At 66.2% G+C, this 56612-nt stretch carries 52 protein-coding genes and 1 pseudogene (1 of these 53 running past the window's edge); 23 read left to right on the top strand and 30 right to left on the bottom strand.

Annotation, left to right across the window (positions count from 1 at the left end):
• Positions 1–1746: the 5' portion of an AAA family ATPase gene (locus tag AC1RQC_RS06080; protein WP_492882690.1), read on the bottom strand. It extends 1332 nt beyond the left edge of the window; the window shows 1746 of its 3078 coding nt (coding positions 1–1746); its start codon is at positions 1744–1746; the stop codon falls past the left edge of the window.
• The gene (locus AC1RQC_RS06075; RefSeq protein WP_492371326.1) at positions 1743–2888 is read right to left on the bottom strand and encodes an exonuclease SbcCD subunit D; all 1146 of its coding nucleotides are present in this window, start codon (positions 2886–2888) and stop codon (positions 1743–1745) included. The genes AC1RQC_RS06080 and AC1RQC_RS06075 overlap by 4 nt, the downstream gene beginning before the upstream one ends.
• Positions 2889–3099: 211 nt before the next feature.
• Here AC1RQC_RS06075 and AC1RQC_RS06070 point away from each other — a divergent pair, with 211 nt between their 5' ends.
• Positions 3100–3444, top strand: coding sequence for a NirD/YgiW/YdeI family stress tolerance protein (locus AC1RQC_RS06070; RefSeq protein ID WP_492371325.1), 345 nt, complete (start codon positions 3100–3102; stop codon positions 3442–3444).
• Between the two features lie 105 nt (positions 3445–3549).
• Here the strand turns inward: AC1RQC_RS06070 and AC1RQC_RS06065 are convergent, their stop codons facing one another.
• A complete protein-coding gene (locus AC1RQC_RS06065) occupies positions 3550–4539 on the bottom strand; it encodes a Bug family tripartite tricarboxylate transporter substrate binding protein (RefSeq protein ID WP_492809600.1) in 990 nt (329 codons plus the stop codon).
• Positions 4540–4939: 400 nt separating this feature from the next.
• Here AC1RQC_RS06065 and AC1RQC_RS06060 point away from each other — a divergent pair, with 400 nt between their 5' ends.
• Together AC1RQC_RS06060 and AC1RQC_RS06055 are read left to right on the top strand one after the other, a co-directional pair.
• Positions 4940–5797, top strand: a complete 858-nt coding sequence (locus AC1RQC_RS06060) for a helix-turn-helix domain-containing protein (protein ID WP_492809598.1) — start codon at positions 4940–4942, stop codon at positions 5795–5797.
• A 72-nt stretch (positions 5798–5869) separates the two neighbouring features.
• Complete coding sequence (locus AC1RQC_RS06055; protein ID WP_150991512.1) at positions 5870–6196, top strand: hypothetical protein; 327 nt, start codon at positions 5870–5872, stop codon at positions 6194–6196.
• Between the two features lie 33 nt (positions 6197–6229).
• Here the strand turns inward: AC1RQC_RS06055 and AC1RQC_RS06050 are convergent, their stop codons facing one another.
• From AC1RQC_RS06050 to AC1RQC_RS05985, 14 genes are all read right to left on the bottom strand, one after another.
• Entirely contained in the window at positions 6230–7600 is a 1371-nt protein-coding gene (locus AC1RQC_RS06050) for a sigma 54-interacting transcriptional regulator (RefSeq protein ID WP_183033918.1), read from the bottom strand.
• A gap of 38 nt (positions 7601–7638) precedes the next feature.
• On the bottom strand, positions 7639–9303 hold the full coding sequence (locus tag AC1RQC_RS06045; protein ID WP_492809595.1) for a TadG family pilus assembly protein: 1665 nt from the start codon (positions 9301–9303) through the stop codon (positions 7639–7641).
• Positions 9304–9362: 59 nt separating this feature from the next.
• The gene (locus AC1RQC_RS06040) at positions 9363–9719 is read right to left on the bottom strand and encodes a DUF3613 domain-containing protein (RefSeq protein ID WP_492809593.1); all 357 of its coding nucleotides are present in this window, start codon (positions 9717–9719) and stop codon (positions 9363–9365) included.
• 77 nt (positions 9720–9796) lie between these two features.
• Entirely contained in the window at positions 9797–10687 is an 891-nt protein-coding gene (locus AC1RQC_RS06035; RefSeq protein WP_492371321.1) for a pilus assembly protein TadD, read from the bottom strand.
• Complete coding sequence (locus AC1RQC_RS06030; RefSeq protein ID WP_492809589.1) at positions 10684–11706, bottom strand: type II secretion system F family protein; 1023 nt, start codon at positions 11704–11706, stop codon at positions 10684–10686. The genes AC1RQC_RS06035 and AC1RQC_RS06030 overlap by 4 nt, the downstream gene beginning before the upstream one ends.
• A 12-nt stretch (positions 11707–11718) precedes the next feature.
• Positions 11719–12645, bottom strand: coding sequence for a type II secretion system F family protein (locus AC1RQC_RS06025; RefSeq protein WP_492809587.1), 927 nt, complete (start codon positions 12643–12645; stop codon positions 11719–11721).
• A complete protein-coding gene (locus AC1RQC_RS06020; protein WP_492371318.1) occupies positions 12638–13954 on the bottom strand; it encodes a TadA family conjugal transfer-associated ATPase in 1317 nt (438 codons plus the stop codon). Before AC1RQC_RS06020 ends, AC1RQC_RS06025 begins: the two co-directional genes overlap by 8 nt.
• Position 13955: 1 nt before the next feature.
• Positions 13956–15173 (bottom strand): CpaE/TadZ family protein, encoded by a 1218-nt coding sequence (locus AC1RQC_RS06015; protein WP_492371421.1) that lies wholly within the window; start codon positions 15171–15173, stop codon positions 13956–13958.
• Between the two features lie 38 nt (positions 15174–15211).
• Positions 15212–16573 carry a type II and III secretion system protein family protein gene (locus AC1RQC_RS06010; protein WP_492809584.1) on the bottom strand — a complete coding sequence of 454 codons (1362 nt, stop codon included), beginning with the start codon at positions 16571–16573 and terminating at the stop codon, positions 15212–15214.
• Positions 16574–16670: 97 nt separating this feature from the next.
• Positions 16671–17642, bottom strand: a complete 972-nt coding sequence (cpaB, locus tag AC1RQC_RS06005; RefSeq protein WP_492809582.1) for a Flp pilus assembly protein CpaB — start codon at positions 17640–17642, stop codon at positions 16671–16673.
• A gap of 82 nt (positions 17643–17724) precedes the next feature.
• Entirely contained in the window at positions 17725–18189 is a 465-nt protein-coding gene (locus AC1RQC_RS06000) for a TadE/TadG family type IV pilus assembly protein (protein ID WP_043357084.1), read from the bottom strand.
• Positions 18190–18276: 87 nt separating this feature from the next.
• Positions 18277–18783, bottom strand: coding sequence for an A24 family peptidase (locus AC1RQC_RS05995; RefSeq protein ID WP_492809580.1), 507 nt, complete (start codon positions 18781–18783; stop codon positions 18277–18279).
• On the bottom strand, positions 18784–18972 hold the full coding sequence (locus tag AC1RQC_RS05990; protein WP_492809578.1) for a Flp family type IVb pilin: 189 nt from the start codon (positions 18970–18972) through the stop codon (positions 18784–18786). It abuts the gene before it with no gap.
• 355 nt (positions 18973–19327) lie between these two features.
• Positions 19328–20503, bottom strand: coding sequence for a collagen-like triple helix repeat-containing protein (locus AC1RQC_RS05985; RefSeq protein WP_492371313.1), 1176 nt, complete (start codon positions 20501–20503; stop codon positions 19328–19330).
• A 702-nt stretch (positions 20504–21205) separates the two neighbouring features.
• Between AC1RQC_RS05985 and AC1RQC_RS05980 the strand changes: the two genes are divergently transcribed.
• The 5 genes and pseudogenes from AC1RQC_RS05980 (at position 21206) to AC1RQC_RS05960 (ending at position 28391) form a co-directional block, all read left to right on the top strand.
• On the top strand, positions 21206–22654 hold the full coding sequence (locus AC1RQC_RS05980; protein ID WP_492809576.1) for a collagen-like triple helix repeat-containing protein: 1449 nt from the start codon (positions 21206–21208) through the stop codon (positions 22652–22654).
• A 199-nt stretch (positions 22655–22853) separates the two neighbouring features.
• Positions 22854–24521, top strand: a complete 1668-nt coding sequence (locus tag AC1RQC_RS05975; protein WP_492371311.1) for a ShlB/FhaC/HecB family hemolysin secretion/activation protein — start codon at positions 22854–22856, stop codon at positions 24519–24521.
• Positions 24522–24531: 10 nt separating this feature from the next.
• Positions 24532–24762, top strand: a pseudogene (locus AC1RQC_RS05970) (TonB-dependent receptor plug domain-containing protein); the annotation flags it as partial.
• A gap of 480 nt (positions 24763–25242) precedes the next feature.
• A complete protein-coding gene (locus AC1RQC_RS05965; RefSeq protein ID WP_492371310.1) occupies positions 25243–27459 on the top strand; it encodes a TonB-dependent receptor in 2217 nt (738 codons plus the stop codon).
• 158 nt (positions 27460–27617) lie between these two features.
• Entirely contained in the window at positions 27618–28391 is a 774-nt protein-coding gene (locus tag AC1RQC_RS05960) for a tetratricopeptide repeat protein (protein ID WP_492387243.1), read from the top strand.
• Here AC1RQC_RS05960 and AC1RQC_RS05955 read toward each other — a convergent pair.
• A complete protein-coding gene (locus AC1RQC_RS05955) occupies positions 28360–28566 on the bottom strand; it encodes a dodecin (protein ID WP_150991561.1) in 207 nt (68 codons plus the stop codon). The two genes, AC1RQC_RS05960 and AC1RQC_RS05955, sit on opposite strands and share 32 nt — an antisense overlap.
• A 164-nt stretch (positions 28567–28730) precedes the next feature.
• A complete protein-coding gene (locus tag AC1RQC_RS05950) occupies positions 28731–29693 on the bottom strand; it encodes a LysR family transcriptional regulator (protein ID WP_492371308.1) in 963 nt (320 codons plus the stop codon).
• 437 nt (positions 29694–30130) lie between these two features.
• On the opposite strand from AC1RQC_RS05950, the gene AC1RQC_RS05945 reads away from it, so the two are divergent.
• Both AC1RQC_RS05945 and AC1RQC_RS05940 read left to right on the top strand, forming a co-directional pair.
• Positions 30131–31537 carry an amidase gene (locus AC1RQC_RS05945; RefSeq protein ID WP_492830753.1) on the top strand — a complete coding sequence of 469 codons (1407 nt, stop codon included), beginning with the start codon at positions 30131–30133 and terminating at the stop codon, positions 31535–31537.
• Positions 31538–31649: 112 nt separating this feature from the next.
• Positions 31650–32654, top strand: a complete 1005-nt coding sequence (locus AC1RQC_RS05940) for a Bug family tripartite tricarboxylate transporter substrate binding protein (RefSeq protein WP_492371306.1) — start codon at positions 31650–31652, stop codon at positions 32652–32654.
• A 45-nt stretch (positions 32655–32699) separates the two neighbouring features.
• Here AC1RQC_RS05940 and AC1RQC_RS05935 read toward each other — a convergent pair whose 3' ends face one another.
• The gene (locus AC1RQC_RS05935) at positions 32700–33632 is read right to left on the bottom strand and encodes a LysR substrate-binding domain-containing protein (RefSeq protein ID WP_492882687.1); all 933 of its coding nucleotides are present in this window, start codon (positions 33630–33632) and stop codon (positions 32700–32702) included.
• Positions 33633–33691: 59 nt separating this feature from the next.
• Here AC1RQC_RS05935 and AC1RQC_RS05930 point away from each other — a divergent pair, with 59 nt between their 5' ends.
• Positions 33692–34876 carry a tartrate dehydrogenase gene (locus tag AC1RQC_RS05930; protein WP_492371304.1) on the top strand — a complete coding sequence of 395 codons (1185 nt, stop codon included), beginning with the start codon at positions 33692–33694 and terminating at the stop codon, positions 34874–34876.
• Positions 34877–35123: 247 nt separating this feature from the next.
• Positions 35124–35375, top strand: coding sequence for a hypothetical protein (locus AC1RQC_RS05925; protein WP_006163098.1), 252 nt, complete (start codon positions 35124–35126; stop codon positions 35373–35375).
• A 33-nt stretch (positions 35376–35408) separates the two neighbouring features.
• On the opposite strand, the gene AC1RQC_RS05920 is transcribed toward AC1RQC_RS05925, so the two are convergent.
• Complete coding sequence (locus tag AC1RQC_RS05920; protein WP_492882685.1) at positions 35409–36152, bottom strand: SDR family oxidoreductase; 744 nt, start codon at positions 36150–36152, stop codon at positions 35409–35411.
• 208 nt (positions 36153–36360) lie between these two features.
• Entirely contained in the window at positions 36361–37272 is a 912-nt protein-coding gene (locus AC1RQC_RS05915; RefSeq protein WP_492882683.1) for a LysR family transcriptional regulator, read from the bottom strand.
• 275 nt (positions 37273–37547) lie between these two features.
• Between AC1RQC_RS05915 and AC1RQC_RS05910 the strand changes: the two genes are divergently transcribed.
• The 3 genes from AC1RQC_RS05910 to AC1RQC_RS05900 all read left to right on the top strand — a co-directional run bounded on the left by AC1RQC_RS05910 (position 37548) and on the right by AC1RQC_RS05900 (position 40971).
• Positions 37548–38282 carry a DNA/RNA non-specific endonuclease gene (locus tag AC1RQC_RS05910; protein WP_492371301.1) on the top strand — a complete coding sequence of 245 codons (735 nt, stop codon included), beginning with the start codon at positions 37548–37550 and terminating at the stop codon, positions 38280–38282.
• Between the two features lie 122 nt (positions 38283–38404).
• Complete coding sequence (locus AC1RQC_RS05905; RefSeq protein WP_492882681.1) at positions 38405–39124, top strand: dienelactone hydrolase family protein; 720 nt, start codon at positions 38405–38407, stop codon at positions 39122–39124.
• Positions 39125–39429: 305 nt separating this feature from the next.
• Entirely contained in the window at positions 39430–40971 is a 1542-nt protein-coding gene (locus tag AC1RQC_RS05900) for a fatty acyl-CoA synthetase (RefSeq protein ID WP_492809563.1), read from the top strand.
• A gap of 10 nt (positions 40972–40981) precedes the next feature.
• Here the strand turns inward: AC1RQC_RS05900 and AC1RQC_RS05895 are convergent, their stop codons facing one another.
• From AC1RQC_RS05895 to AC1RQC_RS05885, 3 genes are all read right to left on the bottom strand, one after another.
• Positions 40982–41662 carry a type 1 glutamine amidotransferase domain-containing protein gene (locus AC1RQC_RS05895; RefSeq protein ID WP_492371298.1) on the bottom strand — a complete coding sequence of 227 codons (681 nt, stop codon included), beginning with the start codon at positions 41660–41662 and terminating at the stop codon, positions 40982–40984.
• Between the two features lie 130 nt (positions 41663–41792).
• Positions 41793–42470 (bottom strand): outer membrane lipoprotein, encoded by a 678-nt coding sequence (locus AC1RQC_RS05890; protein WP_492371297.1) that lies wholly within the window; start codon positions 42468–42470, stop codon positions 41793–41795.
• A 178-nt stretch (positions 42471–42648) separates the two neighbouring features.
• Positions 42649–43101: a MarR family winged helix-turn-helix transcriptional regulator gene (locus tag AC1RQC_RS05885; RefSeq protein WP_492371296.1), complete on the bottom strand. Its 453-nt coding sequence runs from the start codon at positions 43099–43101 to the stop codon at positions 42649–42651.
• A gap of 202 nt (positions 43102–43303) precedes the next feature.
• Between AC1RQC_RS05885 and AC1RQC_RS05880 the strand changes: the two genes are divergently transcribed.
• Together AC1RQC_RS05880 and AC1RQC_RS05875 are read left to right on the top strand one after the other, a co-directional pair.
• Positions 43304–43873: a YggT family protein gene (locus AC1RQC_RS05880; RefSeq protein WP_492371295.1), complete on the top strand. Its 570-nt coding sequence runs from the start codon at positions 43304–43306 to the stop codon at positions 43871–43873.
• A gap of 209 nt (positions 43874–44082) precedes the next feature.
• Positions 44083–44361 (top strand): hypothetical protein, encoded by a 279-nt coding sequence (locus tag AC1RQC_RS05875; protein ID WP_253930380.1) that lies wholly within the window; start codon positions 44083–44085, stop codon positions 44359–44361.
• Positions 44362–44518: 157 nt separating this feature from the next.
• On the opposite strand, the gene AC1RQC_RS05870 is transcribed toward AC1RQC_RS05875, so the two are convergent.
• Positions 44519–45448 (bottom strand): LysR family transcriptional regulator, encoded by a 930-nt coding sequence (locus tag AC1RQC_RS05870; protein WP_150991598.1) that lies wholly within the window; start codon positions 45446–45448, stop codon positions 44519–44521.
• A 141-nt stretch (positions 45449–45589) separates the two neighbouring features.
• On the opposite strand from AC1RQC_RS05870, the gene AC1RQC_RS05865 reads away from it, so the two are divergent.
• Positions 45590–46438, top strand: coding sequence for an IclR family transcriptional regulator (locus tag AC1RQC_RS05865; protein WP_492371294.1), 849 nt, complete (start codon positions 45590–45592; stop codon positions 46436–46438).
• 13 nt (positions 46439–46451) lie between these two features.
• Here AC1RQC_RS05865 and AC1RQC_RS05860 read toward each other — a convergent pair whose 3' ends face one another.
• Positions 46452–47333 carry a phytanoyl-CoA dioxygenase family protein gene (locus AC1RQC_RS05860; protein WP_492371293.1) on the bottom strand — a complete coding sequence of 294 codons (882 nt, stop codon included), beginning with the start codon at positions 47331–47333 and terminating at the stop codon, positions 46452–46454.
• Positions 47334–47502: 169 nt separating this feature from the next.
• Here AC1RQC_RS05860 and AC1RQC_RS05855 point away from each other — a divergent pair, with 169 nt between their 5' ends.
• The 5 genes from AC1RQC_RS05855 to AC1RQC_RS05835 all read left to right on the top strand — a co-directional run bounded on the left by AC1RQC_RS05855 (position 47503) and on the right by AC1RQC_RS05835 (position 53675).
• Entirely contained in the window at positions 47503–48423 is a 921-nt protein-coding gene (locus tag AC1RQC_RS05855; protein WP_043357117.1) for an AAA family ATPase, read from the top strand.
• Between the two features lie 6 nt (positions 48424–48429).
• Positions 48430–49476 (top strand): DUF58 domain-containing protein, encoded by a 1047-nt coding sequence (locus AC1RQC_RS05850; protein WP_492882679.1) that lies wholly within the window; start codon positions 48430–48432, stop codon positions 49474–49476.
• Positions 49473–51500 (top strand): transglutaminase TgpA family protein, encoded by a 2028-nt coding sequence (locus AC1RQC_RS05845; protein ID WP_492882677.1) that lies wholly within the window; start codon positions 49473–49475, stop codon positions 51498–51500. Before AC1RQC_RS05850 ends, AC1RQC_RS05845 begins: the two co-directional genes overlap by 4 nt.
• A gap of 115 nt (positions 51501–51615) precedes the next feature.
• Positions 51616–52104, top strand: a complete 489-nt coding sequence (locus AC1RQC_RS05840; protein WP_492371290.1) for a MarR family winged helix-turn-helix transcriptional regulator — start codon at positions 51616–51618, stop codon at positions 52102–52104.
• On the top strand, positions 52101–53675 hold the full coding sequence (locus AC1RQC_RS05835) for an MFS transporter (RefSeq protein ID WP_492371289.1): 1575 nt from the start codon (positions 52101–52103) through the stop codon (positions 53673–53675). Before AC1RQC_RS05840 ends, AC1RQC_RS05835 begins: the two co-directional genes overlap by 4 nt.
• A gap of 231 nt (positions 53676–53906) precedes the next feature.
• Here AC1RQC_RS05835 and AC1RQC_RS05830 read toward each other — a convergent pair whose 3' ends face one another.
• From AC1RQC_RS05830 to AC1RQC_RS05820, 3 genes are all read right to left on the bottom strand, one after another.
• Positions 53907–54224 carry a hypothetical protein gene (locus AC1RQC_RS05830; protein WP_006164639.1) on the bottom strand — a complete coding sequence of 106 codons (318 nt, stop codon included), beginning with the start codon at positions 54222–54224 and terminating at the stop codon, positions 53907–53909.
• Positions 54225–54495: 271 nt separating this feature from the next.
• Positions 54496–55959, bottom strand: coding sequence for a DegQ family serine endoprotease (locus AC1RQC_RS05825; protein WP_492371288.1), 1464 nt, complete (start codon positions 55957–55959; stop codon positions 54496–54498).
• Between the two features lie 143 nt (positions 55960–56102).
• The gene (locus AC1RQC_RS05820) at positions 56103–56426 is read right to left on the bottom strand and encodes a GIY-YIG nuclease family protein (RefSeq protein ID WP_492371287.1); all 324 of its coding nucleotides are present in this window, start codon (positions 56424–56426) and stop codon (positions 56103–56105) included.
• Positions 56427–56612: the final 186 nt, after the last annotated feature.

Below are 56612 nucleotides of genomic sequence, written 5' to 3'. Positions count from 1 at the left end.
GGCGCCGTCGGGCATGCCCACCGTTCCCGCCGCTTCGCGCAGTTCATCCAGTTGTTCCTGCCGGTGCGTGGCTGCCAGCAACGCGCCCTGCGCACGGCTGGCCGCGCCCTGCGCCGCCTGGTCGGCAAGCCGTGCGGCCTCGCGGGCCAGGTCCAGTGCCTCGTCGGAGACCAGTGCATCGACGTGCTGCGCCAGTTGCGGGTGCGCGGTGCTCCCGCAGACAGCGCACGCCTGGCCATCCTGCAAGCCGGCAGCCAGCCGCGCGGCTTGCCCGGCCCGCCAGGCCTGCTCCGTCTCGCGCAGGCGCAGCAGGCTTGCCGCCTGCTGCTTGGCGGCTTGCTGCGCAGCGAGCTGGTCGGCATCGGCCTGGCGGTGCGCTTGCTCGCACTGCGCCAGCGTGGCGGCGTATTTGTCGAGCGTGGTTGCCTGCTGCGCCAGGCCGGCCAGCTTGAGCTGGATCGTCTCCAGCCCGCGCGCGCCTTCCTGCGCCTGGGCCAGGCCGGCCTCGGCCTGGCGCAACGTGGCGGTGACTTGCTGCTGCGCCTGCAGCGCCCCGGCATGGGCCGCACCCGCTTGCGCCTGCTGGCGGGCGGCGGCCTGCAACTCTTGCTGCAGCACGCCGAGCCGCTGCGCCTGCGGCAACATGGCCTCCAGCTCCGTCACTTGTTTTTGCGCCGTCTGGCGCTCGCCGGCACGGGCCACTTCGGCCTCAAGCCCCGCAGCGGCAGTGGCCGAGACAGCGGCGCAATCGGCAGACCGCGCGCTTGCGGCGGCCAGCGCTTGCTGCGCCTGCTGGTGTTCCTGCACGGCCTGCCCCAGATGCTGCTCGAACGGCTGCACCTGCATGGCACGGCGTGCGGACTGCAGGCGCTGGCGCTGCGCCTCCATCTCGGGCCGCTGCGCCATCAGCGCAGCATGGGCCGCCTCGGTATCGCGCTGCTCCCGCAGGCGGGCATCCGTCTGCTCGCCCTGCCTGGTTGCCAATGTGGCCACCTCCAGCGCGGTGCGCGCGGCCACCTCGCGCTGCCGCAGTTCGGCCAGCTGGGCCTGCAACCCTGCAGCCTGCTCCCGCAGCGCGTCCACGGATTCCAATTGATACTGCTGCAGCAACGCCGTCTGCTCGATGCGCAGGCGCTCGGCTTCCTGGCGAATGCCGGCCGCCTGCCCCTTGAGCAGTTCCTCCACGCGCCGGTACAGCTCGGTGCGGAACAGCCGCTCGAGGATGGCCTGGCGGCTCTTGGAATCCGCCGTGAGCAATTCGCGAAAGCGCCCCTGCGGCAGCACGATCACCTGGCGGAACTGGCTGCTGTCAAAGCCCAGCAGGTTGCGCACGAAGTCATCGACCTTGTTGGGCTGGCTCGCCTTGCTGGTCCAGCCCGCGTCGCCCATGACATCAAGCTGGGCCTTGGGCGTTTCCTTGACGGTGCCCTCGCCGCGCAGCTTGGGCCGCTCCTGCGCGGGCGAACGCGTGGCCATGTAGCGCTGGCCACCCAAGCTGAACTCGAACGTCACCTCCGTGCGCAAGGCCGGATCGGCGTTGGCGCTGCGCATGTCCTGCGCGCTGCGCTCGCCGCCAGAGGTGTCGCCGTAGAGCGCAAAGCAGATCGCGTCGAGCAAGGTGGTCTTGCCCGCGCCGGTGGGGCCGTGGATCAGGAAGAATGCCCGCTCCCCGAGCCGGGTGAAGTCGATTTCCTCGCTGGCGGCAAATGGGCCGAAGGCTTGCAGCTTCAGGCGCAGCGGTCTCATGCGGACTCCCGGTCTGCGCGGGCAATGCCCTCGAGCACCTGGTCGAGCACGCGGCGCTTATCGTCGTCCAGCTCTTCGTCCGCCACCTCCTTGAAGAAGTTGGCGAACAGTTCGCCGGTATCGAGCTGGCGCAGGCGCTGGCCCGCCGCGCCGGCCTCGCCCGTGCGCGCCAGCACCGCGCGCTCGATGGCGAGCGCATTGGGATAGGCCTGGCGCAAGCGCGCCATCGGATCGAGCAAGGCGCCGTTGTCGGTCAACACCGCGTGGATGTAGTCATCGCGCCGCGGGTCTGCCGCGCCTTGCGCCAGCAGATCGGCCAGTTGCCCTTCGATGATGCGAAGGTCGCGCCGTGGCGACAGCGCGATCGGCTCGATGCTGACCGCGCCATCGGCCGCCAGCTCGATCAGTGAAACCGACTTGGCATGCGTGACTTCGGACAGCGAGTACTTCAGCAAGGAGCCGGCGTAGTGGATGCGCTGGCTGAAGGTCTGCGGGCGATGCAGGTGGCCAAGCGCGACCAGGTCGAAGCCGTCGAACACGCTGGCGGCAACGGCGCCGCTGCCGCCAACCGACAGCGGCCGCTCGGATTCGCTGGCCTCGCCACCGATCACGAAAGCGTGGGCCACCACCACCGAACGCGCCTGCGCCGGATGGCTGGCGCGGATCGCGTCCAGGCGCGCCGCCAACGCGGCCTCGTGCCCGGGCAGTTCCATGTCGAAGGCATCGCGCACGGTTGCGGGCTCGGCATAGGGCAAGGCGTAGATCCGTACTTCGCCATGGGCATCGGACAAGGTCACGCAAGTGGCATCGCGCTCGGTGATGCCGGCCACGTGCAAACCCTGCGCCGTCAGCAGCCGCGCGCCGAAACCAAGCCGCTGGGCGCTGTCGTGATTGCCCGCGATCATCACCACCGGAATGCCGGCATCCACCACGATGCGGGCCAGCACGTCGTCCAGCAACGCCACGGCCTCGGGCGGCGGCACCGCGCGGTCATACACGTCGCCGGCGATCAGCACCGCATCGGGCCGGCGCTCGCGCACCAGCGCAACGAATTGGTCAAGCACCCAGGCCTGGTCTTCAAGCAGGCTGCGCGCATGGAATACGCGCCCGAGATGCCAGTCGGCAGTGTGAAGAAAACGCAATGTGAATCCCTAGCAGTATGTGGACGGGCCGGAGCGGACCGCGGCGGCAAGCGCCATCATAACGTTGCCCAGCCGCCATTCAGCTTCGGTTCAGCCGGCACGCTCCACAATAGGCGCCGAGCCAGTGCAAAAGCACCGCCTCCGGCACAATGGGCTGGCCAGGTTGCCGCCCCCCAGCCGCTATGTTTCAACCAGACCTGAGAGAGAAACCATGAAACGCATCCTGATCGCGGCAGCACTGACGGCTACGGCCGCATTGGCACAAGCGCAGTACGTGGGCCCAACCACGGTTCCAACGACCACCGTCAAGGCGTTGACGGAGCAAGGCAAGGATGACCAGCACGCCGTGCTGCGCGGGCAAATCATCAGCAGCGTGGGCCACGAGCTTTACCAGTTCGACGACGGCACCGGCCAGATCCGGATCAAGATCGACAAGAAGCTGTGGCCTGCCGGAAAGCCGGTGGACGCATCGACCAAAGTGGAACTGCTGGGCGAATACGACAAGGCGCTCTTCGGCGACTCCAAGTTCAAGGTCAAGCAGATCCGCATTCTTTAATGCATAGCGCAAAAACGGCGATGGCCGGGCCGTAAGCACCCGGGCATCGCCGCACTGACGTCTGGAAGACTGGAAGCCTGGAAGCCTGGAAGCCTGGAATCCGGATTATTCCTGGATATTGGCTTCGCTCACGATCTTGCGGTACGACTCGGTTTCCTTGGCGATAAAGCTGCGAAAGGCGACGGCGTCCTTCGCATCGATGTCGACACCCGATTCGGACAGCTTGCTCTTCACTTCCGGCGCGTTGATGGCGCGAGCCAGTGCGTCGGTCAGCTTGTCGGTCACCGCCTTGGGCGTGTTCGCAGGCGCGAACAAGCCAAACCACAGGCGCATGTCCACATTGGCCAGGGCCTTGTTCTCCGCCAGTGCCGGGATATTGGGCGCGGCATGCGAGCGCGTGGCCGAGGTCACGCCAATCGCTTGCAGCTTGCCCGACTTGATCTGCGGCAGCGCCGTCGACAGCACCAGCACGCCCAGTTCGATCTGGTTTGCCATCAGGTCGGCGATGGCCGGCGCGCCGCCCTTGTACGGCACGTGGGTCATATCGACCTTGCTGGCGCCGCGGATCAGCTCTCCCGACAGATGCAGCGGCGTGCCGATGCCCGAGGTGCCATAGTTCACCGGCTTCTTGCTCTTGGCCAGCGCCAGGAAACCCGCCACGCCCTGAATGCCGGAATGCGCGCCGGAAACCAGCACCATGGGCTGCGAGCCCACCATGCGCAAGGGCACGAGATCCCGCTGGCCGTCGTACTTGATCTTCGGGTTGGTCAGCTTGGCGATCGAGATTTCGCTGTTGGAACCCAGCAGCAACGTATAGCCGTCGGCCGGCGCATTGATGGTCTTGAGCGCGCCGATGGTGCCGCTGGCGCCCGGCGCATTGTCCACCACCACCGATACACCCAGGTCCTGGCCAAGGCGCTGGCTCAGCACGCGCGCCACCAGGTCGTTGCTGCCGCCGGCGGCGTAGGGCACGACGATGGTGATGGGCCGGTCCGGATAACCGGCGGCCTGGGCAGGCGCTACGGCGAGGGTCAGCGTGGCGGTCGTAACGATGGTGACGGCGGCGGTCAGCGCCGTGGCGAGGGACTTCTTCATCGGATTCCTTTTCTGGCGCCTGAGGCGCTCCTTTGGTGTGGCAAGCGTGATGCGGGAAACCAGCGGATTGCGGGCCTCATGATGCGGATCGCAATATACATGCCATCCAAAAAACTAGCCAAGTCTCGTTTACGAGACTGTACAAGCATTGACGCCATCTTTATGCACCACAACTGAGCACAAAAGGCACATTGATGCACAAAATGCGGCTTATCCAGATCATCCAGCCGTCGTGGGTATATCGTCCGGATGCGCGAATACCTTGAACGCGGGGAAGTGCGGCGGCATGCCATTCCGACATGTTGCTTCTCTCGCCATCCGGCCACGGCCCATGCTAGGATGGGTCTTGTCTTCTTTTTGAGATTCCCCGAGGATGGACGCTCCGCTCGCTGCCGGCCCAATGGTTGATTTCGTTGAAATCGGCAATCGCCTGCGCGCGTACCGTCTAGGCGCGGGGATGCGCGCGGAAGCCATCGCCGAACAGCTCGGCGTATCGCGGGCCGCGATCTATCGCATGGAGAAGGGCGACATCGTCAAGATCGAGACCCTTGGCCGTCTCGCCCAGTTGCTCGGCACCTCGCTGGCATCCATGCTGGGGGTCGAGTCCGAGTACTACTACTCGGCCGTGGCGTATATCGAGCGCATGCGCCAGCTCGAGCACGGCGCGACGCGCATCCTGGCCCATTTCGAACCAATCTCCTACCTGCTGACCTCGCCCGATTACGCCGGCCACCTGCGCCAGATGCTGGCGGAGAGCCCGCAGCCAGCGCCAGCCGCAACCATCGACGCCCTGCTGGACCTGCTGGAAGAGCGCAAGCAATCGTTCGCGCGCAGCGTGCCGCCCATCACCAGCCTGATCGACCTGCGCTCGCTGGAGCGCTTCGTGCATTTTGGCTTGGTGGGACGGCTGGACCTGCCGCCCGCGGTGCGCATGGAGCGCTCGCTGGCAGCCCGGCGCGAGATCGAACGCGTGATCGACCTGCTGGACGCGCAGCCCATCGGCCTGCAGATCGGCATCGTCGACGGCAGCATGCCCAACGTGACCTTCCAGGTCTTCGAGCGGCCCGGCAAGGCTTATGTGGCCACCAGCCCATTTCGTTTTGGCGAGTTTCCCAACGTGTCCACCGGCATCGCCACCGTGACCGCAGCGCCCGAGGCGGTACGGCTCTACACCACCATGGTCAATGACCTATGGCAACGCGCCTACAAGGGGCGCGATGGCGCCACACTGCTGCGGCGCATGTTGAACAGCGTATGAGCGGGCGCGATCCGCCATGCAGCCATTTTCATTTGATGTACCGAACCCGTTTTCACTAACCGATATTGCGCCATGACGCTTGAAACCACCCTCCAGCAATTCCAGGATTCGCTCCCCGGCACCGACGCTTTCGTGACGGTGAAGAAAGCCACGCGCGAGCTGATCGACACCGACCCCGCACACGCGGCGGCCTACTTCCTGCTGTACGGCTTCGCCCGCTCTTACGTGCTGCTGTATGAGGACCAGGCAGTGACCATGGACTTTGCCGAAGCCGCCAAGCAGGAGCTGCTCGGCTACATGCAAGGCATTGCACGCACGCTGCACGGCGAGAGCGCCGCGCTGCTGGCGGAAATGAACCGCATCGTCAGCGCTTACCAGGGCGGCAAGAAGACGTTCTGAGGCGCAGCGCCCCCGTGCCATGACGGGGACAATTCACGCCGGCTCGGCCTCGTTGTCGGCGATCTGGAACTTGCGCATCTTCTCCCACAGCACCTTGCGGCTGATGCCCAGGCTGGCCGCCGTATCCTGGCGCCGCCAGCTATTGGCATCCAGCGCGGCCACAATGCGGCGGCGCTCCTCGGTCTCGCCGCGCCAGTCGGCCGTGCGCTCGCTGCTATCGAACGCACCCGGGCGCAGGCTGCGGAACAAAGGCCGGATCCGCGCCTCGTCCCAATGCCCGGTCTGCTGCACAGTAATACCGATGCGCTCGGCCAGGTTGCGCAACTCGCGCACATTCCCCGTGAAGAACGCCGTGCCCACCGCCCCCTTGAGCCAGTCAGGCACGGGCGGCAATGCGTCCAGGCCTGAGGCCCCAAGCATCTGCTTGAGGAACGACACCAGCAAAGCCACCTTGTCGACGGCGCCCCGCTCCTCCAGGCTGGGCAGCCGCAGCTCGATCACCGCCAGCCGGAAATACAGGTCCGCACGGAAGCGGCCCTGTGACACGGCCTCGCGCAGATCCTTGTTGGTGGCCGCGACCAGGCGGAAATCCAGCTTGACCGGCATGGTCGAGCCCAGCCGGGTCAGCGCGCTCTCCTCCAGCACGCGCAGCAGCTTGACCTGCTGGAACAGCGGCAGGTCGCCGATTTCATCCAGGAACAGCGTGCCGCCGTTGGCCTGCTCGAAGAAGCCGCGGTGCGCGAACATCGCGCCGGTAAACGCGCCCTTGGCATGTCCGAAGAACTGCGACTCGAACAGGCCATCGGGAATCGCCCCGCAATTCACGGCAACGAACGGTCCCTTGCCATAGATGTTGTTGCGCTCGTGAAAGCGCTGCGCGATCCGCTCCTTGCCCGCGCCGGTCTCGCCGTACAGCATCACATTGCTGCCGAAATCCGCGAAGGTCTCCACCTGCGACAGGAACTGCTGCATGGCGGGTGACTCCGCCACAAGGTCCGCCACCGCATTCGCGGGCTCGGCGGCTGCCAGCAACTGCGGCAGCAGCTTGCCGATCTGGTTGCGCAGGTCTGGCCCCGTGAAATCGTCGGCCAGGATATGCGCATACTCCGCGGGAAAGCGCCCCGGATCCGTCTCGCGTCCCGGCGCCGCCACCCACACCACGGGCATGCCGTGGGCCGCCTCCCAGTCCAGCGCGGTGAACTTCGCCGCGCCGATCACCGAGACACTGATGACCGCCACGCACGGCTTGAGCCGCGGCTCCGCGGGCAAGGCCTCCAGCGCGCCGGCGCGGATCACGTCCACGCCAAGCGGCGACAGGAAACGCGACACACGGTCGGCAATATCAGACTTGCCTTCCCATACATATACTTCAAGGCTCTCGTAAGCCCAGCGATCTGTCTTCATCTGTCTTCCGCCGTATAGCGATTAGCCTGCTGCATGGCTCAGAACACCAGCTCGGCGTTGTTGCAGTCGATTCCTTGCATCCAGATGTCGGCGTAGCCTAGCTGGATGCCTAATGCGCCTAGTAGAGGGCCAAGCACGCTGTCCAAAGCAGTGAACAAAGGCGTAAGCAGACCGGCCAGTGGCAACTTGACGCTCAATAAGTCAAGCCAGAGTACCTTGACGGCGACCGTCAGGTTCAGGCTACCCACAACATCGACCAGGACACCCGTCAGTGGTTGGGGCGTCCCGACTCGAGTCGTTGTGCCTGGTGCCATGCTGATAGTCGAACTGTTGACGCCGACCACGCCGGTTCGCGCACTGCCGCTGGCGATGATGCTCACCCCCGTACCGAGAAGACTAATCCCGGTGTCCACCAACGTGACAGGGCCGGACGCGCAGCCACTGCCGGAGGCTGCGGCAAGGCATGCCTTGACCAAGCCTGTGTTCACCCCCAATGTGGCACGGCAATCCGCCTTTGCGGCCGCACACTGAATGCCCTGCAATGAGGCCGTGGCCGCCGCAACCTCAATGTAAAGTGGCACGTTTATGCCGATGCCCACTAGGCTGGCCACGTCAATACTGATTCCGGCATCGAGTCGTAACCCCACCTGCGCCGTATGCGCGGTAGTCTGCCAGACTCCGGGACTCAGCTGCCGCGCCGGCCCAACCGCCATCACAGGTGGCTGCACGACATAGAGCTGGGCGCCGATACTGGTAAGGCCGGGCACGCTAAGATTTGGCAACTTCACCTGGATCGCCGAGTTGCCATTCGCGACCTGCGCCCCGAGCATCAGCAACTGCGCCACATTCAATGCCACGTCAGCCGCTGACGACGCCGCCGGCGCCAGCACGCCCAGGTTCAGCAACTGACCCAGTCCCACGTTAGCCTTGACCCCGCTCAACCCAAGTTGCGTGGGCGGGCTGCCCAGCGCCGCGGACAGCAGCGAATCCTTGCCGGCCGCGCCCAGCACGAGCGCATAGAACTGCTGGATCGACAGCGAGGTCTTCAGCAAGTCGTCAATGGTGCCAACACCCAGCTTCAGGCGCAGTTGGTCGAGCGTGACATTGGCGTTGAGCAAGCCTTGCCAGTCCAAAACGGACAACTGCACCGAGGTTCCCAGCAAACTGCTGAGCACACTGCTACCGGTGTTGACATCCAACAACCCGCTACCCAGCGAAAACGACGCCACCGGCGGGCTCGCATTGGCGATCGCCTCCGCGCGCAACTGGCGCGACGCGCTGCCAGGAATCACGAACAGGATCGGCACGGTCTGGGTCACGACCACCTGCACCGCGTTTGCCGATAGCTTGGTGGTGTCGTAGCCGGCGTTGAAGTGCCGTACGGTGTCGCTCCCAGTGCTGTAAGCCGGATCCCATACGCCCAGGCAGACACGCATGCCATCGGCATCGCTGCTGCCCGCTGCGCTGCAATTGGCAGTCGCCGTGCCGGCGTAGTCATTCTGCGTGCCCGCCGACTGCGTGGCGCTCAGCACATTGGCCGACACGGTGGCGGCGGCCGCGGCTTGCTTGAGCTGCTGCGCGCCGGCCAGTGCGGCCATGTCGGCGATCTTTTGCAACTGGCGCTGCCGGTAGAACACATGGCCGACATCGATCGACACCAGCGAACCGATCGCAACCGTCGCCAGCAGCAGGGCGCCAAGCACGCCGATGGCACCGCGCTGCCCGCGTCGGCGCCCGGCGACGAGAGGCGAGCGGCAGCGAATCATCGGCCTGCCACTCCCTGGCTTGCGCCGCCGGCGCCATTTTTCGATCCCGCCTGGCCCGTGTAGAACTCGGGGATCGGATAGGCAAACGTCGCCATATAGCGCTGGTAGGACAGGGCTGCCTGCTCCCCACGCAACACCTGCAGCTCGCCCGCCTGGGCGCCACTGCGCTGGATCTCGAGGATGCCACGGGTATGCGGGCCAATCTCTTGCCGGGCCGGTCGCGCCAAGGGTGTTGCAGGTGCGTCCGTCTGGGCCTCGGCGGGGAAGGCGCCAAATCCGAGCATGGCGATCGCCAGCGCCAGTCCACTGCGGCGGGCATGGCCACGCAGGCTTCTTGTTCCGGTCTGGTTCATGGAAATCTCCTGGGTTGGTGCCGTCGGCGCGGACAACGGGTATCGGGTATTGCGCGGTTGTGCCATCCAGCGATCTCTCATGGCGTGGCCTGGAGGATATCGGTCAGGCGCTGATGGTTCGGGCCGGGTGTCGCGGCGGCGGCAAGCCGGGCCGATTGTGGCGCGGTCTGCGCCACGGCCTGCTGCGCGGCAACGCGTTCGCGTTGCGTGCTCGCGCGCCGGACCCGCTCTGCTTCCTGCAACACCGCCTTGCGCGTTGCCTCTGGCAGGCCGGCCCGCTGCATCAGCGACGCCGCCTGCTCACGCTTGCCGTCGGCTGCGAGCCAGACCGCCGCGTTGCTCACCACGCGCGGGTTCTTGCCATCGAGTTGCAAGGCCTGCATCACCGGCACGCGCGCCTCGCCCAACGCACCCGTGCGCATCAACGCGTAGCCCAGGTCATTGGCCACCTGCGCGTTGGTGGGATCCGCGCCGGCTGCCAATTGAAACGCTGTCGCGGCAGCGGCAAAGTCGTTCCTGCGGCCGGCGATCAGGCCCAGACCGTGGTAAGCGCGCGCCTGCACCGAAGTGCCGGCCAGGCTGCGATAAGCCTGCTCGGCGGCGGCATCCTGATTGGTCTCGCGCAACGCGTCCGCGCGCATCAGCGTCATCGCCGGCGACGCGCCGAAGCGCTTCTCGTAGACGTCGATATGCGCAAGCGACGCGAAGTACAGGCCCTCTTCCTGCATCTTGCCGATCAGGCCGAGGTAGACCGATTTATCGTCGTAGATGGCCCGGTCCTGCTTGTCGCGCAGCTTGGACAGCTCCACCTGAGCATCGGCCTGATCGCTCATGCGGGTAGCCAGGCTGGTGCCGCAGCCGGATAGCACGGCCAGGGCCAGGGCCGATGCCAGGGTGGTTAAAGAGTGTGCGGGCCAAAGCGATCGATATCTCGTCCTGCTTCCCGAGCGCTTGTCTTGTTTGTTCATTTCGGTCCCCCCGACATATGCGCCAGCATTCTTATCACGCCCAAAAAGCCTGGTCCGGCCGTGATGATCAGCAATACGGGCAGCATGGTCACCACCATGACGGCAGTCATCTTCACGGTCAGCTTCCCCACCTGTTCTTTCATGCGCGCCTTGCGCGATTCCTGCAGGCGCAAGCCGAATTGCCGCAGTGGCTCCTGGACGGCCCCGCCGAATCGATCCACCTGGCTAAGCATGGTGATCAGGCTCTTCAGGTCCTCGCTATCGAATAACTTCCCGATGCGCTGGAGCGTCTGGTCGCGCGACCGGCCCGAGGCAAACTGCTGGTTGGCACGCATCAGCTCAGGGCCAAGCACGCGCAGCATGCCGCCGAACTCAGCCACGATCACCTGCAGGCTCTGATCGATCGACAGCCCCACACCCTGCAACAGGCGCAGCATGTCGACCAGCACAGGCAACTCATCCTCCAGGCGCAGCATGCGGCTGCTGGCCCGACGCTGCAGCGCCCATTTGGGCGCCAGGAAAAACACCGCGAACGTGACGAAGGCCCACATCGTTGCGCCCATCAGCGATGTGGGCAAACGCCATGCAAAGACCCCTGCCGCCAACGCCGCCGGTAATGACAGGCGCAGTCCCCCAAATATAGCCCGGGCCTTGTCACCGTAAAAACCACATTGCTCAAGCAATCGCTGTTCTTCGACCGTCACCACGGCCTTGCCCAACGGCGATTCAAGCCAACGCTGGTCAAAGCGCTTGCTAAGCTGGCTGCCCAGCCGCGCGCCAATGCGAGCGCCGGCGCTTTGTGCCGCGGCGGCGTTGGCAACATTGGCTGTGCTGGCCGGAGCAGTGGCGGGAGCATCCGGCACGGCGGCAGCCTCGGCAGCCTGCCGCGAGAGCGCAGCGTCGATGGTGCGCTCGGCGCGGTGACGTTGCCGCCATTGCCCCACCAGCGGCAAGGCCAGGGCCGCTAGCCCGATGGCCGCCGCGCATAGGCTCAGCGAGATCAAGGTAGTGCTATCCATGGTCCCTTGTTCCTATACCGACTTGGCCAGCCGATAGAGCATGGCCGCCCCCATCACTTCCAGTATCACGGAAACCAGCAATAGCGTCTTGCCGGCCGGGTCGCGCCACATCATCATGATGTAGGCGGCATTCATCACGAACATCATCCCCGCCACCACCATCGGCAGCAAGCCAAGTACCCAGGCCGACAACCGCGTCTCGGACGACAGCGCATGCAGTTCCTGTTGCGCTTGCTCGCGGTCTCGCATGAAGGCGGCGGTACGCTCCATGACAATGTCCGCGCGACCGCCGTAGCGCACCGCGAGTCGTAGCACGGAAGACAGCAGCATCAGTTCGTCGACCTGGTAGATCCGCGCGACCTGCAAGACCGCCTGATCCAGTTCCTTGCCTGCGCGCTGCAAGTGGATGGCCTGTACCAGGCACTGGCGCAATGGCGCCTCGGTATTGCCGATGGCAGCCTGAAAGGCCGAAGGCACGCTGCTGCCGATGCTCATCATCCGGACTACCGCATCGAGAAACGACGGCAACTGCTGGCGAAGTCTCTGCCCGGTACGACGGGCTCGGTTCCAGAGCATGAAATAAAGGATCACCACCCCGATTGACAGCGCGGCTAATGCAGCCAGCCAGCCGCCCATGGCAACGCCCACGAGCCCCAAGCCGATGATGGAACCACCCCACAACGCATAAGTGCGCCGCGTCGGCGCCAGGTCCGCACGGCGCAGGAAATCCGCCCACTTGCGCCGCAGGTCGTGCTGCTTCTTGCCGGCTTGCGGCTCCGGCGTAGTCGCATAGCGTGCCTTGACCTGCTCGGTCTGCGCTTGCAGGAACGCACGCGCGCTCTCTTCCTGCGCGCGCGCCTTGGCGCTGGACAGCATCAGCAGGCCCAGTCCCAGCAAGACGAGAGCGGCCGCCGCAACGACCAGCGCCGCGCTAGACATCGAAGCGGTCGTCCAGGCCAAAGTTGGTCGGGCGCATGCGCGCCAGCTTGGGCGAATGCGGCAGGATGCCAAGCGAGAGCCAGCGGTCTACCTCGTTGCCGTCGGGGCCGACGAACGGCTCGTGGCGGAACAGCTCCTGGGTCGAGATGATGTTGTCGCCAAGGCCGGTGACTTCCGTGATCGAGAGGATGCGGCGCTTGCCGTTGGAGAGCCGGCCGATCTGCACGATAAAGTCGATGGCATTGGCGATCTGCCGGCGCAGGCTGGCCTCGCTGCCCTGGAAGCCGGCAAAGCCGGCCAGCATCTCCAGTCGGTACAGGCACTCGCGCGGGCTGCTCGAGTGGATGGTGCCCATGGAGCCATCGTGCCCCGTGCTCATGGCCTGCAGCATTTCCAGCACCTCACCGCCGCGCACCTCGCCCACGATGATGCGGTCGGGCCGCATCCGCAGGCTGTTGCGCAGCAGGTCGCGGATCGACACCACGCCCGTGCCTTCGAAGCCGCCAGGGCGGCTCTCCAGCCGCACCACGTGCGGATGGTTGAGCGCCAGTTCCGCCGTGTCCTCGATGGTGATCACGCGCTCGCCGTCGGGCACATAGGTGGCCAGCGCATTGAGCAGCGACGTCTTGCCCGAACTGGTGCCGCCACTGACAAGGATATTGCAGCGGGCCTTTACGGCGGCCTCGAGCAGTTCGTTGACCTCGGGGCTCATGGTGCCCAGGCCTTGCAGGTCCGCGGGCGTCAGCGGGTCCTTGCGGAACTTGCGGATCGACACCACCGGTCCGGCCAGCGCCAGCGGGGGAATCACCACGTTGATGCGCCCGCCATCCGGCAGGCGTGCGTCGACCATGGGATTGGACTCATCCAGCCGCCGGCCGATCGGCGCCAGGATGCGGCGCACGATGCGCAGCAGATGCCCGCTATCGGCAAAGCGCACGGGGATGCGCTCCAGCACGCCATGCCGGGATACGTAGACGTCCAGGTGCCCGTTGACCAGGATGTCTTCCACCGCCGGGTCGTTGAGCAAGTCCTCGATCGGACCGAAGCCCGCCAGCTCCTTGGTCAGCGCCTCGGCGATCTGATGCAGCTCGGCCTCGTTAATGGGGATGCGGCGCAGCCGCATGAAGCTCTCCAGTTCCAGGTCGACAAAGCGGTTGATCGCGGTGCGCGACCAGCGGCCGAACTCCGCGCCCAGCTCCTCAATGCGGGTGAGCAGATGCTCATGGGCCGCCTCCTTGATGTTCTGGAATTCCTGCGAAGCAGGAAAAGGCGCGGCGGAGTTATCGGAGAATTCGATGGCTTGCGACATGTCAGTTCCCAGCCCGCTCAGCGCGTATCACGCGCATGGCGCGTAGCGCTTCGGGCAGTTTTTCTTTTACCCGGCCCAGCAAGCCAGCTTCGCTTGCAGTGCCGGCACGGTATCCCAGCCGATCCACCAACTGGCCAATGGCACGGACATAGGGATCGGCGGGGCTGTCATCGGCCAGCACCACGCCACGGTTGAGCGCCAGCACCAGCGGCTCGCGCCGGTCGGGCAAGGTGCCGACCGAGGGCGCCTCCAGGCGCTGCGCGATCTGCTGGGCGTCCACGCCCAGGCGCGCCTCGAAACGCGAGACCAGCAAGTGCAGGTCCTCGCGCTCCACCTCGCGCTTCTTCAACTCCTGGAGCAACTCCGCAGCCGAGACGATGGCGCCGACGCTCTGGTCCACCACCAACACCACCATGTCGGCGGCCTTGACCAGGTGCGCCATGAAATCGACATTGCTAAAGCCGCCCAGGTCCACCACCTGCAGGTCAAAAAAGGCGCGCAGGCGATTCAGCAGCCCAAGCGCCTCCATGAACGAGATATCCCGCATCTCCGCCAGCGTGGCCGGCAGCGGCAACACGGCCACGCCATTGCCGTGGCGCGCCAGCGCCGTCTGCACGAAAACCTGGTCGAAGCGCCGCAGGTTGCGTACGCCTTCGACAAAGTGAAAGCCGGGACTGATGTTCATATACAACGAGCCGTCGCGCGACGGCAGCCCCAGGTCCATCAACAGCACTTCGCCATGGCTGCGCTTGCGCACCGCTGCCGCGAGGTTGGTAGCCAGCGTTGTGGCACCCACGCCCACGCGCGCGCCAAGCACCGCCACGACCTTGCCCCGGCGCGCCGGCTCCGCGTGGCCGCGCACCGCCAGCAGCCTGCGCACGATCTCGATCGCGCCGGCCGGCGGCGCGGTCATGTCGATGAAATCTTTGGCGCCAGCCCGCAGCGCCGCCAGCATGATGTCCGGCTCGCCCGCGTTGCCCACCGCCACCAGCGGCAGCCCCGGGTACAGCTTCGTCACGTGCTCGGCCAGCCGGCTTGATGCCAGCGCCTGCTCCCGCGAAAAATGCAGGAAGACCATGCCGGGATTGACCGTGGCGATCTGCTCCACAAAGGCATCCTGCGGGCCAGCCTCGACGACCAGCCGGCCCAGGTTGCCGAGCGCGTTGGCCAGCCATTGGCGCGGCTCCGGCTGTGCGGTGTTGAACAGGAAGAAGTCCATCTGACCCTGCCTTGCGCCGTCGTCCTGCTTGCCCAATGTCATTTTGAAAACCCTGGCAGCGTCGGATCGACGTATTCGCCAAGCACATACCGGCCCCACACATTGGGGTTGCCGCTGGTGCGTCCATCCTCGCTGACCGCGGCCACGGCCGCCGCGCCCTTGGCGAGCGGGCGCACCAGGCGCGGCGTGACCACGATCATCAGCTCGCGGTCTTCCTGGTTGAAGTTCAGGTTGCGAAAGAAGGTGCCGATGATCGGCAGGTCGCCGAGCAAAGGCACCTTGTTGACGTTGCTGACCGTGGTGCGGCTGACCAGCCCGCCGATCACAAAGCTCTCGCCATCGCCGAGTTCCACCGTGGTGTCGGCGCGGCGGGTGACAATGGCAGGCACCATGGCACCGTTGATCGATATGCCGCGTGACGGATCGAGATCGCTGGCTTCAGGCGCCACCTTCAAGGCAATGCGATCCTTGGCTAGCACGGTGGGCGTCACGGTCAGGCCAATGCCGAAGGGCTTGAACTGGATGGTGGTCGTGCCGAGTGCCTGCGGCACCGGGATCGGGATCTCCCCGCCGGCAAGAAAACTCGCGCTCTGCCCGGACAGCGCCACCAGGCTCGGTTCGGCCAGCACCCGCGCCATGCCATTGCTCTCAAGCAGGCTCAGGTTGGCGAAGATCCCGCGCGAGAATGACGCCGCGACAAGATTGAAGGCACTGCTCATCGGCGAGCTGATGTCGGCACTGAGCGAACCCGGCGTGGAGTCCGTTCGCGGTGTGAAAGTGAACTTGTTCAGCGACGACGGGGAGAACGTGCCAAAGGCGAAGCCGCCGTTGTTCCGGTAGAAATTGAACCCCACCTCCTTGAGCACGGTCTTGCTGACCTCGACCACTTTCACGTCGACCTGCACCGTGCTGCTGACCGGAATCGTGGAGCGATCGATCACCACACCACCCTTGCCTTCGGCGGTAGCGGTGGCCGAGCGCGCCGCCAGTTGGGCGCGCAGCGAAGCCTGCGCATCACGCGCCTCGCCGCTGATCAGTGCGCCCCCGCCCGACACTGTCACGTCGGGATCGCCGGACTCGCCTCGCGTCGCATCCACCTGCACCCGGTAGGTTTGCGCGGCTTCGCCACGCGGCCAAACCATCAGCTCGGTAGCGCCCGGCTTCTTGGCCACCACCAGCACGCCGTTGGCACCCGAGCCGCTCTTTAGCAGCAACGCATCCGCCACGGCAGGGTTGCCGATCGCCACGCGTTCCAGTGGCTTGTTCAGACGTAGCTCACGCTGGCTACCCACCACCAGCCTCAGATCACGCACGCCGCCATCGGCCTGCTGCGCCCACGCCGCGGGGACGGTGCAGCAGACGGCCAGGATGGTGGCGGCCCCGGCAAGAATGGATTTCATCAATCGACTATCCAGAAGTAACACTGAAAACACCAATCCAAATGCAATCCGGCGGGCGTGCACGAGGCATGCTTCGACCACGACGGCGTGCCTGGCTTCATTCGATCTCGCGCTTGCCGCCGCGGATCATCTCAACACTGTTTTGCGCGACGCTGCTCGCGCCCGCGCCATGGGCGCGCTGCGCGATGGCTGCAGGTGCCGGGACAGGCGATGGCGCTGCCTTGACAGGAAGCGCTTCACCTCGTGCCCCACCCGCGATCCCTGCCAGCGCAACGCCTGCCATTGCGCGATCGGATGGCGCCAGCGCTGCGGCAGGCGCCCCGCCTTTTGCCTGCGTCTTTGCCTGCATGACCGGTGCGGGATCCTCAAACAAGCCTTCGGTGGGAACATCCGGATCGTCGGGATTGCGCAGGGCCAGCAACAGGCGCCCGGTTTGCTGTGCGATAGCCAGCTTGCCGACGTTGGCCACCGGCACTGCCAGCACGGCGGTCTTCGCGCCTTCGCGGCGCGCCATCATTTGCTCGGGCGGGGGCTTGGCGGCTTCATTGACCGTCCCCGCACCATAGGCCAGCACGCGCAGGCGCGCGAGCAGCATGCGCGCCTGGCTGCCTGCGATCTCCTGGCCATCGCGGCGGAACACCGCGAACACATCGACAAAGTCGCCCGGCTGCACCTGGTTGCCAACGCCAATCACTTCATCGACCGCAACCGCCACCGCGCGCTCGCCCTCTTTCACCTGAGTGGCAAGGCCCGCCAGCAGCTGGCTTTCCAGTACCGGCACGTTCGCGCCGATGCCAACCAGCGGCACCTGGCCTGCCACGCGGGCCACTTCGGTGTAAGCCCCCGCCGGATTGATGGGCAATTGCTCTACCTTGAGCGCGTCGACGGGGACCGGCTTGCCGGCTTCGATCGGCTTCACTGTGATCACCACCGGATACGACTGCATGCTTGCCATTACGGGCTCCGCTGGTTTGGCCGGCGTACGCGCCACGCGCCACGCGAGCAACGCCAGCAACGCGGCAAGGACGAGCAGCGCGATGGCAAGCACGCGGATCTGTTTGCTGGTCATGCGAACTCTCTGGTTTGGATAAATGGAATCTGGCTTAGGCACATGTCGACAAACGGCATCCGCTCGTGGCGTGGGCAGATCCTCATGTGTCAGGTGCCAGTTGCACCGTCGCGCTGCCAGTCAGCGTTGTGGGAATCGGTACCCCGGGTATGACCGGCAAGATCGCGCTTGAGGGAAGGTTCAGCGTTACCGTCACGCATACCGAGCCGCTTGGATTGGCGCAGGAGACAACTTGCGCAATATTGGCGGTGGGAATGACGCTGCTGATTGAGGCAGGCAGCACAGCCAAAGCCGTCGTCGAAGCCGCGCTCACCCGCAAGGCTTGCGTGGCAGCCGCGTTATTGGCCGATGCCCCACTGGGGTAACGCAGGGCTGCACGGGCACCTTCTTCCGCAGCAAGCGTCAGTGTCTGCTGCAGGGCCAGCACGATGCCGAAATAGACAATGCCGATCACGACAGCCAGAAGAACCGGCAGCACGATGGCAAATTCAAGCGCAGCCGTTCCGGACGAGCGCGTCCGCACGGCATGGTTTCCCCGCAATGGCATACTTCACCCGGTTATCTTTTACTTTTTGCGCCGACCGGTGGCGCGGGCGACAGGCGGTTGGCTAACAGCCCCTCGCCCGCGCGGCAGCTACCTTCCCAAAATCATCCAGACCAACAAACCGATCGCAAGGTACGCGGCGTACGGAATGCCGCGCTCCTCCGCTGTATGGCGCACCGCACCGGGGACGCTCATGCCGCCGCCTCGCTGCAACAAGCTTGTGAAATGGTCTCGCCATACAGCCCAGACCGCGCCAGCTTGCATGCGCACCAGCAAGGCATGCGCAAGCGCCAGCAGGCTGCCGACGACCCATACCGTCACCAGCCCCATGGGGCCAGTGAACAAGCCTGTGACGGCGAAGAACTTGATGTCGCCCGCGCCCATGCGGCCGAGTGCATAAACCGGCAACATGACCAGCAGGCCCGCCAGAAAGCCGAGCAGCCGGGAAGCCACCCCAGGCTCAGGAGGCGGCCCGAACGCAAGCGCCAGGCTCATTGCCACAATCGTGGCAACCAGCACGGCATTTGGTACTTTGCGATAAGCGAAATCGGTCCAGATGACTGCCGCGCAGAATAACGCGGCAATTAGGGCTAACACTTAGCCACCGGATGCGGGAAGAATGGCCGTAACCTTGCTGCTCAAGCGAGTGAACAGAGCACTGACGTCAGTGCCTAGTTGGGTGACCGTGCCGATAAGAGCCAGAGCAATGAGTCCCGCAATCAACCCGTACTCGATTGCGGTTGCCCCTTGTTCGTCCCGAAGAAAGCGTGCCAAAGCGTTTTTCATGATGTCACTCCGATTTTAATTTATGTCATCACGCAGCGTCCGCTTACCCCTCCGATACCGCCTCGCTCTTGTGGCCAGGTTAGTACCGAGCGGTAACGCTGGTGAACAATTTATAGATCAAAGCCATGTATCAACCATACCCCCCCTTGGAGTTATAGTTGTCTCAGCATAATGGCTGACGTCCGTTTGAAAACAGTGTTTTTTAAAGAGCAAAAGTTCTACTCGCGTCAAATACCACACCCGTTCGGGTGAGCCATTTGGCGCGGTGTGATGTAAAAGGATGCGCAGCCGCGGGGTAAGGACAACTGCGCACCGTAAAGACGTATCGACGTATTCGACGTATTCAGATCAACAATTAACGAGCCAGGCCACCGAGCAGATTGGTCAGCCCCGGCGTGTTCGGCGTGCTCGATGTCGTCGTAGCCGCACCCGCTGCAGCGTTGCGCGCGCCGCTCAGCACGCCCGTCACAGGCGCCAGCAAACCGGCCAAAGGTCCCAGCGCGCCGGCAGTGCCAGTGCCCGCGGCAGCACCACCCGTCACGCCCCCCAGCAAGCCTGTCACGGGAGCCAGCATGCCTGCCGCGCCTGCGCCCGTGCCCGAGCTGGAACCGCCCGCGATGCCGCCAAGAGGCAGGTTGCCGAGCAACCCGCCGAGCGGATTGCCGCCGGTGCCGTTGCCGTGCACCAGCACGCCGGCCCCGGCGACGGTCTTGCCGGCCTCGGTCACGACACCGCCGAGGCTGGAGACCAATGGGGCCTGGGTATTGGTCAGCAGGCTGCCGCCGCTGGCCACGGAGTTGCCAAGGGTTGCCAGCAGCTTGTCCAGCGGCGCGCCAAGGCCGGTGGCTCCGCCAACCGTTTGCGTAGCGGTGGTAACCTGCGTGGTCAGCGGCACGATCACCTTGCTCACGCTGCCGGTGACTTGCGCCACGGGGCCGGTCGAGAGCGCCTCGCCGAGCTTGCCACCGGCCATCGTCACCGCGCCGCCAACCTGATTGACCAGGCCGCCCACGGGTGTGGTCACCGCGCCTAGCGGCGCCAGTTGCCCGGTGCCGAGGCTGCTCACGAGATCGCCCGCGCTCGATACCGTGACGCCGGCTTTCTGCACCACGTTGCCCGTGCTGGACACGGTGATGCCAAGCGGATCGGTGACTGCACCCATCTTGCCAAGGCCGTCGCGCACACCCACGCCTAGCGTGCCAACCGTGTTCCCCGCATTTACCACTACGCCGCCGAGCGCGTTGCGCGTGGCGTCAGGCAGCAGCGGCACTTGCGCAGCCTGGATCTGCTTGCCGATATCGCTCACCGCATTGCCCGCTGCCACCACCGTATTGCCCACGCCTTCAGTGACCTTGGCGGTGGGCGTGGTGTCGGGCGTCGCAGCCGGTGTATTCGGAGGGGGCGTGGTTGGCGTGACGGCGCTGGGGCTCACGCCGCTGCCGGATCCGCCGGAGGAGCAACCTGCCAGCAGCAACAGTGCGGCGGCACAGGCGAGGGTCATGGATGACATCGGGGCGAAATGCGCTTTCATGGGATCTCCTGGTCTTCCTCGCGGAAGGTTCTCCTTTGGAACTGCAATCGAATTGGCTCTTGGACGATGCATGCGAAGCCTTGAGCGCGGAACGCAATACCGCAATACGACGAAGGCGTTTGCTCCGCGCCGCGCTGTGCGCCGCGCTTGTCGGGAGTCAATACCGCAAGCTGCGTGCCAGCTGCATGGCACGCTGTCGGCAAGGCAGGCCATCACCGCTGGCGCCGCCGCGCAAACCGTTGATTGACGCGGGATGGCGAACATGGGCCAGTCACGCGTCACGTTGCACAGCAAGGCGCCCCCAAGCCGCGCGGCGTGTTACGTGCTACGTAACATGTTCCCCCCTCGATGTTCCCGATGCGCAACTGCGCACGCACCGCCTGCCCACACGTTGCCGACACGGTGGCATGCGGCAGCGGCGCAGGGAACAAGTCCGCGTTGTTCCGTATCGGCGCCGCGGCGTTACGTAACGCGTAACACTGAAACACCGCACAGCGCGCTCATGTCTGGTCCTTTACCGGCTATGTCTCATCCTCTTCAAACCCAAGCGCGGCAAGGCTTGGCGCGTTTTTATCCGGCGTCCGCGCACGAGCCGGCGGCATGCTGGCACGCACTGGCACACCCTTTGCGCTATGGAGTGACACCACGGCAGGCGCCACGCGCTCCGTGATTTCACGACGGGAAGAAAAAAGGGAAAAGGTCATGCGTACTCAACAGATCCTCATCACGGCACTGCTCGGCTCGCTGTTGGCACTTGGCGGTTGCGCAAGTGGTGGTGGCACAACGTCCATGGATACCGGCAGTGGTGCGGGCACCGGCAATGGCGGCGGTACCAGCGCAGGCACCGCCGGCGGCAGCGGCACCAACGCCAGCACGGGCGGTGGCAGCAACGGCGGCAATAACGGTGGGAACAACGGCGGCAACAATGGCGGAAACAACGGTGGCAATAACGGTGGCAACACGGCCGCGCTGACGCCGACCAGCAAGATCGTCGATCAGGCGGGTGGCGTCGTGACCTCCGCCGGCAACGCTGTGAGCGACCTCGGCACGCAGATCAAGAACACCAACCTGCCGATTCTCTCGACCCAATCCAAGGATGGCCTGGGTGGCGTGGTCGGTTCGCTCGGCGCCGCGGTCAGCACCCTGGGCAACGGCGTGCAAAACGGCCTGGGCAACATCCCTAATGCCACCAACCCGCTCGGCACCACGGTGGCAAGCACCGGCGGCGTAGTCAGTCAGGTGGGCAATGCCGTGACCAACGCCGGCTCGCTCGTCAGCGGCCTGGGCAGCGGTCCGCTGTCGCCCCTGGCAGCCGTCACCACACCGGTGGGCTCACTGGTTTCGCAAGTCGGCACCGCGGTCAATGGCGCGGGCGCCCAGCTCGGCGCGGCCCTCTCGACCGGCCCCGTGGAGCAGCTCACCGGCGGCGTCAGCAGGCTCATCGTGCCGCTCACCTCGCAACTCACCAGCACCACGCAGACGCTCGGGGCGGCAACCGGCCTGGGAGCTCCGGTCAACAATCTCCTGGCGACGCTTGGCGGCGGCCTGGCCACGGCGGGCAACACAATCAAGCAGACCAACACGCCGGTGGTGTCGGGCGTGGGCGGCATCGTCGCTGGCGCGGGCAGCACGGTGGCCGCGCTTGGCGGCGTGGCCTACAACCCGAGCGGCACGGGTACTGGCAACCCGCTGGCGCCGGTCACGAGCCTGCTGGGCGGCCTCACGGGTGGTCTGACGGGTGGCAACGCAAGCGGCCCGCTCGCGCCTGTCACCAACCTGGTCAGCGGCCTGACGGGCGGGCTCACCGGCGGCCTGGGCAGTGGTAGCGCGAGCGGCCCGCTCGCGCCCGTCACCAGCCTGGTCAGTGGCCTGACCGGCGGGCTCACCGGCGGCCTCGGCAGCGGCAGCGCAAGCAGCCCGCTCGCGCCTGTCACCAACCTTGTCAGCGGCGTGGTGAGCACGGTCACCGGCGCAGCTGGCGGTGCCTCGGGTGGCGGCGCAGGCAATGCGCTCGCACCGGTTACCGGCATCGTCGCTGGTGTCACCGGCGGCAATGGCGCAGGCAGCGGCAGCGGCTCGGGCAACAACGCACTGGCGCCGGTTACCGGCCTCGTGAGTGGCCTGCTGGGCGGCCTCGGCGGCAAGCGCTAAGTGTCAAGCAGGCAATACATGCTTCGCGCTTCGTGCGCCTGCATGTAAGAATTAAAAAAAGGGGGCGCGTTCGACGCGCCCCTTTTAAAAGAGAACGCGATCGGCCACGCAGCAGCGCCAAGGGTAGCGGCACCCCTGGCGTCATTGGCACAGTGCGTTAAAGCCGCATGCTGATTTTTACGGATCCAGGGGTATTACCATGACGCACACACACCTGCGTGTTGCCACATTGCTGCTCGGCATCGGCGCCTGCAACAGTATCCTTGCGGAGCCACGCAGCCCGATCCTGGGCGATCCCACGCAAACCTTGCCTAGCATCGCGCCCGCGCGCCCGCCGCAGAGCAATGTCACCGTGCAGGTCGAACGGCCAGACTCCGCGCTGCAAAACCTGCTCACCAGCAAGCTCACGCCGCAGCGATTCCAGATCGAAGGCGTGAAGGCGATCCCATTCGCGGAGATCGCAGCCAGGTTCGCACCGCTGGCCGGCAAGGAAATCACGGTGGGCCAGCTGCTGGCGGTAGCGAATGAAGTCACCCAGATGTACCAGCAACGCGGCTTTCCGCTGTCCTTCGCCTTTGTCCCGGCGCAGAGCTTCGAAAATGGCAATGTGCTGGTCACCGTGGTGGAGGGCCATGTTTCCACCATCACGATCCGCGGCGAAGCGGGCCCGGCCGAAGGCCGCCTGCGCGCCATCGCAGAGCAATTGATGCAGGACCAGCCGCTGCGCCGCGAGACCTTCGAGCATTACGTCAACGTGCTGGCGCTGCAGCCCGGCATGCAGGTGGCCGCGACCGTGCAACCGCCGCAGACCACGGACGGCGCCTGCGAGATGGTGCTCGAGGTCAAGCGCAAGCCCTTTACGTTTGGCATGGGCTTGGATTACAAGGATCCGAGCGTGCGCGGCATCTTCACCGCCACCACCAACAGCCTGACGCCGCTGGGAGAACAGATATCGGTCTCCGCGCTGGCGCCCCGGGGCCCGGACCATGAGGAATACTACGTCGCCAGCTACGGCCAGCCGATCGGCACCGAGGGCATGATGGCCCGCCTGAGCGCCTCGCATTACCGTGGCGTGCCGCAAAACGGCACGCTGGCGCAGATCGGCTTCGATACGCGCTACGTGAACGACACCAAGCGCCTCGGCGGCACGCTCAGCTATCCGGTGATCCTCAACAACGCATACTCGCTCACGGCTACCGGCGGCCTCTATGCCAACGACCAGTTCGAGCGCTACACGCAGTCGGGCACGGGCAGCCAGATCGCGCTGACCACGCACGTGCGCGTGCTGAGCGCGGAACTCGCCTATGTGCAGCGGCAGGAGGGCCAGACCCGCAGTGCCACGCTAGGCGTCTACAAAGGCATGAACGCGCTCGGCGCGAGCCGTGAGAACAACGTCAACGACCTGGACTTCGTGCGCAGCCGGCTAGTGGTGTCGCAGGCCACCGACTTGCCCTGGGGCTTCGGCGTAGCGGTATCCGCGGCGGGCCAGTACAGCGGGCAGCGCCTGGCGTCGAGCGAGCAGATCAGCTTTGGCGGCCGCTTCTTCGGGCTCGGCTATCCGGCGGGCGAGGTGGCGGGCGACAAGGGCTGGGGCGCGTCGGCTGAGATCAACCGCCTCTTTACGCCCGGCCTGACCTACCTGAAGACCGTGCAGCCTTACGTGCTGACTGACATGGCGCGCGTGTACTCGAACAGTTTGTCGCTGGTGCACCGCACGCTGCAATCGGTGGCCATCGGCCTGCGCTTCTCGGACCGGCGCTACTACACGCTGGATGTCTCGGTGGCGCAGCCGGTTGGCGACAAGCCGACCAATGCCGCGCGCCGGTCGCCGCGCCTGAACGCGACTTACTCCTATCAGTTTGAATAGGTGATGGCGCACCGCCTCCACCAGCCTCGCCGAGGCGCTGCGCACCGTGCCCGGCATTGCATTTGGCGCGGGCGAAGGCGGCAACCCGGTTGGCGGCCGGCCCTTTATCCGTGGCTACGATGCGCAGGCCAGCACCTTCCTGGATGGCATGCGCGACATCGGCGCGCCATCGCGCGAGATGTTCAACATCGAGTCGGTCGAGGTTACCAGCGGGCCGGCCGGCGCCAACGGTGGCGTCGGCCCACGCAGCACGCACACGCGTGACGACAACCTCTTCAACTATCAGCTCGGCATGGTCTACAAGCCGGCGGAAAACGCCAGTGTCTACTTGTCCTACGGCACCTCGTCCACGGCAGCCGGCGCCGTGGTCGGCCAGGGCAGCGAGCCGAGCGGGATCGCGCCGACCAGCGCGGGCTCCGCGTTGCCTCCGCGCCGCCATTTTCAACGTCAACCTGCGCTACTGAGCCGAGGTGGGTCGCCGCCGTGGCGCGCGGGAGCCGCTCGCGCCACGGCATGTATTCCCATACCGCAACCCCCAACATGTAACGTTTTCGCTACAGACGCTATGCATGTATGTCTTGACTGACATATGAAACGCAAATGATAATCCCTCTCATTCGCAACATCATTCAAGAAATCGGGGGAATTCGTGCAGACCGCTTTTGTCGTCCGGAAGAACAAGAAACATAACGTCATCCCGCGCCTTTCCGGTGCCGTTGGCATGGCGGTCGCAGCCGCGCCGGTGGCTGCCCAATCGGTCAGCACGACCGTTGCCGCCGTGGAATTGCCCGCGGTAACCGTCAGTGGCGCCAACGAAAGCGGCTTCAAGGCGGACACCGCATCGTCGATCAAGACGCCCGCCGCCCTGCTCGATACACCCAAGTCGATCACCATCATTCCGCAGGAAGTGATCCAGAGCACCGGCTCGACCAGCCTGAGCGATGTGCTGCGTACGGTACCCGGAATCTCCTTCGGTGCCGGCGAAGGCGGCAACCCGGTTGGCGACCGGCCCTTTATCCGTGGCTACGATGCGCAGGCCAGCACCTTCCTGGATGGCTTCCGCGACATCGGCTCGCAAAGCCGCGAGCTGTTCAACGTCGAATCCGTCGAGGTCACCAAGGGCCCGGCCGGCGCCTACGACGGCCGCGGCTCGGCCGGCGGCAGCATCAATATCGTCAGCAAGGCGCCCAAGCTGACCAGCTTCGCCGAAGGCAACATTGGCGTCGGCAACGCAGACTACAAGCGCGCCACGGTCGACGGCAACTGGAAGTTCGCTGACCACGCGGCTTTCCGCCTGAACGCCATGTATCACGATGCCGGCGTCGCCGGGCGCGATACCACGCACCAGAGTCGCTGGGGCTTTGCGCCCTCCGTGGCCTTCGGCCTGGGTACCGACACCCGCCTGACGCTGTCCTACTACCACATGCAGTCGGACGATATCCCCGACACCGGCATCCCGTACAACAACCCCACCTTCAATCGCCGCACCGATGGCCGCCCGCGCCTGAGCGTTGCCGGCGACGGCTCGCCGGTGAACGTGCCGCGCAACACCTATTACGGCTTGTCCGATCGCGACTTCCGCAAGGATAAGGCCGATATGGGCACCATCCGCTTCGAGCACGATTTCAGCCCCGCGCTCAAGTTCCGCAACCAGACCCGTATTGCCAAGACCAGTCAGGACTTCATCTGGACCCAGCCGGACGACAGCCAGGGCAATCTGTACTACGGCATGATCTGGCGCCGCGCCAATACGCGTGTGGCCACCGCCAACACCATTGCCAACCAGACCGACCTGTCGGGTGAGTTCGCCACCGGCACGATCAAGCACAAGTACGCCTTCGGCGTGGAGTTCGCGCAAGAGAAGAGCGAGAACGACAGCTACAACGTGGCGACCGGCAGCAACCGCTGCCCGAGCGGCCCGGGCGCTGCCGGCGGCTACAACTGCACCACGCTGTACAACCCGAACCCCAACGACCCATGGGCGGGCGCCATCAGCCGCGCGAACAACCCGACCAACTCGAAGACCAACACCAGCTCGGTCTACGCCTTCGATTCGATCGAGCTGAACAAGCAGTGGCTGCTCAACGCCGGCGTGCGCTTTGACCGCTACAGCACCGAGTTCCAGGCCGCCCGCGCCGCCAACGGCACCCGCGCCGAGTACTCGCGCGACGACAACCTGTTCAACTACCAGTTGGGCGTGGTCTACAAGCCGGTGGACAACGCCAGCTTCTACGTCTCCTACGGCACCTCGTCGACCCCGGCCGGCTCCTTCCTGGCCCAAGGCAGCGACGGCAACGCACTGGGGCCGGACCGCAGTGGCCGCAATCCCGGCTCCGACCTCGCACCGGAAAAGAACCGCGCCTTCGAGATCGGCACCAAGTGGGACGTGCTGCGCAAGCGCCTGGCGCTGACCGCCGCGATCTTCCGCGTGGAAACCACCAATGCGCGCATCACGCAGCAGGACGGCACCGCCGCCATGGCCGGCAACAAGCGCGTGGACGGCGTAGAACTGGGCTTCTCGGGCAACGTCACCGACAAGTGGGCCGTATTCGGCGGCTACACGCACCTGAAGAGCGAACTGCGCAACAACGGCGGCTCCGGTGCGGCCTTCGGCGCCACCAACGGCCAGTCCTTCCCCAACACGCCAGCGGACAGCTTCAGCGTGTGGAGCACCTATCAGATCATCCCCAACCTCACGGTAGGCGGTGGTGCGTATTACGTCTCCAAGGTGTGGGGCAGCGAAGCCACCAACAAGTGGGTGCCCTCGTACTGGCGCTTTGATGCGATGGCCTCGTATCGCATCAACAAGAACGTGGCGGTGCAGCTCAATGTGTTCAACCTGGCCGACAAGGTCTATTACAACCAGGCCTTCGCCAGCCACTACGCATCGATCGCTCCCGGACGCTCGGGTGTCCTGAGCCTCAACGTGCGTTATTAAGCGGCGGCAAGCGCTCGGCAAACCCTGCGCTGCTGACCGGTCTTGCTGGCCGGCCAGCCCGCACACGGCACACCACCCTTGCGGCACGGTGTGCCGTTTTTACTTTATCGCCCCATATGGAAACACCGGAAACACTGGACACACTGGCTACACTCTCCTTGCGCATCGTCTCTCCCGGAGAGCTTGACCAGCTTGGCCCCAACGGCCTGGCCGACAAGCTGCGCGAGCCGCCACACCTGGCGCTGCCCTGGCTGGGCGGCGCCGCCGTGCAAGGCAACCTCGAAGCGCAAATGATTCTCGGCCAGTGGTTTCTCGCCGGCCACGGCGTCGAGCGCGACGAAGCCCGCGCCTTCGCGTGGTTCAAGCACGCCGCGCACGCCGGCCACGCCGGGGCCTCGAACATGACTGGCCGTTGCTACGAAAACGCCTGGGGCACGCTGCAGGACGATCACGCGGCAGCGCAGTGGTACACGCTCGCGGCGCAGCGCGGCTCCGACTGGGGCATGTACAACCTGGCAACCGCGCTGGTGCTGGGCCGCGGCATTGCCGCCAGCCGCCCACAAGCGCTCGACTGGTATCTGCGGGCCGCCGACATGGGGCACGCCAAGTCGCTCAATATCGTGGGCGGCTTCTACGAGGACGGCTGGGAAGTAGAACGCGACGCAGCCGTGGCAATGGACTACTACCGCCGCGCCGCCGAAGGCGGCGATTTTCGCGGCCAGTTCAACTACGCCCGCGCGCTGGCGCTATGCGGCCAGGAACACGAGGCCATCCGCTGGGTGCGGCAAGTGCCACGCACCGCCAATGCGCCCTTCATCGACAAGATGCTCGCCTTCCTGCGCGACGCGCCCGACGCAGCGCTGAACCAGTTGTATAGCCACGCGGACGATGCCGCGCAGCTCAGCTCACGCGAAACCCAATCTTCAGCGTGACCTGGAAGTGCGCAACCTTGCCGTCCGCGATGTGCCCGCGTGTCTCAACCACTTCGAACCAGTCGATATGCTTGATGGTCTCGCTCGCCTTCTCGATGGCGCTACGGATCGCCGCGTCGCAGCCGTCCGGCGACGAGCCCACGATCTCGACCAGTTTGTAGGTGTGGTTTGACATGTCCGCCCTCCTTGGCGCGATGGCCGCTGGCTATGATCCGCACCCGCCAGCTTGGTGCTCCGGATACGTTTCTCCATCATAGGCAGCGGGCACGGCAAATCCAAAGTGCGGTTACTCGCCGACAAGATTGCTGACGGGTTAAGCACCGGCCCCGTGCCGGCGTTTCATGCCTGAGGCTGGCCCGCGCGCCGGCGTGCCGGCTGGTCCGGCACCGCGCGGCGCCGCCCGGCGATGTCCTCGGCGAGCCATTCGACGAAGGCGCGCACCGCCGGCGGCAGGTGGCGCCCCGCCATGGTCTGTATCTGCAGCGCGCGCTGCTGCATGGCGCGGCTGGCGATCGGCACCAGCACGCGCCGCTCCGCGCGCAGGTTGTTGCGCACCGCCAGGGAACCCGTCAGGTACACCGCGTCCGCGTACGCCTGGTAGCCCACCAGCGCGCTCAGTGAATTGCTGCTAAGCAATATGCGCGGGCGCAGCCCCTCCACGCCGCAGGCCAGGTCGAACAGTTGCCGGATGGTGTTGGTTTCGCTGGGCAGCGCCAGCGGATACGCAACCACTTCCTTCAGGCTGGCGCGCTTGAGCGCGGCCAGCGGATGCTTGCGCGCTACATAGGCATAGACCGGCGCGGCTTCCGAATAGGCAACTTCGATGCCTTCCTGGGCCGCGATGGCGAACGTCAGCGCCAGGTCCACCGTGCCCTCGCGGACCATGCGCGTGGCGACCGCGGGCGCGCAGACTTCAAGCGAAAAGCTCACGCCGGGGAAACGGCGCTGGAACAGCGCCATCGCGTAAGGCATGTAGTCCCGCGCAAAGCCGTCGGTGCAGGCCAGCCTGACTTTGCTGTGCGCCACGCTAAGCAAGCCCTGGAGATCGGCCTGCAGGGTCTGCGCGTCGAGGAAGGCGCGGCGTCCGTACTGCTGCACCACCAGTCCGGCCTCGGTCAGGCGCATGCCGCGCGGCTCGCGCTCAAAGAGCGCCGTACCGAGTTCCGCTTCGAGCCGGGCCACCTGCCGGCTGATGGCCGACACCGCGACATGCAACGAGGCAGAGGCCGCGCTGAGCGAACCGCGCTGCGCCACCTCCAGGAAATAGGCCAGCGGTACCGCGTGGATCGATGTGAGCTTCATGGTTTTGCTTCCGGCTTCCGTGCCTCTGGCTTGCGCGCTGGTGGTGAGATAGGCGGGCGGCGCGCTGCAATGCCGCACCGGCCTTTGCACAATGATAATTCCTGCCTGCACTTGCCTTGCTGATTTTAGAAAGCAGCTTTCTAACCGGCCCGAGCGCCATTGGTGCCGAAATGCCGTGCAGCGCGGCCTGCGCGGCAGGTTCTCGCGCAAACGGCACCGTGGCGGTGCGGGTAGTGCGCCGCGCCACGCCACGGGCGGGCGTGAACTGGCATGCAAGGACCGCAGATGCTGTTGGCATTGCGACACGCCCCTTCGCGGGAACCGGCCCGGCTGCCCTTATCGTTACGCCATGCCCCGCCGCGCAGCGTATGCAAGGCGGCATGCGGCAGCGGGGCGCCGACAAAAATGCAATAGCCAAGCAAGGAGACCGTAACCTCATGGAAGACATCTGCTACCTGGGCGCCGTGGAAATGGCCCGCGCCATCCGCACCCGCGAACTCGGCGTGCGCGAAGTGGTTGACGCGCATATCGCGCGCATCCAGCGCGTCAACCCGGCCATCAACGCCATCGTCACCACCACCTTCGACGAGGCACAGGCAGCGGCCGATGCGGCCGACACGGCGCTGGCGCGCGGCGCCGTGCCCGGGCCGCTGTTTGGCCTGCCCGTGGCGCACAAGGATTCCTTCCTGAGCGCAGGCGTGCGCACGACCTTTGGCTCCGCCGTGTACCGGGATTTCGTGCCGGCGCAGGACAGTGCCGTGGTGGCGCGCCAGCGGGCGGCGGGCGCCATCATGCTGGGCAAGACCAACCTGCCGGAGTTCGGCGCGGGCTCGCACACCTTCAATGCCGTGTTCGGCGCCACGCGCAACCCCTACCGCCAGGACGTATCGGCGGGTGGCAGCAGTGGTGGCAGCGCGGCGGCGCTGGCCGCGGGCATGGTCGCGTTGGCCGATGGCTCGGACATGGGCGGTTCGCTGCGCAACCCGGCCAGCTTCTGCAACGTGGTGGGCTTGCGAGCGTCGATCGGCCGCGTGCCGATGACGCCGGCCAACCATGCCTTCAACACGCTCACGGTGGGCGGGCCGATGGGCCGCTCGGTGGCGGATGTGGCGCTGATGTTCAGCGTGCTGGCCGGCGACGATCCGGCCGACCCGCTGGCAATCGCTGCCGACGCCAGCGATTTCGCCACCCTGCCCCGGATCGATGGCAAGGGCCTGCGCGTGGCGGTCAGCCCGACGCTCGGCGGGCTGCCGTTCGAGCCGGCGGTGAGCCGCATGCTGCAGGAGGGGATTCGCCAGTGCCAGGCGCTGGGCTGCACGGTGGACGAGGCGGAGCCGGATTTCAGCGGGGCCGACCACGCCTTCGAGGTGCTGCGCGCGCTGGCGTTCGCCACCAATTACGGCGCGGCGCGCACCGAGCATGGCGAACAGATGAAGGAAACCGTGCGCTGGAACATCGATCTGGGCCTGGCCCAGGACGGCGCCGCGATGGCGGAAGCCGCGCGGGCCCACAGCCGCATGTTTGCACGCATGCAGGCGTTGCTGGCGCGTTACGATTTCCTGATCGCGCCGGTGTCGCAGGTGACGCCGTTCGCCGTCGAAACCGAGTATCCGCAGCGCATCGAAGGCGTGCAGATGCCTAGCTATATCGGCTGGATGCGCTCGTGCTACCGCATCACCATCACGGGCCATCCCGCCATCTCGGTGCCCTGCGGCTTTACCGACGACGGCTTGCCGGTGGGCTTGCAGATCGTCGGCAAGTATCGCGGCGAGCGCGCGCTGCTGGCGTTTGCGCAACTGTTCGAGCAGGCCAATCCTGCCGGGCGCATCCGCCCGGCGCTGTAAGCCACCACGGCGGCGCCGGCCAGGACCGGCGCACCGGGCCACATTGACCATTTCGACAACATCGACCACATTGATCGCAACACAAGGGGAAACACAGATGTTTGCAACGCACATGACAAGATGGACGCTGGGCATGACCAGCGGCGTGGCCCGATGCATCATTGGCGGTGCCGCCGCCTGCGCAGCACTGGCGGCTGCCGGGCCGGCGCTGGCCCAGACGTACCCGGACAAGCCGGTCAAGCTGGTAGTGCCGTTTCCCCCGGGCGGCTCCACGGATGTGCTGGCCCGCCTGGTGGCGCGCAAGCTGGGCGAAGTGCTGCGGCAATCCGTGGTGGTGGAGAACAAGGCCGGTGCGGGCACGATCGTCGGTGCCGACTATGTGGCGAAAGCCACGCCTGACGGCTATACCCTGCTGCTCAGTGCCGCCACCACGTTCACCGTGAATCCGGTCACATACTCGCGCCTGCCCTACGACTCGCTCAAGAGCTTCGAGCCGCTCGGCATGGTCGGCTCCACCGCGCTAGTGCTGCTGGCCAATCCGGCGGTCAAGGCGGACACGCTCAAGCAACTGGTGGCCGAGGCCAAGGCCACGCCGGGCGGCATGTCCTACGGCTCCTATGGCGCGGGCACCACCGCGCACTTCGCGGGCGAGATGATCAACGCGGCGACCGGCATGGGCTTGCTGCACGTACCGTACAAAGGCAGCGCGCCCGCCATGGCCGACCTGATCGGCAATCAGATCCCGCTGTCGGTCGATACCGTGGTGGCAGCCGCGCCGCAAATCAAGGGCGGCAAGGTCAAGGCCATCGCCGTCACCAGCGCCGCGCGTTCGATGCTGTTGCCCCAGGTGCCCACGGCGATCGAAAGCGGCTATCCCGGCGTGTCGCTCAGCACCTGGTTTGCCATCGTCGCGCCCAAGGGCATTCCCGCGCCGGTGCGCCAGACGCTGGACGCCGCCATTGCCAGCATGATGAAGGATCCCGCGCTGCAGCAGAGCATGACCGCCAACGGCTTCGAGCCCGAGTACGGCAGCGCCGGCGAATACCGCGCGCGCGTCACCAGCGAGATCGCGCGCCTGCGCAAGATCGCGCAAGCGGCCAATATCCACGCGGATTAAGCGGCATCAGCCAGCATCAACAAGCATCAACCGAATTGACCGATATCAGCCTCGCATGCTGCCATGCGAGGCCGCCCGCTCGCGAAAGAACGCCTCGAAGAATTCCACGCAAACCCGGATCTTGGCCGAGGTGGTCAGGCGCGACGGGTACACCGCCCAGATGTTCGCCTCTTGATGGCATTCGGGCAGGATCTGCTCAAGTTCACCCGTGGCCAACTGCGGGCCCACGTCCCATAGCGAGCGCAGCACGATGCCGCGCCCGTCGACCGCCCAGCGCACCACGATCTCGCCGTGGTTGGACGAGAGCGGCCCGGTGACCTTGACGGTCTGCTCGATGTTGCCATTCATCCCGTTACGCAGCTTCCAGACACCGAAGGGATGGTCGCGCTCCTTGATCACCAGGCAATCATGGCTGGCGAGGTCGGCCAGCGTGCGCGGCCGGCCCAGGCGCGCGAGGTAGGCGGGGGCCGCGCACAGGATCCGGTGGTTGTCGCCAAGCCGGCGCGCGATATGGTGCGGTGCGATCTCATCGCCCACTCGGATATCGAGGTCGAAGCCTTCCGTGGCTACATCCACCAACCGGTCGAACACCTCGAAGCGCACCTGGAGCGCGGGATAGCGCATAGACAACTCCGAGATCGCCGGCGCCACGACGACGCGGCCGAAGCCGAAGCTGGAGCAAACCCGCAGCAGGCCACGCGGCTCGCGGCGCGCGCTGGAGACTTCCTCGTAGAGACGGTCCACATCGTCGAGGATACGCTGCGCCAGCGCATACACCCGCTCGCCATCGTCGCTCACTACCACGCGGCGGGTAGTGCGGTGAAACAACTTGACCGCAAGTGCGGCTTCGAGCAGCTGGATCCGCTTGCTGATATAGGCAGGCGAAACGCCGAGTGCCTCGGCAGCGGCGGCAAAGCTGGACTTGCGCGCCACTTCGATGAAGACCCGCAGGTCCTCGTTGAGCACGTCATTCTTCACGATGTGTGTTTTATGGCATTACAGTTTGGCCGATTATATTCCGCCTGAAGTTGCTTACCATGGGCCTCCCCGATCCCATCAGTGAGGACTCCAACGTGAACCCGACCTCCCCCACGCCCCTGCGCATTGCCGTCATCCCTGGCGACGGCATCGGCAATGAAGTCATGCCCGAAGGCCTGCGCGTGCTGGAAGCCGCCGCCGAGCGCTACTCGCTGGCGCTTGAATTCGTCCGCTTCGACTGGGCGCACTGCGACTACTACCTGCAAACCGGCGCGATGATGCCGGCGGACTGGCGTGAGCAACTGGAAGGGTTCGACGCGTTGTATTTCGGCGCGGTGGGCTGGCCGGCCAAAGTGCCGGATCATGTCTCGCTGTGGGGCTCGCTGCTGAAGTTCCGGCGCGAGTTCGACCAGTACGTGAACCTGCGCCCGGTGCGGCTATTCGAGGGCGTGCCTTGCCCGCTGGCCAACCGCAAGCCGGGCGACATCGATTTCTTCGTGGTGCGCGAGAACACCGAGGGGGAATACACCTCGCTGGGCGGCCGCATGTTCGAGGGCACGCAGCGCGAGGTGGTGTTGCAGGAATCCGTGTTCAGCCGCGTGGGCACCGACCGCGTGCTGCGCTACGCCTTCGCGCTGGCGCAATCGCGGCCGCGCCGCCACCTCACGGTGGCGACCAAGTCCAACGGCATCGCGGTCAGCATGCCGTACTGGGACGAACGCGCCGACGCCATGGCAAAGCACTACCCGGATGTGACGGTTGACCGGCAGCACATCGACATCCTCACGGCGCGCTTCGTGCTGCAACCAGACCGCTTCGATGTGGTGGTGGCTTCCAACCTGTTCGGCGACATCCTCTCCGACCTGGGCCCCGCCTGCGCCGGCACCATCGGGCTGGCGCCTTCGGCCAATCTCAACCCGGACCGCACGTTTCCCTCGCTGTTCGAGCCGGTCCATGGTTCGGCGCCGGACATCTACGGCAAGGCCATCGCCAACCCGATCGCGATGATCTGGTCGGGTGCGCTGATGCTGGACTTCCTCAGCAGCACCGAAGGCTTGGCGGCGGCCGACAGCGCACGCTACCGCGAAGCGCACGATGCCATCGTGCAGGCTATCGAGGCCGTGCTGGCGCAGGGTCCGCGCACGCCGGACCTGGGCGGCGAAGCGCGCACGGATGACGTGGGCGCGGCCATTGCGGCGATTGTGCGCAACGCCAAGCCACTAGCGAACGCACTCGCTGCATAGCTGCGTGGCGCATGTGCCGTGCGTGCGCGCCAAGGGCCGCGGCACAGGCTTTTGCGGCAGCAAGGATCATGCCATTGCATGGCGCGATTCGTGCCCTCGACTTGCTGTGGTTTGCGATGTCTTGCCCAACTGTTTCCAGACTGATGCCTGACGCGTAAAACGATCGGATGCGCCGAGAAAGTGTTTGTCCTTTCCGGTGCATACGTTCTACCTTACGAGTGTGCGCCCTGCCTTTCCGGAGACCGCAATGGCAATCCGTTCCACCGCCTCACACAGCACCGCGCAGTTGCGACGGCTCGTCGGCCAGTTGCAGGCCGAGGTCGATTCGCTTGATCACCTGGCGATCTTCGACGCCGAGACCCAGACCGCGCTGGGCCAGGCGCGCGATCGCCTCACTCAAGGCATCGAGGCGATCGAAGATGCCATCCAGAGCCTGCGCACCCTGCAGCAGGTGCGCCCCTCGGCCATGCGCAGCCGAAAGACACCGCGCGCTGCCTGATCCACAGGGGCGCGGCCTTGTTGCCCGCAATGCTCAGAATTCCTGCACGGTCGGGCGCAGCACAATCTCGTTGATATCCACGTCGGCCGGCTGCTCGATCGCATAGGCGATAGCGCGCGCCACCGAATCGGCCGGGATGGCTTGCTGATAGAACTCGCCCACCACCTTGGCGCTTTCCGCGTGGGAGCTGCCCAGCTTGAGCTCCGAGTCGACCGCGCCCGGCGAAATCACCGTGGTGCGGATCGCGCCGCCGGTTTCATGCCGCAGGCCTTCGGAAATGGCGCGCACCGCGAACTTGGTACCGCTGTACACCGTGCCGCCCGGGCTGAACACCTTTACGCCCGCGACCGAGGCAATATTGATGAAGTGCCCCGTGCCCTGCTTCTGGAACACTGGCAGCGCGGCGGCGATGCCATACAGCACGCCCTTGATGTTGATGTCGATCATGCGCTCCCATTCCTCGACCTTGGCCTCGCTCATGGGGGCGATGGCCATGAGGCCCGCGTTGTTGATCATGACATCGATGCGGCCGAAGCTGGCCACGGCCTTTTGCACCAAGGCCTCGACATCGGCGCGCCGGCTCACGTCGGCTACCACCACCTCCACCTTGCCGCCCTTGGCGCGGATCTCGGCCGCCAGGGATTCCAGGCGGTCGCCGCGACGCGCGGCCAGCACCAGCGAGGCGCCCGCCGCGCCCAGGTGATGCGCGGTGGCTTCGCCCAGCCCGCTGCTGGCGCCGGTGATGACGACAACCTTGCTTGCGATGTTCGTGCTCATTGTTCACTCCGGAAAACTGCAGGCGCGCTGCCTGCGGATGGGAGTGATTATCTTGGCTGCGACGATCAATCAAAATGGAAACGTTTTGATTTCAGTATTCCATTTTCTGGAACTCATCAGCTAACGGCTATCGGCTATCGGCTATCGGCTAACCCTGCCCGGCGGCGGCATGCCACCGTCCACTCGTTCAAGCCAGCGGGAAGCGCGCTCAGCGCGCCGGCACGGCATCCTTGTCGCCGAAGTAAGCCACCAGCGCGTCGAACACCAGCCGGATGCGCATCGGCACCGGGCTACGGCGCGAGCGGTAGATGTACAAACCCCACGGCGCGGGCGCGAAGCGCTCCAGCACGCTGACGAGGCGGCCCGAGCGCAGATGGGGCTGCGCGAGATAGTCAGGCAACTGACCGTAGGCGAGCCCGGAGAGGATCGCCTCCATTTCGGTCTCCGGGTCGTCGGTGAGAAACGCTGGCGCGCGCGGATTGAACTGCTCGCCCTGCGCGAAATACCACGGCCAGGCGCGGCCGCTGCTGCGGTCGATCAGGCCTGTGGTGGGCAGCGCGGCGAGTTGGGCCAGGTCGGCGGGCTTGCCGACGCGCGCCACCAGCTCCGGCGTGCCCACGATATGGAAGCCCACCCGCGTCGTCATGCGCGCCACCAGCCGCTGGTCGCGGAACATGCCGAGGCGCAGGCCGATGTCGATCTCGTCGTCGACCACATCGGCGATCTGGTCCGAGAGCCGGATATCGAGCGTGATGCCCGGATGCGCCAGCGCCACCTTCCGCAGCGCCACCAGCAGATGCTGCCGCCCCAGCGTGCTCGGCGCGGTAATGCGCACGACGCCCTTGAGCTCCGTGTCCGAGCGGCTGGCCGGATGCGCGAACAGGCTATCGACATCGACGAGCGCCGCGCGGGCGCGCTCGGCCAGCCGCTCGCCGGCGGCGGTGATGCGAATCTGGCGGGTGTTGCGGTGGAACAGCGGCTCGCCCACGGCTTCCTCGAGGTCCTTGACCGCGCGGGTGACGGTTTGCGGCGACGTGCCCAGCCGCGTCGCGGCCGCCTTGAACGAAGCCGACTCCGCTGCCGCGCAGAAGATCCTCAGCATTTCCAGCCGGTTGAGCATGGTGGTGTGCGCCGTGAAAAGCGCAGGTGCGTGGGTGATGATGCAAAAGCGCGATTATAGGAGCCGCCGCGGCGTTGAATGAGAACTGTCTCATTGCCACCCTGGTCAATGTAGGTTGCGCATCGCTCGTTCCGCATCGCGCTTCTGTCTGGCAGAATGCCCGGCTCCCGCGCACGGCCTGCGCCATCCTGCGCGACGGTGCAATGTCCTCTGACGGCTCTCGCCGGCTTTTTGCCGTCTCTTCAATCTGCAAGCTGTAAGGATTCCTTTCTCGCATGAAGACGTTTTTTGTCTCGGTGGCGCTGTGCCTGGCATCTGGCGTGGCCAGCGCTTCCGGTAGCTTTGCCCAATGTCCTCAATTCTTCGCGCAAAGCGCGGCCCCCAAGGCACCGAGCTCGGCCGAGCTTAAGCTGCGCCCGCTTTGCTATGACGCCTTTGCGGTCATGCACTCGGGCCGCAGCAAGACCCCGCTGTACGTGGCCGAGCGCCTGTCGCGCGCGCAACTGATCGATGCCAGGGACGAAGCACGAACGAATCGCTTCTTTTCCGATGCGCGCCTGCCCCGCGCCGAGCGGGCGGAACTGGACGATTACAAAGGCAATGAAGGCATCGACCGTGGCCATATGTCGCCTGCGGCCGACCAGCCGACCGCGCAAGCCATGTCGCAATCGTTCACGCTTGCCAACGTGGTGCCGCAATACAGCCAGAACAACCGCAAGGCATGGGCCTCCATCGAAAAGGCCACGCGCAAGTACGCCATGCGCGCGGCCGGCGATGTCTATGTCATCACGGGCCCAGTCTTCGATGGCAACGTTCGCACCATCGGCAACGGCAAGGTCTGGGTCCCCACATACCTCTACAAGCTCGTCTACGATCCATCGACCAACCGCGCCTGGGCGCACTGGATCGAAAACTCCGACGCCGCCCGGCCGGGCAAGCCGATCTCCTACGGCGAACTGGTCAAGCGCACCGGCATCGAGTTCCTGCCTGGCGTTCAGCCGGCAAGCTGATGCGCCAGACGTGCCGGGCTGCGGCACGCCCGGCACGTCTGCCCGGACAGTGGCACACTTGCAGCTTTCCGGATTTCTGTCCTGCCGATCAACGTCACTGAGTGTCAATGGAGCAAGCAAGCATGCCTAACCACAGCAACAGCCAATGGATCCGCGTTGAAACCGAAGGTGGCGCCTTCGATGCCTACCTGGCCCTGCCGCCCACGGGCAAGGTGGCCAATGCACCGGGCATCGTGCTGGTGCAGGAAATCTTCGGCGTCAATGAACATATCCGCGCGGTAGCGGACCAGTACGCCCTCGACGGCTACGTGGTGCTGGCGCCGGACGTGTTCTGGCGCCTGGCGCCGCGCGTGGAGCTCGGCTATGCGGGCGCGGACATGGCGCGCGCGATGGAGTTGCGCCAGAAGGTGGATGTGGAGCTGGCGGTGAAAGACATCGCCGCCAGCTCCAAGGCGCTGCGCGGCCAGCTCAGCCCGGGCGCAAAGATTGCGGCGGTGGGCTACTGCTTCGGTGGCCTGATGGCCTACCTGAGCGCCGCGCGCGGCCTGGTCGATGCGGCGGTTCCTTACTATGGCGGCGGCATCCAGAACAATCTGCAGGAAGCCGCCAGTATCAAGGTGCCGGTCCAGTTCCACTACGGCGCGCTCGATGCGCATATCCCGGCTGACGCCGTCGAGAAAGTGCGCGCGGCCGTGGCCGGCAATCTCCAGGCGGAAATCCACGTCTATGCGCAGGCCGATCACGGCTTCAACTGCTGGGCGCGCGGCTCGTATCATCAGCCGTCCGCCGCGCTGGCCCATGGCCGAGCCCTGACTTTCCTGGCTGGCGCGCTGTCCGCCTGAGCCGGCGGTAGCGGCAGCCGGCAGCCGCCGCCACCGGGCTGCATACACGCACGCGCCATGGCCCTGCCGTGGCGCGCTGCCTCGCTTTATCGTCCCCTTGCGCCGGGCGTCCTGCCCGGCGTCTCTCGCCTTCCCCCACGCCAGAGCGGCTTGCGCCTGTGCCGTCCCGCCCCTATGCTGGCCCCTCGAAGGCCAACGCCGCGGCCATGGCATCGTGCTTGCGCCAGGCATGCAATGACGCGATCAAACCCCGCGGCATCGGCTCTCAAGACTTGCTGGACCCTAAAACCATAACGGAGACCACCATGCAGTCAGAGCAGCAGCGCGTCCTGCGCAATACCATCCCCGATGCCCTCGCCCGCGCGGTACGGCGCAGCCCCGACAAGGTGGCGCTGCGCTTTGGCGAACGCAGCTGGACCTATCGCGAACTCGAGGCCGCGGCGGCCAGCGTGGGCGCCGCGCTGCAACGGTGGGGCCTGCGCCCCGGCGACCGCGTGGCGGCGTTCGGCAAGAATTCGGATGCCTACGTGCTGCTGTGGCTGGGCTGCCTGCGTGCCGGGCTGATCCATGTGCCGGTGAATTTCTCGATGACGCGCGGCGAGGTCGAATACATCGTCGCCCAGTCCGGCGCCAGCGCGCTGTTCGCCGACCCGGCGCTGGCCGCGCACGTCGAAGGGCTGCCTTGCCCATTGCTGGGGAGCCTGCATGGCGGCGGCCAGCGCGACGTGCTGACGGCGGCCAAGGGCCCCGCCGGGGAGATCCTCGCCACCCTTGACGACGCCATGCCGGCGCAGATCCTCTACACCTCCGGCACCACGTCCGCGCCCAAGGGGGCGGTGCTGACGCATCGCGCCTTGCTGGCCGAATACATGAGCGCCATCGCCACGTGCGACATCAAGCCGGAGGATGACGCGCTGGCTGCGCTGCCGCTCTACCATTCCGCGCAGATGCATGTCTTCCTGATGCCGCTGCTGCTGATGGGCGGCAGCATCCTGCTGGCGCAAAGTCCCGAGCCGGGCTTCTGCCTGCGCACGGTGCGCGAGGCCGGCATCACCAGCTTCTTTGCGCCACCCACCGTATGGATTGCGCTGCTGCGCCACGCGGACTTCGATCCGCGCCAGCTGGTCTCGCTGACCAAGGCCTATTACGGCGCCTCGATCATGCCGCTGCCGGTGCTGCAGGAGCTACGCGAGCGACTGCCCGCGCTGGGCTTTTTCAACTGCTACGGACAAAGCGAGATCGGCCCGCTGGCCACGGTGCTCGGCCCCGATGAGCACCGCGAGCGGCCCGCTTCGGCCGGGCGGCCCGTGCTGAATGTGGAAACCCGCATCGTCGACGAAAAGATGCAGGACGCCAGACCCGGCGAGCTCGGCGAGATCGTGCACCGTTCGCCGCAATTGCTCACCGAGTACTGGGACAAGCCGGAGCAGACCGCCGAGGCCTTCAGCGGCGGCTGGTTCCACTCGGGCGACCTGGGCTATATGGACGAGGGCGGCTATCTGTATGTGGTGGACCGCATCAAGGACGTGATCAATTCCGGCGGCGTGCTGGTATCCAGCCGTGAAGTCGAGGAGTGCCTGTACCAGCATGAGGCCGTGGCGGAAGTCGCCGTCTTCGCGCTGCCGCACCCCAAGTGGGTGGAAGCCGTGGCGGCTTGCGTGGTGCTCAAGCGCGAGACGCGCGCTGAGGAGGAGGCGCTGCTTGCCCATGCCCGCGCCGCGCTCGCCCCGTACAAGGTGCCCAAGCGCATCGTGTTCGTGCCCGACCTGCCGCGCAACACCGCCGGCAAACTGCTCAAGCGGCAATTGCGCGAGGATTACGCGAACTTGTTCGGGACAGGCGCGTAGGCGAAGGCGATCAGGACTTCAGCAACGTCAGCAAGGCCTCGGCCGCTGCGGCCGACGAAGCAGGATTCTGCCCGGTCACGAGCCGCTGCGCCACCAGCGCGTAGCTCTGCCAGTCGGCCGCCTTGCTGTAGTGGCCGCCCAACCGCTTGAGTTCATCCTCGACCAGGAAGGGCACCACCTCGGTCAACTGGACGGCGGCCTCCTCGGCATTGGAAAAGCCGGTCACCGCCTTGCCCCGCACCAGCGGCTCACCGTCCGGGCCACGCACATGGCGCAGCACGCCGGGCGCGTGGCACACGGCGGCAACCGGCTTGCCAGCGGCATACATGCTCTCGATCAGCGCGATGGAAGCGCGATCCTCGGCGAGGTCCCATAACGGGCCGTGGCCACCGGGATAGAACACGGCGTCGTAGTCGCCACCCTTGACCTGCGCGAGCTTTAGCGTGCTGGCCAGGGCAGCCTGGGCCGCGGCGTCCTTGCGCAAGCGTCCGGTGGCTTCGGTCTGCGCATCGGGCGCGTCGCTCTTGGGGTCCAGCGGCGGCTGGCCGCCCTGGGGCGAGGCCAGCGTGATGTCGGCCCCCGCATCGCGGAACACATAGTAGGGCGAGGCAAACTCTTCAAGCCAGAAGCCGGTTTTCTTGCCAGTATTGCCCAACTGGTCATGCGAGGTCAGAACCATCAGGATCTTCATGCTGTGCTCCTTGCTGTGGGATGAACGGCGCCAGGCGAAGGAGCGGGTGCGCTATGCGCGGCCGCCTCTCCACCCGGGAACCCTAACACCCTTAGACCTCAGACAATAGAAGATCCGGGCAACCCCATCGTCAGTAAGGCATTGCCACGCCGTTCTGCACCTTGACCCGGTCGCCGTTGCGCAGGTTGTACGGCGTCGACTGGGTCAGCGTGAGGTAGCTGTTGTCGGTGGTGCGCACGCGGATGCGGTACGCGGGCGGTGCCGTGTTGGCACGCTTCTCCACCTCGTTGCCGGCCACCGCGCCAACCACCGCGCCGCCGATGGTCGCGACCGTATTGCCGCGGCCGCCGCCCACCTGGTGGCCGAGCAGGCCGCCAACCATGCCGCCGATCAAAGTACCGGCGACGCCGCCGCTAGCCGGCTGTCCCGGCAACATCTCGATGGATTCAACCTGGCCATAGCGCACGCCGTAGGCATCGTTGCCGTAGGCGGCTTGCGGCTGGCTCGCCTGCGGATAGCCGGCTTGCGGGTAACCCTGTTGCGGATAGCTCTCCTGTACCGGCGCCTGCGGGTAGCCCGATTGCGGGTAGTCGGCCTGAGGGTAAGCGGGTTGCTGGTAGCCCTGCTGCGGATAGGCCACGGGGTAAGCGCCACCCGCCTGCGTGCTGCTGCCGTACGTGCCCGAATTGCCATAGGCCCCGTAGCCGCCATACCCGCCGCCATATGGCGCGCTCACGCAGCCGGCCAGGGCGCCCGCTGCAAGCAAGGCAAGCGCGGCGGTACGAAGGGGGAAAGAAGGGAAAGGCATCGGGGAAACTCCTGCGGTAGCAACGCGAGTGGGAATGCGCGCGAGTCTAGGGCCGCAGGAGCGCCTCGGGTGTCACCGAGGCTTGTGATTGGTAACCGCCTGTAACGGGGAGTGCCTGCCGGGTAAAAAAAACCCTTTTTCCCGCTTCAGGAATGCTTCAGGGGTGCTTCAAGGGCGCTCAGACGCGCTCCGCGCCATCGTCGTTGAAGGCCGTGAGGCGTGCCACGCGGAAGGTGCCGCGCAGCGATTCCAGCTCGCTCCGGTGCAGCATGGCCAGCCGGTTAAGGAAGCGCTCGCCCTTGGCCATCAGGTGGACCTCGACAATGCGGCGGTCATCCGGGTTGGCCTTGCGCTTGACCAGCCCGGCCGCCTCGCAGCGGTTGACCAGCGCGACCACGCCGTGCTGCTTGGCCTGCAAGCGCTCGGCGAGCTCGCCGATCGATGCCCAGTCCTTGCCGGCACAGCCGCGGATATGCAGCATCAGCAGGTATTGCTGCACGGTCAGCCCTTCGCTCTGGGCGGCATCTTCTGAAAACCGCAGGAAACGCCGCAGTTGGTAGCGAAAATCGGAAAGTGCCTCGAAATCCTGCTTGTCAAGCGGGGATTTGGATGCGGCAGGCTGGCGGGTCATAAGGGGCAGCGTCTGGGCGCTGGGGAACTTGGCTCGACGCTCATTATAGGGGCTGCCCCCAGCGGTTCCGCGGACGTGCGGCAGTGCCAGGTTCCGGGGCCAGGCCAGGGTTTCGACCTGCGCCGATGCGGGTATGGCAGAATCTGTGCGTTCGCAGACACTCCTGACTGCCGACATCACACTTCCACCGGAATCGAAACCGATGTTCTCGGAAATCGCCCTTTTCCTGCTCGATACCGTCTTCAGCTTGTTCGGCATGGCGCTGCTGCTGCGCCTGTGGATGCAATGGACACGGCTGCCCACGCGCAATCCCGTCTCGCAAGGCGTATTCCAGGTCACCGACTGGCTGGTGCGGCCCTTACGCCGGTTCATTCCCGGCCTTGGCGGCATCGACTGGGCCACCTTGATCGGCGCCTGGCTGACCGCCCTGGCGTTCCTGCTGCTGGTGCTGCTGGTCTCCGGCGCCGACCCGCTGACCTACCTGCCGCTGATCCTGCTGATCGCCGTGCTCAATGTGCTGAAGTGGGGCATCAGCATGGTGATGTGGGTCACGCTGCTGATGGCGATTCTGTCGTGGGTCAACCCGCACTCACCCGTTACGCCCGCCATCAACCACCTGACCGAGCCGCTGCTGCGCCCGATCCGCCGCGTGATTCCGCGCCTGGGCGGCTTCGATATCTCGCCGCTGGCGCTTTTCGTGATCGCGCAGATCCTGCTGATGATCATTGCCCGCCTTGGCGCGGGATTGTTCGGCGCGCGATTTGGCCTCTGAAGACATCTAAAGACCACTAAAGACCTCTGAAGGTCTTTGAAGGCCCCGCCGGCAAGGGATGTCTGTGGGTGCCCCGGGCCCAGGCCCGGGGCATTGTCCATAGTGACGAACAGTGTTTTGGTGATTGACGCTTTTTCCTGGGCAGATGTAGGCATACATTACAGCCAACGTGGAACACACCACGATATGCCCGAAGGAAGAAAAGCATCATGAAGACCCTCGCACAAACCCGCACCCTCGCCGTTTCCCTCCTCTGCGCCATCGGCCTGTCGATGGCCGCCGCCTCCGCGCACGCCAGTACGCCGGTTTCCGACCTGGCTCGCCTCGATGGCAGCATCGGCCGCACGGTCGACGCGTTCACCGACGGTGCCCGCAACGGCCCGCGCGACCCGTTCACCGATGGCGCCCGCAGCGGCCCGCGTGACCCGTACACCGACGGCGCGCGCGGCGTGAACGAGCCCCGCAGCAGCTTCAGCGACGGCGCCTGAGCGCAACCTGGCATTCGCCAGGTGTGGAAGAGACAGTTAGATAGTCAGAGATAGTCAGCAAGTGCTCACGGTGTGAGCAACATTGTCAGCGCGGACATGGGCAGGCCTGCCAGCCGCCCACCCCCAACCGCAATGACCCCCACAGCCGCGCCAGCCCTCACGGGCCGGGCGCGGCTGCGTCGTTTCGGTCCTGCAGTTCGGAGGCCATCATGGCTTCCACCGCCTCCATGAAGACGCGTACCTTGCGCGGCTGCAGCCGGCGATCGGGCAGCAAGGCAAAGACCCGCAGCGGCGGCGGCGGGTAGTCCGGCAGCACCTTGACCAGCCGTCCCTGGGCGACTTCTGCTTCGCAATAGATCAGCGACAACCGGGCAATGCCAAGGCCGGCCAGGGCGCCCTGCAGCCGCAGCTCGGCGTTGGCGGTCTGCATGCGCGGCCGGATCGGTACCGCCACGCGCTCGCCATCGCGGGTAAATTCCCACATGCCGTCACCGGGCGTGGTCAGGGTTGGCAGGTTGGCCAGGTCTTCGGGCTGCAGTTGCAGCGGCAGGCCGGCGGCCAGCGCCGGCGCCGCGAACAGGCCTCGCTCCACATGATAGATGCGCCGCGCCACGGTCCCGGAATCGGGCAGGTCGGCATCGACCGCGACAAAGGCGACGTCGAATCCGTCACGAATGGGATCGACCATGCCTTGCGAGATCTCCACCTTCACGTCCAGTGCCGGGTGGGCCGCCAGCGTGCGGCAGATCACGCCGCCCAGTTGCTGGGCGCCAAACTCGTACGGCGCGGCGATGCGCAGCACGCCTTGCACCCGCTCTTCGCGCGCCAGTGTTTCCTGGCGGATCTCACGCAGCCGCGCGAACAAGGGCGCCACGTCGCGGTACACCGCGCTGCCGGCGTCGGTCAGGCGCATGCGCCGGGTTGTGCGCTGGAGCAGCTTGGAGCCGATGGCCGACTCAAGCCGCGCAACCGCCGCCGAGACCCGGGACTTGGGACAGTCGAGCTGCTCGGCCGCAGCCGTGAAAGTGCCTTGCTCCACCACGCAGCAGAAGGCTTCCCAATCGTTCCACTGGATTGTCTCGTTCACCAGGCGATGTTTCCTTTACAAGCTATGTTTCCCAAACGCGCGACATTATGCGCGCAGCGGGCGCGCCACTGGCGCGCGTCCCGCATTTCCTCTACCCTTTCGGCCTTTCCGTGTGTATTCGGCAATCAGCCGAACCAACCGATGGCCAGCCCTGCCGCTCCCGACAATTCCGACCACCCGGCCACGGATGCTTCCGTGGCGCCCGCCGCCGCGCCGGGCCCGGAGAAGCCGAGCGATAGCTATGTGCAGTCCTTTGCACGCGGGCTCTCGGTCATCCGTGCCTTTGACGCGCAGCACCCCGCCCAGACGCTGAGCGAGATCGCGCAGGCCAGCGGCCTGACCCGCGCCGGCGCGCGGCGCATTCTGCTGACCCTGGTCGGCCTGGGCTATGTGCGCGCCGATGGCCGCCTGTTCCGCCTGACCCCCAAGATCCTCGACCTGGGCTTCGCCTACCTGACCTCGATGCCGTTCTGGAACCTGGCCGAGCCGATCATGGAGGCGTTGTCGCAGGAGGTGCGTGAAAGCTGCTCGATCTCCGTGCTGGACGGCACCGAGATTGTCTACGTGCTGCGGGTGCCAGCGCGCAAGATCATGACGATCAACCTGTCCATCGGCAGCCGGCTTCCGGCCTATTGCTCGTCGATGGGCCGCGTGCTGCTGGCCGGCCTGCCGCTTGAGGAGCTCGACCGGGTGCTGGGCGCTAGCGAACTGCGCGCCCGTACCAGCCGCACCGTCACCGATCCCGCCGAGCTCAAGGCCATCATCGCCGGCATCCGCACACGCGGCTGGGCCCAGAACGACCAGGAGCTGGAAGAAGGGCTGGTTTCGCTGGCCGCGCCGATCCGCAACCGTGCCGGCCAGGTCATCGCCGCCATCAATATCAGCGGCCAGGCCAACCGCACCAGCGCCGACGACATGGCCAGCAGCTTCCTGCCGCCACTGCTGGCCGCCTCCGAGAAAATCTCGAACCTGATCAGCCTGCGGAGCTGATGCGCCAGCGCGGTTAGCGCATGGGCGTTGCCGGCGTGGGCAGCTCGACGCTGCCGAACTCGGCCGAGCGGGTGCCCGGCAGCGGATGGTTGCTGGCACCGTGGTAGGCGAAGGCGACCGACAACTTGACCGCTTCGGAAACGTTCTGGCCTGCGCTGTGAAACAGCCGGCTGTCGAACAGCAGCACGTCGCCGCGTTCCAGGGCCAGCGGCCGCACGCCTTGCAGCATGGCCTGGCTGGCCGGATGCGACTCGATCAGGAATTCGGCCGCATCGAGCTGGCCGGGTTCGAGCGCGACGGTGTGCGAGCCGGGAATCACGCGCAGCACGCCGTTGCTCTCATCCTCCCTGCCCAGCGCCAGCCACACCGTCACCAGCTCCGGGCGAGCAAATGACCAGTAGCGGGTATCACGGTGCCAGCCGGTCTGGCTGCCATAGTGCGGATGCTTGGTCATCACGCAGTTGTGGTGAGCGAGAGTCAGGCGCACCGGCTCGCCCAGCAAGCTCGCCACCACCTGCCCCACCGCGGGATCGGCGGCCCATGCACGGAACGCATCGTCGCGCCCATAGGCCTGGCGCAAGCGCCGCACCGTGGCCCCTCCGACGGCGTCGCGGCTTGCGGGCGCGCCGGGATAGCCTAGCTCGGCTTCATATTCGACCGGCGCCGCCGCCGCGGCCAGTTGCGCGCGTGCAACCTGCTCGAGCTGGTCGCAGACCGCGGGCGGGGCAAAGCCGCGCAGCACGATATAGCCATCTGCGTGAAAGGCGCGGTTGAGTTCGTTCAAGTCTGCAGCGGTCGGGGCGATGGCCGAAGCGATGGAAGCGGTGGAAACCTTGGAAGCCGTGGAAGCCACTTTGGAAGCGGCACCCGGCGGGACAGCAAGCGGGGAGTTCATTGCAGCGGATGGGGGGTTGGCTGGGCCGACAGCTTCGATAATGCCAGAAGCCGGGCGAATCGGCGCGCCCCGCGTGTGTTGGGTGCTCGTTGCGTGCGCAAACAGACTGTTCCCGCGCCTAGGCGCGCCGCTACAATGGCCGGGTTCTCCCCCGACCCGCAGGCTCCACGTGACAGCTCGCCCACGCATCGTCGCATCGCTCTCCGAGGCGGAAGCCCAGCTTGGCCGCATCGTCCTGGGCAAGCCCCGGCAGATCCGGCTGGCGCTGGCCTGCATGCTGGCACGTGGCCATCTGCTGCTGGAGGACCTGCCGGGCGTGGGCAAGACCACGCTCGCCCACGCGCTGGCGCGCACGTTGGGGCTACAGTTCCAGCGCGTGCAGTTCACCAGCGACCTGTTGCCCGCCGACCTGATCGGCGTCTCCGTCTTCGTGCGCGACAGTGCGGAATTCCGCTTCCATCGCGGCCCCGTGTTCGCGCAGGTGGTGCTTGCCGACGAGATCAACCGCGCCACCCCCAAGACGCAGAGCGCCCTGCTGGAGGCGATGGCGGAGGGACAAGTCACCCACGACGGCGTCACCCATGCCTTGCCGTCCCCGTTCTTTGTCATCGCCACGCAGAATCCGCTGGACCAGATCGGCACGCACGCCTTGCCCGAATCGCAGCTCGACCGCTTCACCATGCGCCTGTCGCTGGGTTATCCCGATCCGGCTTTCGAGCGCGTGCTCTACCTCGGCGGGGCAGCGCCCGCGGCCGGCACGCCCGTGATGGATGCCGAGCAGGTGGCCGCGCTGCAGCAGGCCGCGGCCCAGGTCTATGCCGGCCCGGCGCTGGTGGACTACGCCCTGGCGCTGGTGCAGGCCACACGCGCGCACTCCGCCTTTGCCGCCGGGCTGTCGCCGCGGGCAGGCCTGGCGCTGCTGGCCTGCGCGCGCGCCTGGGCGCTGCTGCACCAGCGCGACAGCGTGCTGCCCGAAGACGTGCAGGCGGTCTTCATGCCAGTGGCGGGCCACCGGCTGCTGCCGTCCGGCGCAGCCGGCGGTGGCCAGGAGGCGCTTACCCGCCTGCTGGCTGACGTAGCCATTCCCTGACGCCCGATGGCACGCGGCCGGCCGTTTTCCTCGCCGGGCACGGCATCCCCGGCCGCGCCTGGCCCCAAGCGGCAGGCATGGGCGTCGCCACCCTGGCTGCAGCGCCGGCGCGCCCCCCGGCAAGGCGTGGTAACGCTCGACCGCCGTCACCTGTACATCTTGCCCACCCGGGCCGGCCTGGGCTTCGCGGTGTTGCTGATGGCCATGCTGCTGACTTCGCTGAACTACAACATCAGCCTGGGCTTCGCCCTCACCTTCCTGCTCGGCGGCATCGGCATGGCCTGCATGTGGCAGGCCTACCGCAACCTGCTCGACATGACGGTGGCCGGTGTCAGCGCGGCGCCAGCCTTTGCCGGCGAGCCGGCGGCATTCAGCCTGCGCATTTCAGGCAGCGACGCGCCGGTGCGCATCGGCGTGGAGGCGAGCCTGCCGGCCCAGGCCGGCGCGCTGCCTGCCCGCCTGAGCCTGGCACGGGATGCCTCCGGCCAGCTGATCTTGCACATGCCTACCAACCAGCGCGGCTGGCTGGCGCTGCCGCGCGTCACGCTCTCGAGCCGTTTTCCGCTGGGCCTGTTCCGGGTGTGGAGCTATGCCGACCTGCCGCTGGCCGCGCTGGTCTACCCAAGGCCGGAACCTGGCGCACCGCCTCTGCCTTTTGCCGCGCAGCCCGACGACGATGGCGCGGCGTCTTTGCCCTCGGACGATGGCACGGATCAGTTGCGGCGCTACCGCAGCGGCGATCCGCTGCACCGCATCGCCTGGAAACATAGCGCGCGTACCGGCCGCTGGCTGAGCCGCACCGGCGAGGCCGGCAGCCTGCCGACCTGCTGGCTGGACTGGCAGGCCCTGCCACAACGACTCGGCATCGAGGCGAGGCTATCGCGCCTGTGCGCCTGGGTGGTGGCCGCGGGCGACACCATGGAAATCGGCCTGCGGCTGCCTGGGGTCGATATCCCGCCCGGCCGCGGGGGCGCGCATCGCCGCGCCTGCCTCGAAGCCCTGGCCCTGTGGCCGGGACGCGCAGGTCAAGCCCCGCCGGAGCGCACACCGTGAAGCTGCCACCGCGCCCCCTTGCGCACGAAGAGCATGGCCTGCTGCTGAGCCAGCTGGCACTGGTGCTCGCGCCGCAGGCGCGCAGCCTGCCGGTGACCATCAGCGTCTTGCTGGTCTTGCTGCTGGCGTGGCGCTGGCTGTTGTGGCACCAGCGCGCGCCGCTGCCCTCGCGCCTGATGCTCGGGATCATCGCGGGGCTGGTGATGCTGGTGGCCGCCGCACTGGTCTGGCAGGCCGGCGGCAACATGGGGCGCGACCTGTCGGTGGCGCTGCTGGGCGCCTTCGTCGTGCTCAAATTGCTGGAGTGCCGGGTGCTGGCCGATGCCACGCTGGTTACCCAGCTGTGCTTTTACCTACTGCTGAGCCTGTACCTGTTTGACCAGCCGTTCTGGCTGGCCTTGTACAGCCTTGCCATTGCCGCCTGGCTGCTGCGCAACTGGCTTTTCCTGGGGCATCCCGAGGCGCGCGGCTATCTTGCCGTGTGGCCGTTGCTCGGCCGCCTGACGCTGATCGGGCTACCCTGGGCGCTGCTGCTCTTTGTCTTGTTTCCGCGCCTGGATCGTCCACTGTGGCGGCTGCCGCAAGCCGAGGCCGTGGCCACTACCGGCATCAGCGACACCATGAGCCCGGGCAGCGTGAGCCGGCTCACCCAGTCGACCGAAGTCGCACTGCGCGCCGACGTGCAAGGCGGTCCGTTGCCGGCCAGCGCCCTGTACTGGCGCGCGCTGGTGCTGTGGCAATTCGATGGACAGACCTGGCGGCCATCGCCCCTCCGGCAGCGGCGCGCGCAGCCGGCGCCGGGCTTGCCGGCGGCCAACGACACGGCTGCGGATGCCGGGCCTGGCGAAACGGTTGGCAACGCCTCGGCCAACGGGATCGTCAACTACAGCATCACGCTGGAGCCCAACCAGCACGCGTGGCTGTTCCTGCTCGACCGTGGCCAGGCGATTGCCCCCGGCGCCGGCGCGGTGATCAATGCCGACGGGGAGTTTTTTACGCGCGACCCGGTGGACCGGCGCCTGCGCTACCGCGCGCGTTCGGCTCCCGCCGCAGCGCAGCCTCTCGATCTGGCGACGCGAGAGCTGGCGCTGGCATTGCCGCCGGGCAACCCGCGCACGCGGGCGCTCGCCGCCGCGTGGGCGGAGCAATACCCGGATCCCGCCCAGCGGGCGCGGGCCGCGCTGCGGCTGTTTGCCGCCGCACCGTTCAGCTACACGCTCTCGCCTTCGCCGCTTGGCCACGAGCAGGTCGACAGTTTCCTGTTCGACACGCAACGTGGCTTTTGCGAGCATTACGCCAGCAGCTTCGTGTTCCTGATGCGCGCAGCCGGCGTGCCGGCGCGCGTGGTCACCGGCTATCTCGGCGGCGAGTACAACCCCATCGGCGGCAACTACATCGTGCGGCAGGCCGATGCCCACGCATGGGCGGAAATCTGGCTCGAGGGGCGCGGCTGGGTGCGCGTCGATCCCACCAGCGCGGTGGCGCCAAGCCGGGTCGAGCGCGGCATCGACGCCGCACTGGAGGCCAGCGAGATCGAAGCGCTGCACGCGATGCGAGACCCGGGCTGGCTGCGGAACCTGCGCTGGGGCATGGACGGCATGGTCTACACCTGGCAGCGCTGGGTATTGCAATACGATCGCGGCCAGCAGGCCCGCCTGATGCAGCAGCTCGGCATCGGCGACAGCGTGCCGCAAGTCCTGCTGGGTGGACTGGCGGCGCTGAGCCTGCTGGCGCTCCTGCCGCTCGTGCTCAAGCGCCGCCGGATCGATCCCGTGCAAGCCGCCTACGCACGCTTCTGCCGCCAGCTGGCACGCCGCGGTTGCGTGCGCGCGCCGTCCGAAGGGCCGCAAGATTTTGCAGCGCGGGCCGCGCGCGCCCTCCCGGCTGCCGCGCTGGCAGTGCGGGACTTCAGCGATCGCTACACCAGGCTGCGCTACGGCCGCCTGGCGCCGGCGCAGCACTCGGCCGAGCTTGCCGGGCTGCGCCAAGCGCTGCGGCGGCTTTGCCGTCACCTTGCTCGCTGAGCATAGCGAGCGCCGGGAGGCATCAGCGCCCTGACTTGTTTCAGATGATATAATTACGTTTGTAATTATATTGCCGGACCGGCTCCGTTGCTCCGGCATCACCTGACTCCCCGCCATGTCCTTCGAAGACCGCATTGACCGCTTCTGCGCGGGCCATCCGGAAGCACCGCGCGACCTGATCCTGGCGTCCCGGCTGCTCATGCGCACCGCACGCCTGCTGCGCAGCCACATCGATCGCGCGCTAGCGGCCTTCGAGCTGGACCTGCAGCAATACCTCGCCATCAGCCTGCTCGCCACCGACGACGACCAGCCCAGCCTGCCATCCGAGCTCGGCATCACGCTCGACGCCACGCGCACGCAGATGACCCGGCTGATGGACGGCCTCGAAGCGCGCGGCCTGGTGCGCCGGCACACCTCGGCGCAGGACCGCCGCAGCACCGAGCTGGTACTGACAGCCGCCGGCCACCGCATGCTGGAGCGTGCCGCCCCGGCCGTGCATGCGGCCTACGCCGAAGCCTGGGGGCCGGTAGGCGAAAGCGGCCTGGCCGCTGCCACGCGTGCGCTCAACCGGATGCACCAGAACCTGCTGACGCTGGAACCATGAAAACCGTGTCTGCCTTACGGCCGCTGCGGCTCGGGCTGCGGTGGCTGCGCCTGCTCAGCCACCGGCAGCGCCAGACCCTGGTGATGTTGCTGCTTGCGCTGGCCACCTCGGTGGAGTTCCTTGAGAACATCATGTTCGTGTTCGCATCGAGCCATATCGTTGGCGGCGTCGATGCCGATCCGCGCAGCTTCGCCCTGGTCCAGGCCGCGTACGCGGTGGGCAGCATGTTGATGATCCTCAAGCAGCAGTGGCTGGCGCAGCGCTTTGGCTATCGCTACTACCTCACCGGCGCGCTGCTGATCTTCATGGCGGGCACGCTGGCGGCGGCCACCAGCCATTCGCTGCCGCAGCTGGTGGGCGCGCGCTTTGTGCAGGGCGTGGGCGGCGGGGCGCTGTTTACCAGCTGCCGCATCTTGGTCAATGTGATGTTCGCGCCAGCCGACCGGCCACGCGCTTCGCGCATCTTCATGCTGGGGATCTTTGCCGCCTCCGCGCTGGCGCCCGCCATGGCAGCCGAGCTAATCGACCGTGGCGTGTGGCAGGACGTGTTCTACGGCGTGCTGCCCTTCGCCGCGCTGGCAACGCTGGGGGCGTGGCTGCTGCTGCCAGACGCCGAGCCGCGCGAGGACGATCCCGGCCCCGCGCTGGGCCCGCTGCTGCTATTCGGCGCGGCGGTGGTGACCCTGCAGGCCGCCATGACGGAGGCGCGCTTCGATATCTTCTCGCACCCACTGCGGCTGGCGCTGATCTGCGCGGCGGGTGTCGGACTGCTGATGGGGTTTCTCTGGCAGCAATGGCATCACAGCACGCCGGTGCTCCATCTGCGCGCGCTGCGCAATCCGGTCTACCTGACCGGGCTGGCCATGTATTTTGTTTACTACCTGATCAGCAACCTGAGCAGCTACGTGTTCCCGATCTACGCCGAGCAGGCGCTCGGGCTGCCGCTGGCGACCACCGGCTGGCTCAACACCTTCGCCGCCACGGTCAGCCTGGCCGGCATCTTCGTCTACCTGCGCCTGGCCCCAAAACTGCCGCACAAGAAGCCGCTGATGGCAAGCGGCCTGCTGCTGATGGCCGGGGCCGCGTGGTGGTTTTCGTCGATGCCGCCCAACGCTGGCCCGTCGGCGCTGGCGTGGGGACTGGTGGGCAAGGGCCTGTTTGGCGTGATGGTCATCATCCCGATTGCCGGACTCACCTTCCGTTCGCTGGCAGGCGACGATTTCGCCCACGGCTACCGCAGCAAGAACCTGCTGCGCCAGATCGCCGCGTCCTTCGCGTCCGCGCTTGGCGCCGTGCTTTTGCAGAACCGGCAGTTCGCGGTACACACGAGCCTGACCGGCGCCCTTGGCCAGCACACGGCAGAGACGCAGCAGTGGATGGCGGCCGCCCAGGCAGCCTTGAGCGCGCGTGGGCTGGATCCGGGCCATGCCTATCAGGCCGCGCTGGCGCAGCTTGCCGGCCTGGTCGATACGCAGGCCAGGCTGATTGCCTGCGAGGATCTGTATCGGCTGATCGCGGCGCTTGCGCTGATGGCTGCTGTCTTTATGCTGGCGCAACGCCGTCTCGATTGAAGCGCGCTTGCTGCAAGACTGGGAGTTGGATGCCGGGGCGCGGGCAGATCTGTCTGCCGCACAGGCTACGCAGTGTCGGCCCGAGGGGCTGGAGCAGCGTGTTGGATCTGGTAAATCTGGCTGAATCTGGCTGGCATGCCGGAGCGGATCGCTCCGGGGAGTCGCGGCGCGGGGCGCGCGCGGCTGTCGCTTTCCGGGAAAGCGTCGGGTCGGCTAGTTAATCGGTTCTAGTCAGAACAGAGCGAGCTGGCGCATGCCAAAGCCGATGGTTTCTTCCACGCGCATGCGGGCGTGAGCGAGCGAGCCCTCCGCACCGGAGTAATTGCCTGCGGCCCAGTGATAGACCACCGGCATGTCGCCGCGATCGGACAGGCGAACTTCGCCCAGTTTCTCGCCGCGCTCATTGCGGTAGAAATGCGAACGGTAGCCACGCTCCCAGTGCGGGGCTTCGGCTTTCTTGCGTCGGCGCGGGGTGGGCGAGGCTTGCGGCAGGCGCCGCGCTCTCTCGGTACCCGTGGTCGCGGACGCGCGGGTGAAATCCAACTGCATAGACTTCCTTGTGTCATCGAGTCTGCAGGACAATTTCGCATTAATGGCCCAGGATGGTCAAGGCCGTTACTGCGTGTCCTGCTTCGCAGTCGAGATGATACCTGTTACCGCGCGTTCTGGCAGCCCTATTGCACCGGAATTCGGCGTCCACTAAGGCTTGGCGGGCCGACACGTATACCTTCGCGCCGGCCCGTCCGCCATTTATGCCGAGGTTAACTCGGGGTTAACTTCGCGGTTAACTCCCTGGCTAACTCCGTGGCCGGCTTTGCCGTTAACCCAGGTCCAGTGGGATAAAGATACGGGCATCGTCACGTTGCACCAGCAGTGCAACCTGCTTGCCAGACTTCGCTACCAGGGCCCGCAACTGCTCCGCCGAGCTGATCGGCGTGCCGTTGATGGACAGGATGACGTCACCCGGCTGGATGCCCACCTTGGCCGCCGGGCCTGCGACATCTTCGACCACCAGCCCGCCGTCGATCCCGCTGTCGCGCTTCTCGGTCGGGCTCAGCGGGCGAACCGCCAGGCCAAGCTTGCCGCCGGCGTCATTGGCGGGGGTCTTGCCAGCGATTGCCGCATCCTTGGCCGTGCCGACCTTCACCGTCAGGGTCAGGGGCTCGCCCTTGCGGATCACCTTCAGCGAAGTCTGCGTGCCCGGCGCAATGTCGGCCACATGCTCAGGCAAGTCGCCCGAATGGTCGATCACGTCGTTGCCAAGCTGCACGATCACGTCGCCCGGTTTGAGGCCGGCCTTGGCGGCCGGGCTGTCCGGCTCCACCGAGTTGACCAGCGCCCCGCTAGGCTTGGGCAGGCCGAACGATTGCGCCAGGGCCTGGTTGATCTCCTGCACGCCGATGCCGAGACGGCCGCGCGTGACCTTGCCATGCGCCACCAGCTGCGCCTGCACCTTGGTGGCCACGTCGATGGGAATCGAGAACGACAACCCCTGGTAACCGCCGGTCTGGCTGTAGATCTGCGAATTGATGCCGATCACTTCGCCCCGCTGGTTGAACAGAGGGCCGCCCGAGTTGCCGGGATTGACCGCGACATCGGTCTGGATAAACGGCACATAGGTGTCATCGGGCAAGGAGCGCGATTTCGCGCTGACGATGCCGCCGGTGACCGTATTCTCGAAACCGTAAGGCGAGCCGATGGCCAGCACCGGCTCACCCACGCGTACGCGCGAGGGGTCGCCCAGGCGCACGGTCGGCAGATCCTTGGCGTCGATCTTGATCACTGCGACGTCCGTTTGCGCATCCGCGCCCAGCACCTTGGCCTTGAATTCGCGGCGGTCGGTCAGTTTGACCGTCACCTCCTGAGCGCCGTCCACCACGTGCGCATTGGTCAGGATCAGACCCTCGGGGCTGACGATAAAGCCCGAGCCAAGGCCACGCACAAGTTGCTGCTGGCCATTCTGCGGTCCCTGGAATTGCGGGCCGAAGCGCTTGAAGAACTGGAACAGGGGATCATCCGGGTCCATGCCCTGCGGCACTTGCGCCGAAGCGTGCTGGGCACGCGCCGTAACACTGATATTGACCACCGCCGGACCGTACTGGTCGACGATGCTCGAGAAATCGGTGGGCGCGGCCACGGCCAGCGGCTGGGCCGAGGCCGTCACGGGCGCCTGGGCGGCATATCCCGGCGTGATCACTTCCTTCTGCAGATAGGCATACCCCCCGGCAAGAGCGGCCAGGGCAGCAATGCCAATGGCGGAGCGTGCAAGCGTCTGGCGAATCATGGCGTTTTCCTTTCTTGGTTACCTCAGGCGTCCGGGCTATCTGGACGCGACAGGACCATCCTAAAGGCCGATCCTTAAACCAGACTTAAGGAAGCGTAGAAGGCACTGTCGGGATCAAGAAGGGTGCCACCGATGCGGGGTATTCAAGGTGCGAGGATATTGCTCAAGCCAGGATCGACGGCTGAAGCATCGGGCATCTCTGTCGCCAATTGCGCGCAAAAACTCCGCTTCTGCGCGGAAGTCAGCCGCTTCGCCGCCGCTTCAGCTTTTGAGGCTTCCGAGCGATTGTCGAAGCGCTGCCAGCCCAGGATCCTGACTGGCTTGCGCGATCGCGTATATTTAGCGCCCGTTCCTGCCAGATGCTGGGCGAAGCGCCGCTCCACATCCGTGGTGATACCGGTGTAGATCGTGTTGCCCTCGCATTCGAGCAGGTAAAGAAACCACGGGGCTTCGCCGTCAGCTGGCATTCGAAATGAGCTAGAAAAGGGGAGGCAAGATGGCCGGAGCGGCAATTATGCTTGCTGCCATCACTTTTCGCAGCCGCAAAAGCAAAACCCCCCAGTACTTTCGTACTGGGGGGTTTCAAGGGAGAGCCTGGCGATTACCTACTTTCACACGGGTATCCGCACTATCATCGGCGTGGAGTCGTTTCA

The organism is Cupriavidus sp. GW822-FHT03E04, from assembly GCF_058801495.1.
This window is presented reverse-complemented; position numbering and strand designations above follow the sequence as displayed.

Bases quoted from the DNA above. Each gene is read 5' to 3' on its own strand.
- AC1RQC_RS06070 (WP_492371325.1), top strand. From the start codon at position 3,100: ATGAAACGCATCCTGATCGCGGCAGCACTGACGGCTACGGCCGCATTG.
- AC1RQC_RS06065 (WP_492809600.1), bottom strand. From the start codon at position 4,539: ATGAAGAAGTCCCTCGCCACGGCGCTGACCGCCGCCGTCACCATCGTT.
- AC1RQC_RS06060 (WP_492809598.1), top strand. From the start codon at position 4,940: ATGGTTGATTTCGTTGAAATCGGCAATCGCCTGCGCGCGTACCGTCTA.
- AC1RQC_RS06055 (WP_150991512.1), top strand. From the start codon at position 5,870: ATGACGCTTGAAACCACCCTCCAGCAATTCCAGGATTCGCTCCCCGGC.
- AC1RQC_RS06050 (WP_183033918.1), bottom strand. From the start codon at position 7,600: ATGAAGACAGATCGCTGGGCTTACGAGAGCCTTGAAGTATATGTATGG.
- AC1RQC_RS06040 (WP_492809593.1), bottom strand. From the start codon at position 9,719: ATGAACCAGACCGGAACAAGAAGCCTGCGTGGCCATGCCCGCCGCAGT.
- AC1RQC_RS06035 (WP_492371321.1), bottom strand. From the start codon at position 10,687: ATGAACAAACAAGACAAGCGCTCGGGAAGCAGGACGAGATATCGATCG.
- AC1RQC_RS06030 (WP_492809589.1), bottom strand. From the start codon at position 11,706: ATGGATAGCACTACCTTGATCTCGCTGAGCCTATGCGCGGCGGCCATC.
- AC1RQC_RS06025 (WP_492809587.1), bottom strand. From the start codon at position 12,645: ATGTCTAGCGCGGCGCTGGTCGTTGCGGCGGCCGCTCTCGTCTTGCTG.
- AC1RQC_RS06020 (WP_492371318.1), bottom strand. From the start codon at position 13,954: ATGTCGCAAGCCATCGAATTCTCCGATAACTCCGCCGCGCCTTTTCCT.
- AC1RQC_RS06015 (WP_492371421.1), bottom strand. From the start codon at position 15,173: ATGGACTTCTTCCTGTTCAACACCGCACAGCCGGAGCCGCGCCAATGG.
- AC1RQC_RS06010 (WP_492809584.1), bottom strand. From the start codon at position 16,573: ATGAAATCCATTCTTGCCGGGGCCGCCACCATCCTGGCCGTCTGCTGC.
- cpaB (WP_492809582.1), bottom strand. From the start codon at position 17,642: ATGACCAGCAAACAGATCCGCGTGCTTGCCATCGCGCTGCTCGTCCTT.
- AC1RQC_RS06000 (WP_043357084.1), bottom strand. From the start codon at position 18,189: ATGCCATTGCGGGGAAACCATGCCGTGCGGACGCGCTCGTCCGGAACG.
- AC1RQC_RS05990 (WP_492809578.1), bottom strand. From the start codon at position 18,972: ATGAAAAACGCTTTGGCACGCTTTCTTCGGGACGAACAAGGGGCAACC.
- AC1RQC_RS05985 (WP_492371313.1), bottom strand. From the start codon at position 20,503: ATGAAAGCGCATTTCGCCCCGATGTCATCCATGACCCTCGCCTGTGCC.
- AC1RQC_RS05980 (WP_492809576.1), top strand. From the start codon at position 21,206: ATGCGTACTCAACAGATCCTCATCACGGCACTGCTCGGCTCGCTGTTG.
- AC1RQC_RS05975 (WP_492371311.1), top strand. From the start codon at position 22,854: ATGACGCACACACACCTGCGTGTTGCCACATTGCTGCTCGGCATCGGC.
- AC1RQC_RS05965 (WP_492371310.1), top strand. From the start codon at position 25,243: ATGGCGGTCGCAGCCGCGCCGGTGGCTGCCCAATCGGTCAGCACGACC.
- AC1RQC_RS05955 (WP_150991561.1), bottom strand. From the start codon at position 28,566: ATGTCAAACCACACCTACAAACTGGTCGAGATCGTGGGCTCGTCGCCG.
- AC1RQC_RS05950 (WP_492371308.1), bottom strand. From the start codon at position 29,693: ATGAAGCTCACATCGATCCACGCGGTACCGCTGGCCTATTTCCTGGAG.
- AC1RQC_RS05945 (WP_492830753.1), top strand. From the start codon at position 30,131: ATGGAAGACATCTGCTACCTGGGCGCCGTGGAAATGGCCCGCGCCATC.
- AC1RQC_RS05940 (WP_492371306.1), top strand. From the start codon at position 31,650: ATGACAAGATGGACGCTGGGCATGACCAGCGGCGTGGCCCGATGCATC.
- AC1RQC_RS05930 (WP_492371304.1), top strand. From the start codon at position 33,692: ATGGGCCTCCCCGATCCCATCAGTGAGGACTCCAACGTGAACCCGACC.
- AC1RQC_RS05925 (WP_006163098.1), top strand. From the start codon at position 35,124: ATGGCAATCCGTTCCACCGCCTCACACAGCACCGCGCAGTTGCGACGG.
- AC1RQC_RS05920 (WP_492882685.1), bottom strand. From the start codon at position 36,152: ATGAGCACGAACATCGCAAGCAAGGTTGTCGTCATCACCGGCGCCAGC.
- AC1RQC_RS05915 (WP_492882683.1), bottom strand. From the start codon at position 37,272: ATGCTCAACCGGCTGGAAATGCTGAGGATCTTCTGCGCGGCAGCGGAG.
- AC1RQC_RS05910 (WP_492371301.1), top strand. From the start codon at position 37,548: ATGAAGACGTTTTTTGTCTCGGTGGCGCTGTGCCTGGCATCTGGCGTG.
- AC1RQC_RS05905 (WP_492882681.1), top strand. From the start codon at position 38,405: ATGCCTAACCACAGCAACAGCCAATGGATCCGCGTTGAAACCGAAGGT.
- AC1RQC_RS05900 (WP_492809563.1), top strand. From the start codon at position 39,430: ATGCAGTCAGAGCAGCAGCGCGTCCTGCGCAATACCATCCCCGATGCC.
- AC1RQC_RS05895 (WP_492371298.1), bottom strand. From the start codon at position 41,662: ATGAAGATCCTGATGGTTCTGACCTCGCATGACCAGTTGGGCAATACT.
- AC1RQC_RS05890 (WP_492371297.1), bottom strand. From the start codon at position 42,470: ATGCCTTTCCCTTCTTTCCCCCTTCGTACCGCCGCGCTTGCCTTGCTT.
- AC1RQC_RS05885 (WP_492371296.1), bottom strand. From the start codon at position 43,101: ATGACCCGCCAGCCTGCCGCATCCAAATCCCCGCTTGACAAGCAGGAT.
- AC1RQC_RS05880 (WP_492371295.1), top strand. From the start codon at position 43,304: ATGTTCTCGGAAATCGCCCTTTTCCTGCTCGATACCGTCTTCAGCTTG.
- AC1RQC_RS05875 (WP_253930380.1), top strand. From the start codon at position 44,083: ATGAAGACCCTCGCACAAACCCGCACCCTCGCCGTTTCCCTCCTCTGC.
- AC1RQC_RS05865 (WP_492371294.1), top strand. From the start codon at position 45,590: ATGGCCAGCCCTGCCGCTCCCGACAATTCCGACCACCCGGCCACGGAT.
- AC1RQC_RS05860 (WP_492371293.1), bottom strand. From the start codon at position 47,333: ATGAACTCCCCGCTTGCTGTCCCGCCGGGTGCCGCTTCCAAAGTGGCT.
- AC1RQC_RS05850 (WP_492882679.1), top strand. From the start codon at position 48,430: ATGGCACGCGGCCGGCCGTTTTCCTCGCCGGGCACGGCATCCCCGGCC.
- AC1RQC_RS05840 (WP_492371290.1), top strand. From the start codon at position 51,616: ATGTCCTTCGAAGACCGCATTGACCGCTTCTGCGCGGGCCATCCGGAA.
- AC1RQC_RS05835 (WP_492371289.1), top strand. From the start codon at position 52,101: ATGAAAACCGTGTCTGCCTTACGGCCGCTGCGGCTCGGGCTGCGGTGG.
- AC1RQC_RS05830 (WP_006164639.1), bottom strand. From the start codon at position 54,224: ATGCAGTTGGATTTCACCCGCGCGTCCGCGACCACGGGTACCGAGAGA.
- AC1RQC_RS05825 (WP_492371288.1), bottom strand. From the start codon at position 55,959: ATGATTCGCCAGACGCTTGCACGCTCCGCCATTGGCATTGCTGCCCTG.
- AC1RQC_RS05820 (WP_492371287.1), bottom strand. From the start codon at position 56,426: ATGCCAGCTGACGGCGAAGCCCCGTGGTTTCTTTACCTGCTCGAATGC.